Genomic DNA, 57,671 nt, shown 5'->3' with positions numbered 1-57,671 from the left:
CGACGGCAGCGATATCGTCCTCCGCGCGACGACGGGCGACATGGTCGTCGAGCGGACGGTCATGGCGACGACCTCCAGCGGGAACCTGCTTGCCTACGGGGCCGACACGAGTGGTGCCGACCTGTTCGTCCAGGACGCGGAGTTCTACGTCGGCAACACCAACGGCAACAACGGCGAACTCTACAACGTCGACCGGGTCGAAGTCGACGGAACCCCCGACCGCGGCAGCGTCGTCGACGGCGCTCCGTGACTCGCGCTCTCCGTCCACACTGCGTTCGACGCTCGTCGATACGCTAGTCGACAGGCCCTTATACGAGTCGCGCGCAAGTGGGGCCTATGACATCGGTCGGTATCGACGCCGTCGAGATCCGGACGGGGAAGCTCAGGCTGGACCTGCCGGAGACGTTCGCGCCGGCGCAGGGCGACGACCCGGGGAAGTACACGAAGGGGCTCGGCCTGACCGCCAGTTCGTTCCCGGACGTCTACGAGGACATCGTGACGATGGGGGCCAACGCGGCCCACGACCTGATGGAGCGCAAGGGGCTCGAACCCGAGGACATCGGCCGGATCGACGTGGCGACGGAGTCGGCGTTCGACAACTCCAAGCCGGTCTCGACGTACATCGCCGGCTGTCTCGAACAGGTCTACGACGGCGACTTCCACCACGCCAACAAGGGCGAGCGGAAGTTCGCCTGCATCTCGGGCACCCAGAGCCTCGACGACGCGTACAACTGGATCCGCGCGGGCCGCAACCGCGGCCGCTCGGCGCTGGTGATCGCCACCGACACCGCGCTGTACGCCCGCGACGACCCCGGCGAGGCCACGCAGGGCGCGGGCGCGGTCGCGCTGCTGGTCAGCGAGGACCCCGACCTGGTCGAACTCTCCGCGGAGCAGGGCTACGGCAGCGCCGACGAGACGGACTTCCTCAAGCCCCAGCAGCAGTTCCCGAGCGTCGACGGCAAGCGCTCGGTGCAGGTGTACCTCGCGCGGATGCGGGAAGCCGTCGAGGACTTCGAGTCCGTCGCGGGGGAGATCCACCCCGACGACGCGGCGCTGATCCCCTTCCACACCCCGTTCCCGGGGATGGTCCGCAAGGCCGCCGCGCTCGCCTTCCGCCACGTCAGCCGCGACACCGAGATCGAGGAGGAACTGGCCGGCGAGATCGGCCGCCAGCCCCGCCGCGAGGCGTTCGACAGCGAGGAGGCGTTCCGCGAGGCCGCCGCCGACTACACCGACGAGCTGACCGACACCGACACCTACCGCGAGTGGTACGCCGAGACCGTCGAGCCCACCCTGACGATCTCCCGCGAGGTCGGCAACTGGTACACCGGCTCGGTCCACCTCGCCCGCCTGTCCGGGCTGAAGGCCGCCTACGAGGACGGCGCCGACCTGACCGGCGAGCGGCTGCTCGTGGGTTCCTACGGGTCGGGCGCCCAGGCGGAGATCCACGCCGAGACCGTCCAGCCGGGCTGGGCGGCGGAGATCGAGGCGCTCGACGTGGACGACCAGCTGGCCGCCCGCTACGAGCTGAGCTTCGAGGAGTACGAGGACGTCCACGACGTGCACAACCACGACGCCGACGCCGGCGCCTCCGACGTGGACCAGTTCACCACGCCCGACTCCGAGTTCGTCTTCGACGGGTGGGGCCGGATGGGCGAGCGCAAGTACACCTACGTCGAGTGACTCCGCCGGCGGCCCCGGTGGAGGCTTCCGACGGGGGGCTCCCGACCCGAAGCCCGAGACCGAACCACTCAAGCGCGATTCGGCCGATGGATCGCCCACAATGGGCACGCCGCTCCCCTCGCGCGCCGAGCAGGCCGAGGAGGTCATCGAACGGCTCTGGGAGGAGTACCCCGACGCCACCATCTCGCTGAACTTCTCGAACCGCCTCGAACTGCTCGTCGCCGTCGTCCTCTCCGCGCAGTGCACCGACGAGCGCGTGAACAAGGAGACCGAAGACCTCTTCGAGAAGTACCGGTCCCCCGAAGACTACGCCGAGGCGGACGTGGACGAACTCTCCGAGGACATCGGGTCGATCACCTACCACAACAGCAAGGCCGACTACCTCAAGTCCTCGGCGCAGACGATCGTCGAGGAACATGACGGCGAGGTGCCGGACACGATGGACGAACTGACCGACCTGAAGGGCGTCGGCCGGAAGACGGCGAACGTCATCCTCCAGCACGGCTACGACCTCGTGGAGGGCATCGTCGTCGACACGCACGTCCAGCGACTCTCCCGACGGCTGGGGATCACCGAGGAAGAGCGCCCGGAGGCCATCGAGGAGGACCTGCTCCCGGTCGTTCCGGAGGACGAGTGGAAGTGGTACACCCACCTGCTGATCAGCCACGGCCGCGAGGTCTGCACGGCGCGCAACCCCGACTGCGGCGAGTGCGTGCTGGCGGACATCTGCCCCTCGGAGAAGGGCGACTCCGAGGTGGACCTGGCGAGCGGCGAGCCCTGGGACGCCTGACGGAGCGAGCGGCGAATCCGGGACGGCCGACGGGACGAGGCGGCCGCGGCGAGGCCGAACGGGAGTGGTCGGCACGCGGGCCGGCCGGATTCAGGCGTTCACGTCTTCGAGGTGGTTGGAGACGACGACGCGGCCCTTGGGGGTGAGTTTCGGACCGTCTTCCCCGTCGACGACGAGGTCGTCGGCCCGGAGGTCGTTGAGGACCATCGTCAGCTGGCTGCTCTCCATGTCGAGGACGTTCGCGAGCGAGACGCCGGGGCCGGTCGAGTAGACGGCGACGAGCAGTTCGACCTGCTCCTCGGAGAGGGACACGTCCTCCAGGTCGGCCATGAGGTCGCTGTACTCCAGGCGGAGGTAGCGGCCGAGGATCGACATCTTCCGCGGGGACTCCAGCGCGGCCAGCGAGAGGCTCGACTGCCCGCCCGAGAGGTGCCGGACCGCCAGCACCGACCGGTCGGTGCCGCCGATCTCGCGGGAGGTCCGCTCGAAGTCGCTGACCGTCGAGAGGTCGATCTCGACGGCGTCGTCGGCGCGGCGGAACCGGACGGTCCCGGGCTTGAGGTACAGCTTCGCGGGGACGAACGACTCGTCGGTGACGCGCCCCCCGACGCGGGCGGGGTGTTTGACGGTCACGTCGGTACCGTTGAGGACGGCCTTGAACAGGACGGTGGTGAACTTCTCGATCTTGTCGTCGTCGGCCTCGACGGCGGCGACCATGCGGTCCCCGCCCCTCTCGAAGGCGACCGTCACCGTCGAGTTGAAGAAGTCGCCCAGGTCGTCGGGGACCTGACCGACGGCCACGTCGAAGACGGAAGACAGGGGGATCGTCACCTTCCCCTCGTCGGCGGCGAGGACGAGCCGCTTCTCGCTGAGGAGGATCCGCCCCTTGACCGGCTCGGCGCGGGCCGAGGCCTCCGAGTTGAAGGTAGCGACGAAGTCCGCGATGACTGATTCCGACATGGGCGGCGTTAGGACACCCTTCCGCCCCACGAATATTGAGCGTTTCGTGCCAGTATCACGTACGAGAACGGTCGACGCCGGTCGTTCGTCCGGCCGGTAGCGACCGGGTGCGGGGCCGGCGGGCCCGCTACGCGGCGTCCGCGTCGGGGTAGCGCGGCCGGCGTGCCGACTCGTCGCTGCCCTCGACGAACGGGAGCGCGACCCGCTCGGCGGGGCGCTCCTCGCCGTCGACCCGGACGGCGAGGTCGCGGTTCTCACCCTCCGTCGCGTCGCTGTCGACGGCGGCCAGCGCGACCGGCTCGTCGCGGGTCGGACTGACGGCCCCACGGGTCACCTCGCCGACGGCGGCGTCGCCGGCGAACACCGCCGCGCCGGCGTCGGGGACGGGATCGGTCTCGCTCTCCGCGTTCGCGTCGGAGTCGACGACCAGCCCCACGAGCCGCTGGCTCGGCCGGCCCCGGTTCTCGACGCGGGAGACGACCTCCTGGCCGACGTAACAGCCCTTCTCGAAGTCCAGGGCGTTGCGGACGCCGCAGACGTTGGGGATCCGGCCGGCGAGCTCGGTCTCGAAGAGGGGCGTGCCGGCCTCCAGCGTCAGCGTCTCCCAGGTGCGGTAGCCGAAGGGGGCGGCCGCGTTCCCGCGGTTCTCCAGGGTGTCGAACACCTCGGCGGCCGCCTCGGCGGCGCAGACCACCTCGTAGCCCTCCTCGCCGGCCAGTCCGTCGTCGCGGATCACGGTGACGCCGGCGTCGGCCATCGTCCCGCGGACGAAGGATAGGGGGCGGTCCGGCGAGGCGGCCTTGTTGAGGACGCTCGCGATCTTCTCGGTGGCCTGGGGGCCGTAGACGCCGAAGACGCCGAAATCGTCGGAGGCGTCCGTTATCTCCACGTCCTGGATGAACGTCTTCGAGCGCCAGTCCTCGGCGACCCGCTCGTGTTCGGTCGGCGGGAGGAAGACGAGCAGGCGGTCGCCGGCGGCGGCGTTGTAGACGTACATGTCCGTCTCGATCTTCCCCTGCGGATCGAGCAGGAGGGCGTAGCAGCCCTCGCCGTCCTCCGCCGGGACGCGGTTCGAGACGGCGTTGTCGACGAACTCGACGCGGTCGTCGCCCTCGACGGTGAGGACGCCGTAGCCGCGCTCGGTGACGCCGACGACGTTGCGGACGGCGACGTGGGTCCGCTCGGGGCGGCCGTAGTGGGCCACCACCCGGCGGTCGCCCCGCTCCTCGAACGTCGCGCCGTGGTCCCCGTGGACCGACTCGATGACCGTCATTGCCCCGACGTGGGGCCGGTGGCCGGTTACGTCTTGCGGAGCGGGGGGCGACGGTCCCCGGAGCAGGGGTCCGCCGTCGGACCGCTCGCGTCAGCGGGTCGCGCTCACCGCGTCGCGCCGGCCCGGTACTGCCCGTGTGCGACGCCGATCGCCAGACAGATCAGGCCGAAGACGACCATCGAGGGGGCGACCATCATCAGGATCGTGTCGGTTCCCATCGGGATCGGCGCGCCGATCAGTCCGCCCACGCCGACCGCGATCAGGACGACGAACGCCGCGGCCGTCTTCGGCAGGTCGAGTTCCATGGCAGGGGGTTCGGAAGCTCCCCAAATCAGCGTTGCGGGGATTCTCACCCGGCCGTGCGGGGCTCGAACCCCGACCGACCGGCGCTCACCCGCGCAGCAGCGACTCGAGCTGGTCGAGCGAGAAGACGGTGGTCGGCCGGTCCATGTGGACGCCGATCTCCCCGGAGAACGCCCGGAGGCCGACCCGCTGGACCGGCTCGGGCAGCGAGTAGGCCCGGCGGATCCAGTGGCCCAGTTCGATCTCGCGTTCGAGGTCGTCGCGCCACGCGCGCTCGTAGTCGGCCAGTGTCGCGGGGTCGCGCGGGTCGACCTGCCGGGCGGCGTGGTCGGCGGCCGTCATCCCGTAGAGGATGCCCCCGCCGGTGAACGGCTTGGTCTGGGCGGCGGCGTCGCCGACGAGGAACGCCCGGCGGCTCGTCACCGAGTCGGGCGGACCGACGGGGATCAGGCCGGAACACCGGCGGTCGGTCTCGACGCCGTAGTCGGCGGTGAACCGGTCGAAGCGGTCGCGCACGTCCGCGCTCGGCGGCGTCGCGAGGCCGTACTCGACGCCCGCCGCCCCCCGCGGGATGCGCCAGGCGAAGAAGTCCGGGACGGTGAGGTGCACGTCGACGAAATCGGAGCCGTCGTCCTCGTCGGAGAACCCGAGGACGCCGTGGAGCAACTCGTCGGGTTCGGGCATGTCCAGTTCGCGCCGGACCCGCGATTTCGGGCCGTCGCAGCCCGCGACCATCCGCGCCTCGTGGGTCTCGACGCCCTCCGGACCTCGGACTTCGAGTTCGACGCGGTCGCGGTGTTCCGTGACGCCGACGACGGTGTGGTCCTCCCGGAGGTCGACGCCCGCCTCCCGGGCGGCGTCGGCGAGCTCCCGGTCGAGGCCCACGCGGTCGATGACGTTCGACACCCCATCGTCCTTGTAGAAGGGGTAGGTGCGGGCCGGGAAGTCGCCGTCGCGGCCGTTCGAGCCGTGTCCGTCGTCGCCGGCCACGTTTCCGTCGGCTGAGGCGTGTCCGCCGGAGCGGACGTGACCGTTCGACCGTGGGTCGCCCGGCGGGTCGCCGCGGGGGCCGCCGAGGTGGAAGCGGGCGCCGTAGACGACGTTCTGCAGGAGGCGGTCGCGGGCGCCCTCGGGGGTGTACTCCCAGATGTCGGTTGAGACGTGGCCCGAACACGCGAGGGGTTTCCCGACCTCGCCCTGTTCGAAGGCGAGCACGTCGTAGCCCCGCTCGGCGGCGCGGCGGGCGAACCGCGAGCCCGCGGGCCCACAGCCCACGACGACGAAATCGTGCATACACGCCCCGTGGCGTGTCGCGATGAAATATCTTTCAGTCCGCAGTTCGCGGGCGACGGCGGTCGGTCCCACGGTCCGTACCGACGCTGTTTGCTGGTGGCCTTATGTCGGACCGGTGCCAGTCACCGCCATGAGCGAGTATCAGCCGGGCGTCTGCAACATCGGGCGCGACGAGCGGCGCAAGCGGCGCGCGCTGGGAGCGGCCTCGTTCCTCGCGGCGGCGGCCTACGTCGGCGCCGTCCTCGCGACGGGTCGACCAGCGGGGCTGTTGCTGGGGACGTTCCCGCTCCTGTTCGGCGGATTCATGGGTCTCGTCCAGGACCGGATGGGCTTCTGTGCGGGCTTCGGCGCGCTGGCCCGCTACGACCTCTCGGGGTCGGGCGGCACCGCCGGGCCCGTCGCAGAGGCGGAAGCGGTCAAACAGGACCGGATCAGGGCGTTCCAGGTGATCGCCGTCTCGGCCGCGGCGGCCGTGGTGACGACGATGGCCGTCTACGGCGTCGGCGCGGCGCTGTGACCGGCGGGACCGGCGAGTCGCCGGCCCGCTTCGCTCGCTCCCCCCGGTGTTCAGACCACGGCCAGCCCGCGGGGCGTCTGTGACTCGTAGGCGTCGGGCCACTCCAGCGGGACCCGATCCCACGAGGCGCCGGCGTCGGCCGAGCGGTAGAGCCCGCGGTTGTTCAGCGCGAACAGGACCGACCCGCCGGCTGCGGCGAGGATCGATCTGACCGTCCCCTCGGGATCCGGCAGGCCGTCCATCGCGAGGGACCACTCGGTCGAGGCCTCCCGACTGGCGTCGCCGTCGCCGTTGCCCGCGTTCGTCGTCCGGTAGACGTACGCCTCGGCGGTCGAGACGCTGTGGGCGCTCCGGGCGCCGCCCGCGGCGGAGACGACGACGGTGTCCGGGTCGGCCCGCGGGACGGCCAGCCCCCAGACGTAGCCGTGGTCGAGCCCCTCCTGCGGGTACGTCCATGTGTCCCCGCCGTCCTCGGACTGGGCGTAGCCGTCGCCGGCCGCGGTGTAGACCCGCCCCTCGGCGTCGGGGTGGGTGGCGAGCGTGTGGTTGTCGTAGCGGGCGCCCTCGGGGCGGTCCTGCCAGGTCTCGGTGCCGTCCGCGCCGTCGGCCGCCGTGGCCGCGAGCGCGTCGTCGGTCCGCACGAGTGCGCCGGCCTCGATGGCGACGTACAGCCGCCCGGGGTCGCCCGGGTCCGGTTCCAGCCAGCGGACGTGGTGGGTGTGCGGCCGCGGCGGGAACGACCACTCCGACTCCGAGGGGAGGTCCGAGAGGGGCGGCAGGGGAGTCCACGTGTCGCCGCCGTCGGTCGAGCGGTAGACGGCGGAGGGTTCGGTGCCGGCCCACACCACGTCGGGGTCGTGCGGGCTGACCGCCAGCGCGGTGACGCGGTCGTCGATATCCGGGGCGACCCGTTCCCAGGTGTCGCCGCCGTCGACGGTACGGTGGATCCCCGACTCGACGGTGCCGGCGAAGGCGCGGTCCGGCCGGTCGGGGCTCGTGGCGACCGACTCGAAGTCCGTCCCCACGAGCCGCTCGTCGGCGGTCCACTCGTCGGTCGCGCTCGGCTCGGAGCCGACGGCCGTCGGGTCGTCTCCCTCGCTGCGGACGACGAGCACGCGGTCGTCGAGAGCGGCGTAGGCGGTGGCGTCGCTCATACCGGACGGAGGGACGGGAGACACTTGACTGCTCGCTGAAATCGATTTCAGGGACTGGAGTCGAAGGCGGGACCCGCGCTCCGGCGATTCGAGCGGGTATCGAAGCCGGCGTCGCACCCGCGATCAGCGCGAGGTCCCGTCCCAGACCGACAGGTCCGCGACCGTCTCGACGGCGTCGCCGCGGGTCACCGCCGCCCAGAGCCCGTCGAACGGCGGCCGGTCCACGTCCGCGCCCGTCGTCTGCCCGTCCCACGCGTCGAGACGCCGCCGGCCCGCTCCCGACCCGACGGGAGTGTCGAAGGTCGCTCCGGTCGGACCGTCGTCGGTAGCCGCGCCCGTCGGACCGTCGTCGGTAGCCGCTCCGGTCGGACCGTCGTCGACGGCCGCGTCGGCCGAACCGTCGCCGACATCGCCGAGACCGTCGAGGCCGGCGGCACCGTCCCCGTCCAGGTCCGGCTCGCCGCCGTCATCCGCTCCCGGAACTGGGCCGTCGGCGGCGCCGCCTGTCTCGTCGTCCGGCGGTCCCACCCCGTCGCCGGGCGCGGCCAGGCCGCCCTCACCGGCCGACGACGGGTCGCTGTCCCCCGGTGCGTCCAGGTCCCCCAGTCCGTCCGGTCCGCCGTCGCTCTCTCCGGAGCCGACCGGCGGGTCGTTCGCCGGCGTGTCCGGGGCCTGGTCGAGGTCGGAACCCTCGTCGACGCCGAGTTTCGCCCGGAGGTCGTCGCCGTCGAGCGGGGTCACGTCGTGGGTCGCGGCGGCCGACCCCGCGACGCCGCCGGAGCCGACGGTCAGGCAGGCCGCCGAGTCGGCGCCCGTCTTCTCGGCGAGCGCGCGGAGCTGCTCCAGCTGCGCGGACTCGACGGCCCGCTCGCCGGCGACCCAGACGATCTCGCCCCGAATCTCTCCGTCGACCCGCCGCTTCGCGAAGACGAAGACGTGCGAGCCGTGTTCTTTCACGGTCGTCCGGTAGCCCTCTGCGGCCCAGGCGTCGGCGACGAGGGCGGCCAGGTCCGCGTCGCTGGCGCCGCCCAGGTCCGCGGGGTCGACGGGGTAGTCGTCGGACTCGTCCGCGGGGTCGGGGTCAGCGGCCATTCGTCCGGGCGCTCACGCGTTCGCGGGTCGGTTCGTCGACGACGGTGTAGCTGTTCTCGGCGGCCACGTCGTCGAGCCGCTCGACGAGGGCCTCGAAGTCGGCTTCGAGGCGGTCGCCCTCGAAGTACACCGAGTGTTTGGCGCCGAGCGTGACGAGCAGCTCCGTCGAGGACTCTGCGGCCGAGACGGCCGGCTCGTGGTGGACGACGCCCTCGCCGGGCGGTTCGCCGTCGTGGACCGCCGCCGTCGGCGTGTAGACGGTGCCCTCCTCGATGCAGTAGAGTTCCGCCCACTGGCGGGTCCGCCGGACGTAGTCGTAGAGGAAGGCGACGGCGCCGACCAGCAGGAGCGGGGCGCCGGCGACCCGCGGACCGGTCACGAGCAGCGAGACGCCGACGGCGACCAGCGACAGGCTGGCGGTCGTGAGGTTGACCACCTCGGCCATCGGCGACCCCTCGGGCAGCGGACTCAGCGACGCCTCGAACGGCCGCTTTCGGACCTTGAACCCGCCCTTCGAGAGGTACACCTCCTCGTCGAAGGCGGCCGCGGCGCCGCCCCGACCGGGCGAGGTGTCGTTGGTCGGGACGTACCCGAGGTCCTCGGCGATCTGCCGGAGGTGGACGTGGAAGGAGTGCAGCGAGAACAGATCGGGGATGCGGACCGACACGCGGTGGGTGTGGTCCATCGCCACCTCCTCGCCGTCGGTCCGGGAGGTCGCCACGACCGCCAGCCCCAGCAGGATCGCGCCGAACCACAGCGCGGTCATCGCTGCGCCGAACTCGCCGCTCAGCCCCTCGGCGTCCCCGAAGGCGACCGAGACGATCAGCGCGACCGTCCCCGCGACGGTCAGCGCGACGCCCAGCGACCGGCGCAGCCGGATCCAGTTGAGCCGCTTCCAGTTGGTCGCCTCGATGATCTCGTAGCGGTTCAGCGGGACGGCGCCCGACCCGCCCAGCACGCCGCCGACGCCGTCGCCGCGCCCGCCGAGCAGTCGCCCGACGACCCCGCGGTCGTAGAGGTAGAGGGCGACCGCGAGGACGACCAGCGGGGCGGCCAGCCCCGAGAGCGTCGTCGCCCAGTCCGGTCGCGGGCTGTACGGGCCCGGCGGCGGAAGCAGCCGCCCCAGCAGCCCGAACCCGACGCCCGCGAGCCCCGAGAGCACGGCGCCCGTTCGTGCGAGTCCCATGACGAGCGGGTCACTCGTCTGTCAGCAGTTATAGCTATCCGCGCGAGTCTCATATCTGATACCCGTGCGGCGTAGACAGGCTCTCCGGGTCCGACCCGTCGAAGTGAAAGGTGGCTCCTAGTCGTCGTCGGCCCGCGGCGCCGTCTCCGCCTCGCCGTCGGCGTCGGCGGTGACGACGCGGTCGCCACGGGGACCCTCCAGATCCACGTCGGGCAGCAGGTCACGAAGGTACTTCCCGGTGTAGGAGCCCTCGGTCCGAGCCACCGCTTCGGGGGTGCCTTCGGCGACGAGCTGACCGCCCGCTTCGCCGCCCTCGGGGCCCAGATCGACGATGTGGTCGGCGTTCTTGACGAGGTCGAGTTCGTGCTCGATGACGACCACCGTGTTGCCGTCGTCGGTGAGCCGGTGGAGCACGTCGATGAGCTTGCGCTCGTCGTGGGGGTGCAGCCCCGTCGTCGGCTCGTCGAGCAGGTACAGCGTCTCGCCGGAGTCTTTCTTCCCGAGCTCCTCGGCGAGCTTGACGCGCTGGGCCTCGCCGCCGGACAGGGTCGTCGACGGCTGGCCGAGCTGCATGTAGCCCAGGCCCACGTCCTTCAGCAGTTTGAGGCGCCGCCGTATCTGGCTGTGGCCCTCGAAGAAGTCGTAGGCCTCGTCGATGCTCATGTCGAGCACGTCCGCGATGGTGGCGTCCTTGTAGGTCACGTCCAGCGTCTCGCGGTTGTAGCGGGCGCCGCCGCACTCCTCGCAGGGGACCTGCACGTCCGAGAGGAAGTTCATCTCGATGGTGACGGTGCCCTGGCCGCCGCACTCCTCGCAGCGGCCGCCCTTGACGTTGAACGAGAACCGACCCTTCTGGTAGCCGCGCTGGTTGGCCAGGTCCGTCTCGGCGAACAGCTCGCGGATGTGGTCGAAGACGTTCGTGTAGGTCGCGGGGTTCGAGCGGGGCGTCCGACCGATGGGCGACTGATCGATCAGCCGGACGGTCTCGACGTTGTCCAGCCCCGACAGGCCGTTGTGCTCGCCGGGGTTCACGTCGGAGTTGCCGTGCATCTCGCGGGCCAGCGCCTTGTAGAGCACGTCGTGCATCAGCGTCGACTTGCCCGACCCGGAGACGCCCGTGATGGCCGTGAAACAGCCGACGGGCAGGTCCACGTCGAGGTCCTTGAGGTTGTGCTGGCGGGCGCCCTCGATCGTGAGGTGGCCGTCGGGGTCGCGCCGTTCGTCGGGCACGGGGATGGCCTCCTCGCCGGAGAGGTAGTCGCCCGTGGTGGACTCCTCGCAGTCGAGCACCGCCTCGTAGTCGCCGTTGACGACGATCTCGCCGCCGCGCTTGCCGGGGCCGGGCCCCATGTCGATGATGTTGTCCGCCCGGCGCATCGTCTCGGTGTCGTGCTCGACGACGAGGAGGGTGTTCCCGAGGTCCCGCAGCTCTTCGAGGGTGTTCAGCAGGCGGTCGTTGTCGCGCTGGTGGAGCCCGATGGAGGGCTCGTCGAGGACGTAGAGGACGCCGACGAGGCCGCTCCCGATCTGTGTCGCCAGGCGGATGCGCTGGCTCTCGCCGCCGGAGAGCGTCGCGGCCTCCCGGTCGAGGGTCAGGTAGTCGAGCCCGACCTCGCACATGAACCCGAGCCGTGCGCGGATCTCTTTGAGGATCTCCTCGGCGATCTTGGTGTCGCGCGGGCCGAGGTTGCGCTCCAGGTCCTCGAAGTGCTCCAGCGCGTCGCCGATGGAGAGCCGGTTGACCTCGGTGATGGCGGTCCCGTCGACGAGCACCGCGCGGGACTCGGCCTTGAGGCGGGTGCCCTCGCACTCGGGACAGGTGGTCGTCGCCATGTACTCCTCGATGTGCTCGCGGGCGCGGTCGGAGTCGGTCTCGACGTGCCGACGCTCCAGATTCGGGATGACGCCCTCGAAGCGCTCGGTCTTCTCGCGGGTGCCGTTCTTGGTGCGCCACTCGAAGTGCACTCGACTATCCGTGCCGTAGAGGAACTGCCGCCGGATCTCGGGGTCGAGGTCCTCGAACGGCGTATCGAGGGAGACGCCGAAGTGCTCGGCGACGTTGTCCAGCTGCCGGGAGTAGTACGTGCGGTCGTAGCTCCAGGGCTCGAAGACGTGTTTCAGCGGCTTCGAGGGGTCCTGAACGACGAGGTCCTCTGAGACCTCCTTGGTCTCGCCGAGGCCCTCGCACTCCGGGCAGGCGCCGTAGGGACTGTTGAACGAGAACGACCGGGTCTCGATCTCGCTGATGTCGACGTTGCAGTGCGTACACGCCAGGTCCTCGGAGAACTCGACGACGAGGCGGTCCTCGGCCGCATCGTCCTCGCCGTCGCCGTCGTCACCGTCGCTCGCGTCGTCGGCGCCGAGATCCCCGACCGAGCGGGCCTCCGCGCCGCCCAGTTCCACGTCCGCGGGCGGGTCGGGGACGACGACCTTCAGGACGCCGTCGCCCTCCTCCAGGGCGGTCTCGACGGAGTCCGTAATTCGGGAACGGGCCTCGGGACCGACCTTCACGCGGTCGACCACCACGTCGATGGTGTGGTCGTAGTTCTCGTCCAGATCCGGCCGGTCCAGCGAGAGGTCGTGCTGTTCGCCGTCGACCTCGACGCGGGCGTACCCCTCGGCGACGAGCTCGTCGAAGAGATCCTCGAAGGCGCCCTTCTGGTCGCGGACGACCGGCGCGAGGACCTTCGCGCGGGTGCCCTCGGGGAGTTCGAGCACGCGGTCGACCATGTGCTGGGCGGACTGTTCGCCGACCTCGCGGCCGCACTCCGGACAGTGTGGCGTGCCGACGCGGGCGTACAGCAGGCGGAGGTAGTCGTGGAGTTCCGTCACGGTCCCGACCGTCGAGCGTGGGTTGTTCGCGGCGTTCTTCTGGTCGATGGAGATCGCCGGCGACAGCCCCTCGACGTTCTCGACCTTCGGCTTGTCCATCTGCCCGAGGAAGTTCCGGGCGTAGGCCGACAGCGACTCGATGTAGCGGCGCTGGCCCTCGGCGTAGACGGTGTCGAACGCCAGCGAGGACTTCCCCGACCCCGACAGCCCCGTGACGACCGTCAACTGCTCCCGCGGGATCGTAACGTCGACGTCCTTGAGGTTGTGTTCCTCTGCCCCTCGGACCTCGATGACGTCTTTGCTCATCTATCCCTCGCCAGGGTCCGGTCGCGTGAAACGCTGTCGATTTCCCGGTCCGCCCGACCGCCCCGCTCGACCCGCCGGCGAGTCTCCGCGTCCGCGGCCACTCCCTCCGCCGGCTGACGGCCGCTCGACCCGGCCGCGGGTCCCCCGCTGGGGGGGCATCTGGCGCCGAGATTTAAATACCAGGGACGGAACAGCTAGGGCGAACATGGCTGGGACATACGACATCGCGGGGATCGAGCTGGGAGACGACAGCTACACGGTCGAACAGTCGCTGATCCGCAACAAGTACAAGGCGACCGACGCCGCCGGGAACGTGGTTCTGCGCGGCAAGCAGAAGCTGATGAAGATGAAAGAGGAGTTCCCGTTCACGGACGGGGACGGAAACGACGTGTTCACGGTCAAGGCCGGCGGGATCATGGACGTGGCCGGCAACTACGCCCTGATCGACGCCGAGACGGACGAGGAGGTCGTCGTCCTCGACAACGACTTCTCGATCTTCCAGGACACCTGGACGGTGCGGGACGCCGACACCGGCGAGCAGCTCGCCCAGATCGACTCGCGGGGCGCCCTCTACACGGTCGCGCGCCACTACCTCCCCTTGGGCGCGTTCATTCCCCACAAGTACGAGATCACCGACGCCGACGGCGACCACGTCGGCACGATCCAGGGCCACGTCTCCCTCCGGGACCGCTACGACATCACCATCGACGACGCCACCGGCGTACCGAGAGAGCCCATCGTCGCCGCGGCGATGGTCATCGACGCGATCCAGAACCACTGACGGGTCCGGACCGGAGCGCCCGCGACACCGGAGAGCGACGCGCCCGGCTCCTCGCGGTCACTCCCGGTCGGCGTCGCGCTTCCACTCGCGTTCCTGGCGGCGCTCGGCGACGTGGCGGCGGCCGTCGGCCAGGTCGGCGCGGGCGCGGTCGGCCAGCCCGGTCACGTCGTCCATGAAGTCGTCCTCGAACGACTCCAGCACGTCGTACGACCAGCGGTGCTCGTCGACGACGCCCCGTGGGAGGTGGCTGTCGCGGATCTCGTCGGCCAGCGTCTCGTGGCCGGTCTCGCGGAGCAGTTGTTCGGCCTCGGCGAAGTGCTCCATCGCGTGGCCGGTGTTGTGGTGGAACGCGACGAGCTTGCCGTGGGCGCGGCGCAACCACTCGACGCCGAGTTCCACCTCGTGGAGCGCCTCGACCTCCCGGTCGGTCATGTCGCTGCCCGGACGGTCGTCCTCGATTGCCATGCGATGACGTACCACGTCCGCGGAGAAAGGGCTGTCGCCGGCCCCGGGCGTAGGCGGCGAACCCCTCGAACCACTCGTCCATCAGGCGTAGGCGGCGAACTCCTCGCCGAAAGCGAGGAAGTACGCGACGCCGACGACGCCGACGACGGTCGCGACGGAAAAGGCGAGTTCCGGGCCGGCGGTCACGGCGTCGAGCGGGCCGGCGGGCAGCGCGACCGTCCAGTCGCTGTCGTAGAGGTAGCCGCCCAGGGCGGCGCTGGGGACGACGATCGTGTTCCGCAGGAGGTAGTACGCCCCTGTGACGCGACCGCCGGCGTCGCGCTCGGCGGGGCCGACGATGAGCGCCTTGTGGGAGGGGAGGCCGGCGAAGCGCAGCCCGGAGAACGCGAACAGCAGCGTCACCACGAGCGGGTCCGCCGGCGCGAAGATCAGCAGGACCGGGAAGACCGCGTAGACGGCGAAGCCGAGGGCGACGACGGGCTTGAGGCCGACCCGCTCGGCGACGACCGCCGCCGGCGCCATCGAGGCCAGCGCGACGACCATCTCGACGCCCAGCAGGACGCCGAAGAAGACGGCCGGGTTGAGGTAGAACCCGAAGACGGTCGCGTCGAGCTCCCAGATGCGGGTGATCACGAGGATGAAGAAGCCGTAGACCATGCCGTTGGCGAACCGGACCAGCGTGTCCGCGACCAGCAGCGGCCGGAGGGGCTCGGGCAGGTCGGCCAGGTCCGAGCGGATCTGGTCGATCCCCGCGAACTCCGTGCCGAACGAGTCGGCGTCGGCCTCGTAGCTGACGTGCTGGACCGCGGTGGCGACGACGCCGAAGACGACGGCGACGCCGAGCACGTACAGGAACCCCGGCAGGATCTCCTCACCGGCGGCGCCGCCGGAGAAGACGAAGAGGAGTCCGGCGGCCAGCAGCGGGCCGACGAGGAAGGCCGTCCGGCGGAACGTCTCGGTGCTGGCGAACCCGCGGGCCAGCCGGTCGTCGGGGACGCTCTGCTTGACGATGGCGAACGTCGCCCCCAGTCCGAACGACTTCCAGGCCTGGGCGAGCACGAGGCCGACGAAGATCCAGACCCACGGTTCGAGGACGAGGGCGCCCAGACCGATAGGGCCGACGAGCGGCGCGACCAGCCAGACGAGGAACCCGAGCGTCGACAGCAGGCCGAAGAGGGTCAGGGCGTACCGCGAGCCCACCCGGTCGGAGAAGACGCCGCCGGCGTAGGGGTAGACCGCGCTGATGATGTTGCCGAACGAGCCGTAGAGGCCGACGACGAAGGGAGAGGCGCCGAGGACGACCAGGTACTCCGAGAGGTAGCGGCCGGTCATCTGGAAGCCGAGGCTGAACGCGAACATCGCGACCGAGAGGACGAGCACGTCCCGCTCCAGCGAGAGGAACTGCCGGACCGTCGACCGGACGCTCGGCGACTCCGCGGCCATGGTCGGTGGTTCACTCCCCCGGACCTAAACCCCGGCGAGGCGGCGACGATTTCCGGTTTGGACTCCCCTGCGGGACGTTCCCGACCGTTCCGCTATATAGGGCCACCGGGAACCAGCGGCCGGCGGCTACGCTCCGGCGGTCGCGGTCACTCGCCGCGGCGGCCGGCGAGCAAGCCGGCGACCAGGAGCGCGACCACCGTGCCGGCGACCCCGACCCCCGGACCGAGTCCGCTCGACGTGCCGGTCGCGGTGTCGGTGGCCGTCGGCGAGTCGGTCGCGGTCGGCGTGGACGCGCCGCCGGGCTGGACGCCCTCGACCGTGATCGCGGCCTCGCGCCCGTCGGCCTCGGCCGAGATGGTGACGTTGCCCGCGCTCTCGACGGGGACGCCCAGGACCCCGGTGTCGTCGGTCTCGCCGACCGTCGTGCCCGCCCGGCTGACCGACGCGTTGGGGACCGGGTTGCCGTACTCGTCGGTGACGGTCACCCGGACCGACTCGCCGACGACGACACGGTCGTTGTCGGCGCGGAGGCTGATGGCCGGCGTCCGCTGGATGGTCGCGTTCAGCGAGGTCTCCGACTCCTGGACCCGGAGGCGTTCGGTGACCGACTCGTAGCCCGGCTTCGTGACCGTCACCTCGTAGGCGTCGTTGACGGGGACGCTCACGCTGACGGTACCGGTCCCCTGGGTCGTCACGTCGGCGACGCCCGGGACGGTGACGTTCGCGTCCGTCACCGCCCGCGGCGGGTCGAAGTGGTCGTCGCGGACGGTGAAGGTGACCAGCACCGACTCCTGGCGGACCTGCATGGTCTCGCCGACCTCCCCGTCGACGGTCAGCGTCGTCCGGTTGCGCAGGTACCCCTCCTTGAACGTGACGAGCGTGTAGTTGCCCCGCTCGATCTCGGGGGTCCTGTACTGGCCGTCGGCGGCCGTCCGCTCGTTGAGCACCGGCCGGCCGTCGTGGAACATGCGGACGATCGCGTTGCCGAGCGGCCCCTCGCTGCCCTCGACGGTGACCGTCGCCCGGCCGGCCCGGGCGACCTCGATGGTCACGTCCCCCTCGCTGGCGTTCTCGACGACGTAGGGGTGGTTGCGGACGTAGTTCGGGTGGTCGACGCGGACGGTCACGTCGGCCCCCTCGGCCACGTCGACGAACGCCTTGCCGTTGCCGGCGGTGGTGCGGTTGACCGGCCCCCCGCCGTCCCAGGTGGCCGACAGCTCCGCGTCGGAGAGCGGGTCCCCCCCCTCGTCGACGACGGTGACGGTGAGCGTGACGGTGTCGTCCGACCCCGCGCCGACGCCCCCGACGAACGACGCGCTGGCGACGAACACCGCGAACGCGACCGTGACCGCGCGCGTGTGTGCCCGTGACATAGCTGGGTGGACCCTCGGCTGGCGGCCTCATATCTCTGTTGGCATCTCACCGCCGTCCGGGGGATCCGGGCGCCGGTGACCGCGCGGCCGCTCGGCCCGCTGTGGCCGTCCGGCGACAAGACCGCCGTCAGCGGCCGTCGTCGAGATCCGCGGCCAGCGACTCGACCTCCGCGCGGGTCGCGGTCGTCATCGCTCCGGGGATCGTCCGGGCCAGCGTCGCGCTCGCGACGCCGTAGGTCAGCGCCTCGCTCGCACCCGCCCCCGAGAGGACCCGTTCGAGGAAGGCGCCGGTGAAGGCCTCGTGCTGGCCGGCCGGGTCGACCGCGTCGACCTCGACCCCGTCCTGCTCGTGGATCACGCCGTCGCTGCAGACCAGCGCGCCACGCTCGCTGCGCGTGACGACGACCGTGTCGAAGTCCCGCTTCGAGGCGATGGCGTGGGCGAACTTCCGGGGTTCGTCGGTCCGGTCGAAGACCGCCCGGGCCTGGTCCTCGTTCGCGATCAGCACGTCGACGGCGTCGAACACGCCCTCCAGCGTCTCGCGGGCCGCTTCGACCGACCAGAGGCCGGGCTGGAAGTCGAGGTCCATCGCGACCAGCCCGCTGCCCGCCGCCCGCAGGACCGCCTCGGCGGTCTCGACGATGTCGCCCGACAGCGACAGCGTGCTCCCGGCGACGAACGTGGCGTCGGCCCGCTGGACCCGGTCCATCGGCAACTCGCCGGGCGTCACCGACGCCGCGGCGACCCCCTCGCGGTCCTGGACCAGCCGTTCGGTCCGCGGCGCCGGCCCCTGTTCGGCGAACTGGAGCCCCTGCCGGGCCCCGTCGGCCCACGCGATCTCCGTGTCGACGCCGTGGGCGTGCAGCGTCCGCTCGACGCGCCGGCCCAGCGGCGAGTCCGGCAGCTTCGACAGCCACGTCGCGTCGGCCCCCATCGCGCTGGCCGCCACCGCGACGTTGCTCTCCGTGCCCGATACCCGCATCCGCACGTCCTCGGCCGTCTCCAGCCGTTCGTCGCCCGCCGGCGACAGCCGCAGCGAGGTCTCGCCGAACGTCACCAGCTCTGTCATACCCCGTCCATGGACAGCATCCGGTTTAGTTCATTGGGGGGCGGGGTCGCGCGATCGGCGACGCCCGCCGAACCGTTCCGGCCGCTCCGCCGTGAAAACTCACTTCAGTCCCGTCGTCCGCCGTGGCCGGGGTAGTCCCGCTCGAAGCGGGCCTCGATCTCGTCGGCGTCGAACTCGACGACGACGGGGCGGCCGTGGGGACAGGCCCACGGGTTCTCGCAGTCGTCCAGCCGTTCGAGGAGATCCGTGACCGATCCCTCGGTCAGCGAGGTGTTGCCGGTGATAGAGGGGTAGCAGGCCAGGTCGGCCAGCAGTTCGTCGGCGGCGGCCTCGACCGTCTCGGCCGCCGACCCCTCGCCCTCGACGAACGCCGCCAGCGCGTCCCGCAACAGGTCGGGGTCGGCGGTGTCGGCCATCAGCGAGGGCACCGTCCGCACCTCGACGGTCCGGTCGCCGACGCGTTCGGCCCGAAAACCCAGCGTCGACAGCGCCTCGCCGTAGGTCTCGAACAGTTCCGCCTCCCGGGCCGTCAGCGAGAGCTCGACGGGCTGTGCGAGCGCCTGGGTCGTCGTCTCGCCGGCGAACCGCTCGCGCAGCCGCTCGTAGTTGATCCGCTCGTCGGCGGCGTGCTGGTCGACCATGACCAGCCCCTCGTCGGTCTCCGCGAGGACGTACGTCCCGTGGAGCTGGCCCAGCACCCGCATCGAGGGCAACGCGTCGAACGCCGACGCTTCGTCTGCGTCCGCTTCGACCGGCTCGCCGTCGCCGAGCCGCGCCTGGTCGTGCCCGCCGGCGAACTTGCGACCCCGGTCGTCCCGGTCGCGCTCCGCCGTCGAGTCGGCGGACGCCCCGTCGCTCGCCGAACCGGACGCGGGCCCGGCGTCCGACGACTCCGGGGTCGCCCCGTCGGCAGTCGACGCCGAAGCCGTCCGGCCGTCGTCCGGTTCCGTTTCGGACTCCGTGCTCGCGTCCGCGGCAGCCGCGTCCCCGCCGTTCTCCGTGGCCGATTCCCTCGACGGATCGGTTCCCGGAGGCGTCGAGCGGGGCGAGGGCGCAGAGGGATCCGAGGAGAAGGTCGGTCCGGTCGTCGACTCGGTGGTCGAGTCGACCGTCTCGTCGGTCCCGGACTCGCTCGATCCGGCGGTCGACTCGCCGGCGGCCGTCGACGCGGTTCCACGGGACGGTTCGGCCACACCGGACGAGTCGTCCGGGCTCGCCGACCCGTCAGTGGCGCCCCGGCCGTCGTTGGCGTCGGCCTTCACGTTCGCGTCGGAATCGCTCCGTTCGGGCGCGATCTCGGCCTGTTCGGGCGCGGACTTGCCGCGGGGGGCGCCGCTGCGGAGCAGCCCCTCGTCGAGCAGCGCCGACTCGACGGCGGTCTCGATCTGCTCGCGGACGCCTGCCTCGTCGGCGAACCGGACCTCCAGCTTCCGGGGGTGGACGTTCACGTCCACGTCGCCGGCGGGCACGTCGAGGAAGAGGACGGCGAAGGGGTAGCGGTCGGGCGCCAGCTGGTGGCCGTAGGCGTCGATGACGGCGTCGCGGACGGCGCCCGCGGTGACGTACCGGCCGTTGACGTACGTCGACAGGTACTCCCGGGTGCTCCGGGTGGTCTCGGGGTGGCTCACCAGCCCGGACACCCCGTCCAGCGGGCCTTCCGGCAGGTCGGCGGTCTCCCCGTCGCCGCCGTCCGCGCCGTCGCCGCTCCCCATCGAGACCTCGACCATCGACTCGGCGACCTCCCGGCCGTAGACGGCCATGACGGCCTCGCGGCGGTCGCCCCCACCGGTCGTGGCGAACGTCTCGCGGCCGTCGTGGGTCAGCGAGACGGCCACGCCGGGGTTGGCCAGCGCGTAGCTCGTGACGACGGTGTTGACGTGGGCGAACTCCGTGCCGTCCTGCTTGAGGTACTTCCGGCGGGCGGGGACGTTGAAAAAGAGGTCGTCGACCTCGATGGTGGTGCCCTCCGGGCAGCCGGCGGGCTCGACGCCCGTCACCTCGCCGCCCTCGACGGTGAGTTCCGTCCCGCGGTGGCTGTCCACGTCGCGGTCGGCCCGGGGGCGGGTCGTGATCGTCAGCCGGGAGACGGCGCCGATGGCATGCAGCGCCTCGCCGCGGAATCCCAGGGTGGCGACGCCCGACTCCAGGTCGTCGATGTCGCGGATCTTCGAGGTGGTGTGTTCCTCGACGGCCCGGCGGACCTCTTCCTCGGTCATGCCGACGCCGTCGTCGGCGACGGTGACGCCGTCCTTGCCGCCGCGCTCGACGGTCACGTCGACCCGGGTGGCGTCGGCGTCGAGGCTGTTCTCGACGAGCTCCTTCACGACCGAGGCCGGGCGCTCGACCACCTCGCCCGCCGCGATGCGCTCGACGGTCGCCTCGTCGAGCCGGCGTATATCGACCATCACCACCCCGTCGGGGCGGCGCCCTCAAAACACTCCCGGAGCACCGGCCGGGACACGACCCGAACCGGGCCGGGTTGCCCCGGTCGGTTCACTCCCCGTCGGGGCCGTCGCTCTCCCCGGTCCACTCGGCGGCCCGGTGGTTCTCCACCGCGCGCTCGACGGCCTGTTCGAGGGACTTGAAGTGCATCTCCTCGACGGCGCCGTCGGGCGTGTACCAGCAGTAGTCGTCGTGTTTCTCCCCCAGCTGCACGTCGCGGCTGCGGGCCTGCACCCGGTACAGCACCGCGTACACCGGCTCGTCGCCGCTCCCCCAGATGTCGGTCACCGTCTTGACCGGCTCCTCGACGGTCGTGTGCAGTCCCACCCGCTCGTGGAGCGTCCGCCGGAGCGACGCCTCGGGGTCGGCCTCGGCCTCGATCCGACCCCCCGGGAACGTCCACGGCCGCAGCCCGCTCGTCACGAGCAACACGTCACCCTCCGGGCCGAAGACGATCCCCCGCTGGGTCACGTGCCCCCTGAAGTACGACTCGCCCATGGTGGTGGGAATCCGGCCGTACCACCGTCAACGTTTCCCTCCCGTCACCGCCGCCGTCGACCGGTTCGGCGTCGCTCGGTACCAGCGATCGCAGATATATACGGATGCTGTCTATTCCACCGAATGATTCGAAATTTTATCCGAGTTCGGGCGGCGCGTCGCGGCGGCGCGGGGCGGTGACCAAAACCCATACGTCGGTCCGCCCGGAGGGTGGGCTATGGACGACGACGCCGCCCGCATGGACATCGGACTCGTCGGGCTCGGCGAGCACGGGGAGACGCACGCGGAGTTCCTGGAGGAGCTGGGCCACACCGTCCACGCGGTGGACCTGGACCCGCGGGCGAAAGAGCGCTTTCGCGACCGCTACGACGCGACGATGTACGAGGGGCTGGACGAGCTGTTCGCGGCGGGCATGGACGCGGCGATCATCTCGACGCCGAACAAGTTCCACGAGACGGCGGCGCTGAAGGCCTTCGACGCGGGGCTGGACGTGCTGATCGAGAAGCCGCTGGCTCACGACCTGGCCAGCGCCGAGCGGATCGTCGAACGGGCCGAGGAGACCGGCAGCATCTGCATGTGCGGCTACTTCCACCGGTTTCGCAACCGCTGCCGGCTGGCGAAGGCCTACGCCGAGAGCGGACGACTGGGCGAGGTCACCCACATCGACGCCCGGTACATGCGCCGCCGGGGCGTCCCCGGGCTGGGCACGTGGTACACCTCCCGGGAGATCGCTGGCGGGGGCGCGCTCCTCGACGTGGGGTCGTTCGTCGTCGACCTCGTGCTGGACTTCTACGGCTGGCCGGAGCTGGAGGCGGTGGTGGCGACCACCCGCTCGGACTTCGGCGACCGCGAGGACTACGCCTACCTCGAGATGTGGGGCGAGGACGACGAGGCGAAGATGTACGACGTGGAGGACTCGGCGACCGCCTTCTGCGAGTTCGAGGGCGGCCGGACCGCCCACCTGGAGGTCGCGTGGGCGGCCAACGCCCGCCGGCGCCACGAGTACAACATCCGCGGGACGGAGGCCGGCGTCTCCCTGGACATCACGACGCCGCTGGAGTCGGTCGACCCCTCCGACGGCCAGCACCGCGACTTCCGGCTGTACGAGGTCCGGTCCGACGTGGTCGACCACTACGTCGACAGCGAGCTGGTCCCGCCGGCCAACGACCCGTTCCGGGACGAGCTCGCGACCTTCCTCGCGGCCGTCGAGACCGGCGAGTCGCCCGACCGCTGCACCGCCGAGCAGGCGCTGGCCGTCCAGCGCGTCGTCGACCGCATCTACGAGGCCGCCGACCGCGACGGGATCTGACCCGGCCGGCGGCGACAGCCCCCGACCCGGCCGGCGGCGGCCCCGACCGGGTCCGGTCGAGAGCGGCGCCGGCGGGACACTCCACGTCGTCGGACCGGGCGACGACGCGCCGGCGGGACACGGTTAAGTGTGGGCCCCGACAGTGAGGGACATGAGCGACGGTGACACCCGAGGCGGGGACCGGATCGCCTCGGTCGGCACGGCCTTTCGGATCCTCGAAGCGGTGCGCGAACGCGACAGCGCGGGCGTGACCGAGCTCGCCGAGGCGCTGGACCTCCCGAAGAGCACCGTCCACCACTACCTCGCCACGCTGGCCGACGACGGCTACCTCCGCGCCGAGGACGGCCGGTACCGGCTCGGGCTCGGGCTGTTCACGCTCGGCGCGACCGCGCGGACGGGCGAGCGGATCTACCACGTGGCCAAGCCGAACGTCGACCGCCTGGCGGAGACGACCGGCGAGCAGGCCCGGCTGGTCGTCGTCCGCGACGGCCGCGCGATCACCCTCTACCAGGCGACCGGCGACGCGGTCGACGACCCGCCGACCTACGCCGGCACCGTCGAGGGCCTCCACTGCACGGCCGCCGGGAAGGCCTACCTCGCGGAACTCCCCGAGGAGCGGCTCGAAGCCGTTCTCGCCGACCACCCCCTCGAACCGCAGACCCCGAACACGATCACCGACCCCGACGAACTGCGCGCCGCGCTCTCGACCATCCGCGAGCGCGGCGTCGCCTTCGACGACGAGGAGCGCGACGAGGGCGTCCGCTGCGTCGCCTCCGCCGTCTCCGACCGCTCGGGCGAGCTGCTCGGCGCCATCAGCGTCTCCGCCCCCGCCGACCGCATGCCCGACGACCGGTTCCGCTCGGAGGTCCCCTCCCAGCTCCGCAACGTCGTCGGCGTCGTCGAGTTCAACACCACCTACTCCGAGTGGTCAGACGCGCTGTAAACTACCCCACCCTACTCGCTCACGGCTTCGCCGTTCGCTTCGTTGAGGGTGGGGCTTTCGCGTGGACTCCCGCTCTGGCCGGAATCCCCGGCAGGAGGGTTGTATCCTCCGTTCGCGTTCACCATCCCGCGATTCAGGCGCACGCCTACGGGTGCGCCTCCGCCGTCCCCAGTTTGGTTACGGCGGAGATACCGCAGTCCGATGTTCTTCGCGGCGTTGTAGTCGGCGTGGTTCTCGTAGCCGCATTTCAGACACTCGAAGTCCTCGCTGTCGCGGTTGTCCGGGTGTGTGAACCCACAGTGCGAGCAACGCCGTGACGTGTTCTCCGGGTCAACCTGCTCCACGCCGATGCCGTGGGGCTCGGCTTTGTACTTGACGTACTCGTACAACCGCTCGAAGGCCCACTTGTGCCCCCACGACGCACCAGAGAGTCGGTCGCGGATGCCGGTCAACTCCTCGAACGCGATGACCGTACAGCCATTTTCGGCGGCTTCTTCGATGATTCCGTTGGCAATCCGGTGGAGCATCATCTTGAACCGACCCGTCTCTTTGCGCCCGACTGCTTGTATGTTCTCGTGAGCGTGGCGACTTCCGCATTGTTGGAGTGATGCCCGGCGTTTCTCGTACTCCCGTCGCCAGTGGTCAAACTCGTTCCCGCTCCAGTACGTCCCTGTCGAGGTGACTGCGAGTTGGTTCACGCCGAGGTCAACGCCGAGGACTGTACTGTGCCCGGTCGTTGCCTGTTCCGGCGTGTCAGACTCCATCTCCGCCTTTGTGCGGAGATGAAGGTACCACTCGTCGTGCTTGTGATGGAGTTCTGCACCCGTCACCTCGTAGTCATCGTTATCGAGATACCGGCTGTGGGGTGTGTCCCGTTGCTCGTCGGGTAGGACGTACTGGACTTCGATACGCCCATCTACGGTTGCCAGCGACACGTGCTCGTCGTGGAAGGTTGCACATCGTTTGTCGTAGACGGCGGTCGGTTTTGAGAAGTGTGGTTTGCCAGCGTACTCGCCCTGCTTCCAGCGAGCGACGACGCTCTGTACGGCGTCGGCGGCCTTGTTGCGAGCGTTCTGGACGAGATTCGCGTGCAACCGCGTCTGGTCGCGTACCTCGTCGTAGGTTTCTGCCTGCAACTGTGCCTTGCTCGTGGTCTTGTATTCGCCCTGCCAGGCGTGGTCAACGACGTGGTTGGCGGCCCACAGAAACTCATCGACTGTCTCGCGGAGAAGTGCGGCGTCGTCACTGTCCACGTCGAGTTTGACCGGGACAGTGCGCCGCATTCCCATACGTCAGATGTGTGGCTGGTAGTTTATTAGGGTTAGGAAGAAACGGCGGCTACAGTCTGTGGTCTATTGCGGAGTTGTCGGCTTCCTCCCCGGCCTACTCGTGTCGTCCTTCCGACCGGCGTCGGAAGTCCTCGCTCCTTGAGGCCGGAGGCTCCGCCTCGAAACCGCTGAGTTCTCCGCCGCCCGCTCCCCGATCCAGTCGCCCGTGACGGTTCGACGCGCCTTTCCGCGGCCCGAATTACCATATCTCAGTGTATAATCTACAGCTGGTACTAGCGGACGAGCGTGCGGCCGACGCGACTGTCGTCGGTCAGCGGTCGAGAGAGGGGAGAGAGGCCAGTGTGGCAGGCGATCCGTGACGCATGGTTGTTGTACCGGTGTGGGGATGTCGTCCTACGAGGGGACGTAGGGGTGGTTCGGTCTGACAGTGGTCGGTACGCGCCTGCCGGGATGGACTGGACCCGGATAGTACTTATATTTATCCTAGTGAAGATTATACTTCGGGAGGACGCGGCCGGATGGCGAGTCGGATAAATAATATTTATTCCATAATAGTTTTGTATGGTGTTTACTATGTGCGAGCCGTATGGGTAGCGATCCCGAGGCTCGCGGACGGGCGAGTAGCGACGGCAACGAATCGAGCGGTCTGTCGCGGCGGCGGTTCGTGGCGCTGCAGGCGGCGGTGGTGGCCGGGGCCGGGACGGGGTCGGTGGCGAGCGCGTCGTCGACGGAGGGGGGCGGCACCGACGCGACCGTCGCCGGCACCGTCACCGTGGACCCGGACGACCGGACGGAGGAGGCGGTCTCCGAGGGGCTGTTCGGCCGACTCTCCGAGCACTACGAGTCGGGGACGATCTATCCGGGCGTGTACTCCGAACACGTCAAGAACCCCGCGTTCTACCCGCGGTCGTGGTCCGAGGACGACTACTTCGGACCGCGGACGTTCTACCCCGGGTCGGAGATCGAGCGCGCGGACGGGATCCCGTTCCCCTGGGAGCCCGTCGGCGGCGACGGCGTCGCCTTCGAGCAGCGGGCGGGCGGCGTCGCGGCCGTCGACACGACCGACTACCAGCGGGTCGTCTTCGACGGCGACCGGGGGGGCATCTCACAGAAGATCGTCCTCCCGGACTTCCGGACCCACGGCTATGACCTCTCGGTGTCGGTCCGCGGCGACGGCCCCGACACCGTCCGGGCCGCGCTGACGACCCTCGACGGGGAACAGCTGGCGGCGACCGACCTGGACGCGACCGGCGAGTGGACGCGCCATGAGGTCGGCCTCGAACTCGACGCGGCCAGCGGCGACCAGTACGTCGCCGGCGGCACCAACGTCGACACCCCCTACGGCAAGTACGTCCTGGAGTTCACCGCGGAGGGGGAGGGCCACGTCGACATCGACTGGGTGAACCTCGCCGCCGACGACGCGGTCCGCGGGAAGTTCAACCCCAACACGGTCGAGTTGATGCGCGAGCAGGACACCACCTGGCTGAAGTGGCCCGGCGGCAACTTCACCAGCCAGTACAACTGGCGCGACGGGGTCGGCCCGAAGTCGGAGCGACCGGTGCGGTTCAACCACGCCTGGGGCGGCATCGACCCCAACTACTTCGGGACGGCCGAGTACCTCGAACTCTGCGAGGTGGCCGACCTCACGCCGCGCATCACGGTCGGCTGGTGGGACAACCCGCCCGAGTGGGCCTCGGAGCGGCAGATCCTGCCGGAGGACGCCGCCGACTGGGTCGAGTACGTCAACGGCTCGACGGACACCGAGATGGGCGCCCTGCGGGCCGAGCACGGCTACGAGGAGCCCTGGGACGTGACCCACTGGGAGGTCGGCAACGAGGTGTGGGGCCCCTGGCAGCGCGGGTCGACGGGGGACCCCTCCGAGTACGCCAGCGGCTCCGACGAGCGGGTCGGGTTCACCACCTACTACGACGCGATGACGGCCGTCGACGACGACATCGTGGTCTACGCCGACGCGATGGACCCGGGCTACGACGAGGCCAACACTCCCGACCCCGACGCCTGGAACGGCACGCTGTTCGACGAGGCGGGCGACCGCCTCGACGGCGTCGACCTCCACCGCTACAACTGGGGCATCGAGAGCCAGGAGGCCCGCGACGAGTGGTACGAGCGCAACGGCGCCGGCCCCATCGACTACAACGAGGCCCTGGTGATGTTCCCGACCCAGTTCGGCCGGCTGATGGCGGACCTGAGCGGGAAGGCCGCCGACGCGGGCATCGACGACTTCCGGGTCAACGTCGGCGAGTACGGCCTGTTCCCGACGGTCGACGCCGGCGCGCCCTACCCCGGGCCGGAGACGATGCCCGGCGGGTCGTACATCGCGGGGATGCTCAACGCCTTCATCCGCCGCAGCGACACCGTCAAGGAGGCCTCCCAGACGTGGTGGCCGGTGCGGATGTTCCCGCCGGCCGACGAGGAGGCCCCGCCGGACCCGAACCCGCTCGCGCCCGCGGGGACCGTCACCGCCCTCTACGGCGCGGTGTTCGACGGTCACTCGGAGTGGCACGCCGCCGACGTGAGTATCGACGGCGACTCGCGGACCATCCCCGAGACCGGCCCGCGCGTCGACCGCATGGAGGACGTGCCCTACGTCGACGCCGCCGGGATAGTAAATCGTCGCGGACAGGAGCTGGCCGTCTTCCTCACGAACCGCAACCTCCGGGAGTCCGCCGGGGCGACCGTCGAGGTCGGCGACCGCTACGCCGGCAGCTCCGTCGAGGTGGTCGCGGTCGTCCCGACCGCCGACGAGCGGCCGCTCCCCCACGCGTTCACCACCTCGTGGTCGACGCCGGACAACTACGTCGCCGAGACGACGGTCGAGACCGTCGGCGACGACGGGACGCTCTCGCTCGACCTCCCCCCGGCGGCGGTCGTCCGGTGTTACGTCGACAACGACCGCGGTCAGCCGGACAGAGTCGGCGACGACGGCGTCTGGCACGGCATCGAGGTCGCGCCCGACGGCGAACCCTACCACGAGGACTTCTGCGGCGGCGGCCACGAGCGCGGCGGTCCCGGGAACGGCAACGGCCGTGGGAACGGCAGCGGGAACGGCAACGGCCGTGAGAACGGCAGCGGGAACGGCAACAACGGCAACAACGGAAACGGCGATGACGAGAGCGGCGAAGAAGCCGACGGCGACTGAGCGCGCCTTCGGTCGGTTTCGGTCGGCCCCCGGTCCCGGGGCGCGGGTTCAGGCCCGGCGGTGCCAGACCGCCATCGCGCCCGGGGCGCGGGTTCAGGCCCGGCGGTGCCAGACCGCCATCGCGCCCGGGGCGCGGGTTCAGGCCCGGCGGTGCCAGACCGCCATCGCGCCCGGGGCGCGGTTGTCCCAGGCGTAGTACGGGACCAGTTCGAGACCCGTTTTCTCCCGGTCGGTTTCACCCACCGGGCGATACAGTTCCCCGTCCCACCCGTCGAGGTCCGGCACCGTCGCGTCCGCTTCGAGGACGGTCACGCCGCCGAGCCGGTCGGCGTCGTGGCTCGCCTCGATCGCCCCGGTCTCGTCGACGGCGTAGTGGTGCAGCGGCCGCTCGTTGTCGACGGCCTCGGCGCAGTAGACCAGCGGGCCGCGCTCGACGGCCAGCCGGCCGGCGTCGGCCTCGACCGCGGGGTGGGCCGCGACGAACTCGGCCTCCTGCTCCAGGGTCAGCTCGACCCGTTCGCCGTCCCAGTCGCGCTCCAGCCGGACGAACCCGGACCCGTCGTGGTCGACTTTCTCGCCGTCGACGGTGACCGTCGCCTCGCCGGCCCACTCGGGGATCCGGAGGGTGACCGGGACCGTCCCGTCGGCCTCGATATCGAGCGTCACCGCGCCGTCCCACGGGAGGGCGCTCTCCTGGTCGAGTTCGACGGCGGTCCCGTCGACCGTCGTCGAGAGGTGGCTGCCGACGTACTGGGTGACGTACAGCTCGCCGCCGGCCGTCGAGTAGACGTACTGGCCCAGCGAGGCGAACAGCCGGGCGGCGTTGGGCGGACAGCAGGCGCAGGTGAACCAGCCGCTGCGGTGGTGGTCGCCGTCGCTGGCGAGGGGGTTGACGTAGAAGAACTCCTCGCCGTCCATCCCGACGCCGGCGAGGAAGCCGTTGTACAGCGTGCGCTCGACCAGGTCGGCGTAGGCGGGGTCGGGGTCGAGTTCGAACAGCCGCTGGGTCCAGAAGACGCTCCCGACGGCGGCGCAGGTCTCGGCGTAGGCCGACTTGTTGGGCAGGTCGTAGTCCTCGGTGAACCCCTCGTGTCGGTGGGCCGACCCGATCCCGCCGGTGACGTACATCCGCTTCTCGGTCATGTTGGCCCACAGCCGGTCCAGCGCCGCGCGCAGCTCCGCGTCGTCGCGCTCGGCGAGCAGGTCGGCGACGCCGGCGTAGAGGTACGCCGCTCGCACCGAGTGGCCCTCAACGGCCTCCTGCTCGCGGACGGGGGCCTGCGCCTGGGCGTACGTGCCGACGTACTCGCCATCGTCGTCGAGCAGGAGGCTCCCGCCGCCCTCGGCTGGGATGAGCGCCCCGTCGTCCCACGAGGCCCCGCCGATCTCGTCGGAGTGTTCGAGTTCCCACTGCAGCCGGTCGTCGTGGCCCCGGAGGCCGACGAAGTACTGCGCGCGGTCGAGGTATCGCTCCTCGTCCGTGACGCGGTAGAGCCGCACCAGGGCGAGTTCGATCCCCTCGTGGCCGGGGACGCCGTCGACCTCGTCGCCGAACGTGTCGTCGATGTGGTCGGCGAAGGCGACGGCCACGTCGAGCAGGGAGGTCTCGCCGGTGGCCTCGTGGTGGGCGACGGCCGCCTCGATCAGGTGGCCGGCGCAGTACAGCTCGTGCATGATGTTGAGGTTCGTCCACCGGTTGTCGGGCTCGACGAGCTGGAAGTACGTGTTGATGTAGCCCGAGTCCTCCTGGGCGCGGGCGACCAGGTCGATCACCTCGTCGACCCGCTCGCGCAGGTCGGGGTCGTCGGCCTTCGCGAGCTCGTAGCTCGCCGCCTCGAGCCACTTGTAGGCGTCGCTGTCCTGGAACCACATCCCCTGGAAGCCGCCCGACTTCCCGTCGATGGCCCGGCGGAAGTTCTCCAGGGTCCCCGACTCCTCCAGTTGCTCGTACTGGTACTCGATGGTCACCTCGCGGTTGCGCTCGATCCACGGCGACCAGAACGGGTCGTCGACGGTCACCTCGTCGACGCCGACGGTGTACTGGCTGGGCATGAGAGTACCGGGGGTTGCGCCAGCGGGAGCATAACGCTACTGGTCGGACCGGGGACGGTCGCCACCTCGATATCGCCGGACGGGTGGTCGACCGCGGCCGACGGGCGACGACGGCCGGTTCGGGGGCCGTGACCGCCCGGTTCACATCGTGAAACGCGGTCCGTCGCGTCGGCGGGCGTTCACTCCTCGTCGAGGATCGGGGCCAGAGGGTCGACCCCGAGGTAGAGGCCGGCCACGGCGACCAGGACGATGACGGCCTGGACGACCAGCGCGAGGACGGTGATGACGTAGTCGGCGGTCCCCGGCTCCTGCAGGACGAACAGGCCGGTCGTGAGCACCAGCAGTGTCAGGCCGACGGCGAGCAGCGCCCGGAAGATCCCCTCGCTCGCGTTCATCGTCCCTCTCTTTCGCGCTGTGCGGTAAAGAACTACTGGACGGGCCTCGGGGCGGAGCGCCACCGGGCGACGATAGGCGGCTAGGAAAACGGTCCCGGAAGCGGCGGGTCGTCAGTCCGCCGCGGACTCGCCGGTCCCGGTCCGGTCGTCCTCGTCGGAGAGTTCGGGGCTCGACCAGTAGTCGTGGTCGTCGTAGGCCCGGTAGCAGGCCACGTCGTGGCCGTCCCCGAGGTCGACGGCGTCGGGCATCTCGCCGGTGCAGGCCTCGCGGGCCTCCGGACAGCGGGTGTGGAACTTGCAGCCGGCGGGCGGGTTGCGCGGGTCGGGTACGTCGATCTTCCGCAGCGGCGAGGCGCCCCCGTCGTCGGCCTTCGGGTTCAGGTTCGGCGTCGCCCACATCAGCGCCTTCGTGTAGGGGTGCTGGGGGTTCTCCAGCACCTCGTCGATCGGGCCGAGCTCGACGAGCTCGCCGAGGTACATGATGCCGATGCGGCCGTCGGCCTTGCCGGCGATGTAGCTGGCGTTCGAGAGGTTGTGGCTGATAAAGAGGAAGGAGGTGTCGAACGTGTCCTGCAGGTCGAGCATCAGGTCCATCATGTCGATCCGCAGGGACACGTCGAGCGCAGAGACGGCCTCGTCGGCGAGGATGAGGTCGGGGTTCATCAGCAGCGCGCGGATGAGTGCGACGCGCTGCTGTTCCCCGCCCGACAGCTGGTGGGGGAACCGCTTGGCGTAGTCCTCCGGCGGCTCCATGCCGACCCGCGAGAGCATCTCGTGGATGCGCTCGCGGCGCTCGAAGGTGTCCATCTCCCCGTGGCGCAGTTTCAGCGGCGCCTCCAGCGTGTGCTGGACCGTCTTGTTCGGGTTCAGCGACGAGCCGGGGTCCTGGTGGATGATCTGCAGGGACTGGCGGATCTCCTCGAAGGGGATGTCCACGTCGCCCTCGCCGTCGTTGGCCTTCCAGACGTCCTGGCCCTTGTACTTGACCTGTCCGCCGGTGGGCCGCTGGGTGCCGATGGCGGTCTTGCCCAGCGTGGTCTTGCCGCAGCCGGACTCGCCGACCAGGGCGACCACGTCGTTGTCGGGGATCTCCAGCGAGACGCCGTCGACGGCCTTGACGACGTCGGGGTCGTCTCCCCACGGCAGGATCGTCGAGTCGGACTCGAAGTGGACCTCGACGTCCTCCAGGGCGACGACGGGTTCGTCACTCATCGATGGTCACCTCCTGGAGCGTCAGGGGCACCTCGTCGTCGACGCGGTCGACGTAGTGGCAGGCGGCCGCGTGGCCGTCCCCGCCGTCGCTGTCCAGCGGCGGGTCCTCGCGGACGCAGGTGTCGTCGGCCAGCGGACAGCGCGGGTGGTACGAACACCCCTCGGGGACGTTCACCGGGTCCGGGGCCGATCCCTCGATCGGCCGCATCTCCTCGCGCGGCGTGTCGAGGTTCGGCGTCGCGTTCAGCAGCGCCCTGGTGTAGGGGTGTTTCGCCCCCGTCAGCACGTCGTCGGCGGGGCCGACCTCGACGAACTCGAAGGCGTACAGCACGGCGAGGCGGTCGGCGAGGTTCGCGACCAGCGGCAGGTCGTGCGTGATGAAGACGATGGTCAGATCGCGGTCGTCGGCGATCTCCCGGATGAGCTCGATGATGGAGCGCTGCATCAGCAGGTCCAGCGCGGCCGTCGGCTCGTCCATCACGAGCACCTCCGGTTCGAGCACGAGCGCCAGCGCGATAAGCGCCCGCTGGCTCATCCCGCCGGACAGCTCGTGGGGGTGGGAGCCGAGCACCTGGTCGGCCTCCAGGTACAGGTCCGAGAGGAGGTCCCGGGCCCGCTCCATCCCCTCCTCGACGTCGTAGTCGTGGATCGAGAGCGTCTCGCGGAAGTGGTCCTCGACGGTCATCGTGGGGTTGAACGAGCTCATCGCCCCCTGGAACACCATGGCGATCTGCCGCCAGCGGATGTCCTTGATGTCGGTCTCGTCACGGTCCAGCAGGTCGATCCGGCGGCCGTCCTTCGGGTCGAAGCTGATGTCGCCGGTCAGGACGCCGGGGTCGACGACCGCGTCGAGCAGCGCCGAGGCGAACATCGACTTGCCCGAGCCGGACTCGCCGACGACGCCGAGGATCTCCCCGCGCTCGATGTCCATGTCGACGCGGTCGAGCACGCGGGACTCACCGCGGTCCATGTCGAACGAGACCGAGACATCGCGCACTTGGAATATCGGGTCGCTGACTGCGGCGGTGTGGGTCTGTTGCATCGTCATTCTTGGTAGGGAGCGGTGTCGTCTTCGACGGTCTCGGCGTGGCGCGCCCGGATACGCGGGTTGAACAGCTTCTCGGTGCCCTGTGCGAACAGGACGAACCCGAACGAGAGGCCGACGATGGCGAACATCGGGATGAGCAGCCAGTGGAGCACGTCCAGCGAGTAGATGGCGCCATCGTTGTAGGCGTTGTTGAGTGCGATCCCCCAGTTCTCGTGCGTGCTTCCGAGCAGCCCGAGGTAGAACAGCGCGACGGACCCGAATATCACGTTGCGCGCGGAGTTGACGAAGTTGATCAGGACGTACGGCATGATGTTCGGGATGATGTCGTCGACGAGGATCCGCCGGGTCGGCGCACCCATGATCCGGGAGGCCTCGACGTAGGAGTGGTCGCGCAGCGACAGCACCTGCGAGCGGATCGACCGGGCCAGCCCCGCCCACGCGTTGATGGTGATGATGATCCCGATCACCGCGGGGTTGGTCGGTTCGAACACCGCGGTCAGCAGGATGATCAGCGGCAGCCCGGGGATCGTCATCGCGATGTCGGTGAACACCGTCAGGATCCGGTCGACGGCCCCGCCCTTGTAGCCGGAGACGGTCCCGATGGCCGTCGCCAGGACCGTCGAGAACACCGCGCCGGCGGCGATCATCTGGAGCATCGGCGGCGTGGCGTGGACCGTCGACGACAGCAGGCTCTCGCCGAGGTTGTTCGTCCCGAGCGGGACCGACCAGTCCTGGAACGGGGGGACGTACCGGTCGCCCTGCCCCTGAGTCGGCGGGTCGACCAGTGTGACGCCGACAGTGCCCATCAGGAGGTAGAACGCGATGATGATAGACCCGACCTGGGTGCGCCAGTCGTCCCAGGCGACCCGGATCGGCGTGAGCACGGCCATGTCGATCCACTCGCGGTAGATGTCCGCCTGCGAGGCGCCCTGCCCGCCGGCCGCCCCGTCGGACTGACTGAACGAGGAGTTCTGCTCGGCCATGTCAGTACGCCTCCCGGGAGCCCTGGTCCTCGATGCGGGGGTCGATCATGCTGTAGGTGAGGTCGGCGATGAGGATGCAGATCAGCACCGCCAGCGCGATGATGAGGAACCCGCCCATCATCAGCGGGTAGTCACCCGTGTTGATCGCCGACAGCAGGTAGTACCCCAGCCCCTCGTAGGCGAAGATCTCCTCGAGGATGACCGACCCGCCGAACATGAACCCGATGGCGATCATGAAGTTCGTGTACATCGGGAGGACGGCGTTGCGGCCGACGTAGCGGGTCGCGATCCGCCTGCCGGGGACCCCCCGCAGGTGAGCCACCCGGATGTAGTCCTCGCCGATCTCCTGGACCGCGTTGCCCCGCATCGTGATGGCGACGCCGCCGAACCCGGTGACGACCAGCGACACGATGGGGAGGATTGCGTGGCGCAGGGCGCTGACGATGAACTCGAGGTTCATCCCGGGGTCGAGCCCGGACGCGTAGCGGCCGGACTGGGGGAGCATCCCCAGCTGGATCGAGATGACGTACACGAAGAGGATCGCGGCGACGTAGTACGGCACCGAGTTCAGGAACATCGAGACGATGGTCGAACCGTTGTCGAAGCGGGTCCCCTCGAGGTACGCCATGACCGCCCCCAGGACGATCCCGATCCCGAAGGTCAACAGGATCGAGACGGACAGCAGGAAGATCGTCCACGGCGCGGCGCCGAGGATGATATCCGACACCGGCTTGTTGTACCAGATCGACTGTCCCAGGTCCCCCTGCAGGACGCTCGTGAGGTAGTTGAAGTACTGGACATGTAGCGGCGTCGACGGGTCGATGTTCGTGTACGACTCGACGAGTGAGTTGATCTCACTCATACTGATCTCGTCCGAGCCGCCGCTGCGCATCACCTGCGCCCTGATGAAGTCGGCCGGCCCGCCCGGGATCGACCGCACCAGCGCGAACGTGACGGTGACCACAGCCACGAACGTGACGAACGCCTGTGCCACCCGTTTGGCTACGTACATCGATTATCGAAAATGGTGGTATGAGATGTCATAACTGTTTCGCTCGATACGTCGTGAGGGAGTGGCGACCTCAGGCGGACTTGGCCTGGAGTTCACCCAGTCGCGGGAGCCACCACAGCGGGAACTTCGCCTGGTAGACGGGGTCGTCCGTCGGCGGGATCTCCCAGTTGTCGGTGCGGTACCAGGTGGCGTCGTTGATCTCGTGGATCTGCAGCATCGGCAGCGTCTGGTTGGTGATCCACGCGAGCTGGTCGGTCAGCTCCTGGTAGCGGTCGCCGCGGGCGACCAGCAGCTCCGACTGCAGTTCCGTGACATCGTGCTCCTGGAGTTCGCCGTCGGGCTCGCCGACCGGCGGAGCCATCACGCTGGTCGGGTCGATCCCGAGGAAGTTCACGTCGACGTTGTAGTACTGGTCCCAGACGTAGTAGGGACTGGACCGCTGGAGCGTCCAGCCGGTCGCGGCCACCTTGTAGTTGTTCGCGAGGTAGTGGTCCGACCAGTACGAGGCCGCCTCGATGGTCTGCATCGAGGCGTCGATGCCCTCGCTGGAGAGGTTGTCGGCGAACGTCTGGTAGAGGGGGTGCCAGTCGTTGTAGGTCGGCACCTTGATCGTGAACTCGAAGGGGTCGCCGTTGGGCTTGTACCACGTGCCGTCGTCCTTCTGGTAGCCCTCCTCGCGGAGCAGCCGCCGGCCGCGCTCGGGGTTGCGGTAGCGGTGGAGCGTGTCGGCCATCTCGTCGGAGACCTTGTTCCGCCAGCGGTCGCTCTGCTCGTTCTGGCCGTTGATGTTGCCGACGAGACCGCTCGGCGCTTCGACGGGCTGGCCCCAGCGACCGTAGTTGTTGGCCGCGGCCCCGCGGTCGACGAACTCGGAGATCGCCTGCCGGACCCGGACGTTGCCGAAGTCCTCGTCGTTGTGGTTGAACGGCAGCGACTGGCCCCACAGGGCCGGCAGCGACGCCGACTCCATGGCGTCGGGGACGTTCTCGAACACCGACTGGGGCGGGTTGTAGTTGCGGAAGGCGTCGACCTCCATCCCGACCAGGACGCTCGCGGTGTCGGTCGACACCTTCTCCAGGTCCCAGTAGTCCCAGTTGATGTTGTCGGCGTCCGGGTGGTGCTCGTACTTCTCCATCCGGAGGCGGCTGCTGGAGATGTCCGACACCTGGAAGGGGCCGTTGCCGTGCGGTTCCTCGAAGGCGTCGCCCCGGAGGTCGGTGCGGACGCTGTCGGTCTCCGACGCCGTCGTCGCGTCCTCCCAGCGCTCGACGTAGTCCCTGTACTTGCGCCAGGGCGTGTCGATCTGGTAGTAGTTCAGGCCGTCGTCGAACAGATCCCGGGCGATCGTCCCGTCGAGCGCGAGTTCGATGGACCTGTCGCCGGCGCGGTTGATGTCCGTCCACAGCCGCCCGAGGGTCCCGTTCGTGACGGTGTCGGTCACGAACTTCGCGTAGAGGTCGTCGGCGTTGACCGGGTCGCCGGGGTCGCCGTTGTGCCAGGTGAGCCCCTCGCGGACCTGCAGGGTGGCCGTCTCGCCCTCGAACTCCGTGACCTCCAGCGCGTAGGGCGTGATCTCCTCGTTGGCGATGTTGTAGCGCTGGAACCAGTCGACCTGCATGTCGTGGCTGAACGGCGTGGTCAGGTTGAGCGGGTTGAACTGGTAGTTGGTCGGGTTGACGGTGACGCCCTCGGTCATGGCGTTGTCCGCCGGCTGGAAGTCGCCGCCGGCGGTCCCGTCGCCGCCGTCGCCGCCGTCGCCGCCGTCGCCGCCGCCGTCGCCGCCGTCGCCACCGTCGCCGCCGTCACCACCGCTGTCATTCGACGAACACCCCGCGAGTGCGAGGGCACCACCCATCGCACCCGCGCGGAGAACGTGCCGTCGCGACACCCGTCGACGCTTCGCTGCATTTCCCGTTGGCTTGCCATCAGATGGCATGGGCTATCGTACCGAATTAATCATACATAAATCCATCGGTGACCGGGAGCGCAGGCCCGCTCTCGACCGCCGATCCGGCCCGACGTGTCGGATCGCCCACAGGATCCCGACCGACCGTCATACGATAGTGTACCGGCGTTCCGAAAACGGGTGTTTTTGTTCATCATACCGGGACTGTGGTTCGAGATCCGACCCCCACGTCGGGCCCCGATCGCTACCGCGCGCCCCGGTCGGATACCGTCGGCCGAGTCGGCGCTGGGTGGCCGACCGGCTCGCTGCCGGGTCGACGACGGACCTCCGTCGAACGGGGTGGGAGGGGGTCACCGGGTAGAGGGGGAGTCGTCACCGGGTAGAGGGGAAGCCGTCACCGGGTGGACAGCGGAGTCGTCGGCGACCGCACCGTCGGCTCTGCGGCCGGCGGACCGGAAGAACGGTAGCAAACAGCGGTCGCCCGGACGGACCGACAACGGGAGAGCCCCGCGACCACCGGGAGAACCGCTCGGCGGCGGGACCGCTCGGCGACCGAAGCGGCGTTACTCGACGGAGATGCCGGCGACCGTGCCCGGCTCGAGTTCCGCAGTGACGGTACCGTCGCCGTCGACGCTCACGTCGAGGTCCTCGGCGGCGAAGGCCTCGGCGTTGTCGGCGTCGACGACCAGGTCCGGCTCCTGGCCCTCGAAGAGGACCTGCGCGTCGACGTCGTCGCCCGTCGCGTCCTCGACGGTGAACTCGACGGTGTGGGCCGCGCGGGTGTCGAGGTTCGTCGCGGTGACGTACACCTCGCCGTCGTCGTCGACGGAGGCCGACGCCCCCACGAGCGGCAGTTCGTCGTCGTCGACCTCGCGGGTCGGCGTCTCGATGGACGTGGTGACGGCCTCGTTGCCCTTGTGGGGGGCGTAGAGGTCGTAGACGCGGTAGGTGGGCCGCTTGAAGGCGTCGTCGCCGTCGGTCTCGACGAGGCACTGGAGCACGTTGACCGTCTGGGCGATGTTGGACATCGTCATCACGTCGGCGTGGTCGTTGAAGATGTCGAGCACCGCGGCGGCAGACAGCGCGTCCAGCACCGTGCCGGGCTGTTCGAGGCCGGTCCCGCCCTGGGCCTCGGGGTGCCAGGCGCCCCACTCGTCGATGATGACGCCGATGTCACGCGTCGTCGAGAAGGCGTTGATCGCGGAGGCGAGCCGCTCGATGTGGTGGTCCATCTCCAGGGCCTCGAGGAAGAACTCGTCGTAGTCCTCGGCGTCGGCCTCGTCGACGGACATCGTGCGGCCGTAGTAGTGGTGCAGGGTCAGGTGGTCGAGCGGGAACTCGACGCCCCACTTGGGGTCGGCGACCTCCTCCATGAAGCGGTGGTTCCACTCGTGGTTCTCGAACCCGCAGGCGACCAGTTCGAGGTCGTGGTCGAGCATGTGGGCGCTCTGGGTGCCGACGTAGGTGGCGAACCGGCGGTACTCGCGGGCGTACTGCTCGGGGGACATCTGGCCGCCACAGCCCCAGTTCTCGTTGCCCAGCCCCCAGTATTTCACCCCGTAGGGCTCCTCGCGGCCGTTCGCGCGGCGGCGGTCGGCCAGTTCGGTGTCGCCGTCGTAGTTGGTGTACTCGACCCAGTTGGCGGCCTCCTGGGGGTCGCCGGAGCCGACGTTGGCGGCGAGGTACGGCTCGGTGCCGACCCGCTCGCAGAACTCCAGGAACTCGTCGGTGCCGAAGCGGTTGGACTCCTCGGGGATCATCTCGCGGCCCTGCCCCCAGAAGAGGTTGCGGCGGCGCGGGCGGTCCTCGGCGGGGCCGACCCCGTCCTCCCAGTGGTAGTCGTCGGCGAAACAGCCGCCCGGCCACCGCAGGACGGGCATCTCCAGCTCCGCGAGCAGTTCGACCACGTCCTCCCGGAAGCCGTCCTCGTCGACGGAGTCGTCCGTGTAGATGCCGTCGTAGATACAGCGTCCGAGGTGTTCCGCGAAGTGGCCGTGGAGTTCGGGTTCGACCCGGTCGATACCTGCCTCTGTGTGAACCGTGACGTGGGCGTTCGCCATGCAGTCGTATGCTATCCGATAGCGGTATTATAAAACGATCGGTCGGTAGGGCCGGCCGGAACCCCGCGTCGTCCGGCGATGCGTCTCGCTCCGGGTCGATGCGTCCTCCGAGCTGGCGGGCGAAGTCCGCCGCTCGCCTACAGCTGTTCGACGGTGTTGGTGAGGACGCCGATGTCCTCGATCTCGATGCGGATCACGTCGTCCTCCTCGAGGGACACGTCGTCCGGGACCATGATCGAGGTGCCGGTCAGCAGGACGCTCGCCTCGGGGACCTCGTTGTAGCGGGTGTAGTAGTCGACCAGTTCCTCGCAGGTCCGTACCAGCTCGTCGGTCGAGGTCCCCTCCTCGAAGACCGTCTCGCCGTCGCGCTCGATCGACATGTGCATCTCCAGGTCGAGCGGGTCGCCGACGGTCTCGCCGGTGGCGATGCAGGGGCCGATGGCGCAGTTCTTGGCGTAGATCTTGCTCTGGGGCAGATAGAGGAGGTTCTCCCGCTCGATCGAGCGGCTACACATGTCGTTGCCGACGGTGAAGCCGACGATCTCCTCGTCGTAGAGGACGATCGTCATCTCGGGTTCGGGGGCGTCCCAGTCGGAGTCGCCGCGGATCCCGACGCGGTCGTTCGGGCCGACGGTCCGGCTGGGCGTCGCCTTGAAGTACACCTCCGGGCGTTCGCCCTCGTAGGCCTCCAGGTAGGACTCGGCGAGTCCCCCCTCCTCCTGGCGGGCCTCCTGGCTGATGGAGTAGGTGACGCCGGCCGCCCACACCTCGTCGGGGTCCAGCGGCCGGACGAGGTGGTCCTCGACCGCCGCGAGTTCGACCGTCGGCGCCTCGTCGACGAGCCCCCGCGCCACGTCGTCGACGGTCCCGTCGGTCAGCGACGCCGCCGACGCGAGTTCGAGAAACGACGTCGGCCCCGCCTCTGTCTCCGAGAGGTCGTACGCCGCCGAGTCGTCTGCCGCGATCAGCGATATGGATCCGCCTCGCTCGCTGCGGTAGTAACGCATACAGCCCCATCGTGAGCTAGCCAATATAAAATTTGCCATCGCATCGATTTCACGTCCGGTCGGGTGCGGTCGACGAGCCGGCGAGACGTAGTCCGTCGACCCCGCGTCGTCGACCGATCGCCGACCGACCGGCGCGCCGTCGTCCGACGATCTCGGACGGCCGTGTGAACGGGACACACGCAGCGACCGGCGACGGCCGCTCAGGCGTGCTGGAGGTTGACCTCGATGATGTTCGCGGTGCTGAGCACCTCGGAGGGGATCTCCTCCTCGAAGCGCTGGCCGTTCATCCGGCTCTTCGGGGCGGAGACGCTGACGCCGCCGACGACGCCCTCCTCCGTCGTGATGGGGGCGGCCACGCAGCGGACGCCGTCGACGCGCTCCTCGTTGTCGACGGCGTAGCCGCGCTCGCGGATCTCGGTCAGTTCCGTCTCCAGTTCCTCGCGGTCCGTGATCGTCTCGGCGGTCACCGGTTCGAGCCCGTGTTCCGCGACGATGGCGTCCCGTTTCTCCCGGGAGACCTCCGAGAGGATCGCCTTGCCCATCGCCGTCGTGTGCAGGTCGACCTCCATCCCCTCGTAGGTGTCGAGGTGGACCGACTGCGAGCCCTTGACCTTGTAGAGGAAGACACCCCGGCCGTTCTCCTCGACCATCAGGTTGGCGTGCTCGCCGGTGTCGCTCGCCAGCTCGCGGACCTCCGCCTCCGCCACCTGAAACAACTGTGACTGCGCGCGTGCGCGACCCCCGAGGTTGAGAAAGCGGACGCTGACGCGGAACTCCCGGCCGTCCTTGACGAGGTAGCCCGCGTCGGTCAGCGTCTTCAGGTGGTCGTGGACCGTGCTCCGGGGTTTCTCGAACTGCTCGACGACCTCCGAGAGCGTCGCGCCGCCCATCGCGTGGACGGCCTCGACGACGTCGAGGCTCGTCGCGGTCGATTTGATGGGCGGGTCGCGTTCGGCGTGCATATCCGACACACGGAACCGGACCCTCATTAATCGTCCGGCATCGTCGGACAGCCCTGCGACCGGAGACGTTCGGCCCGTACCGGCAACTTTAAGTAGATTCTCGGGCGCTACTCGACTGAGTATGTCAGACGTAGAAATCACAGGCGTCGAGACGTACCTGGTAGCCAACCCGTGGAAGCCGTGGGTGTTCGTCCAGCTGGAGACGGACGCCGGCGTGACGGGGCTGGCGGAGGCGACGACCCACGACAAGCCCCGCACCGTCGCGGCGGCCATCGACGAGATGGCGGACTTCTTCATCGGCCGGGACCCGTTCGACACGGAGTCGCTGTGGCTGGAGATGTACCGCAACGAGTGGTTCTCGAAGAACGTCATCAACACGACCGTCTGCTCGGCGGTCGACATGGCCTGCTGGGACATCAAGGGCAAGGTGCTGGACAAGCCCGTCTACGAGCTGCTGGGCGGTGCCCACCACGGGACGGAGCTGCGCGCCTACGCCAACGGCTGGTACACCGACGCCGAGGGCGAGCCCGAAGGGTTCGCCCGCGCCGCCGAGCGCGTCGTCGACGACGGCTACGACGCGATGAAGTTCGATCCCTTCGGTACGGCCTGGCAGTCGATGACCACCGCGGAGAAGAACCACGCCGTCGACATCGTCGGCGCGGTCCGCGAGGCCGTCGGCCCGGACGTGGAGCTGCTCATCGAGTGTCACGGCCGCTTCTCGGCCGCCCAGGCCGTCGACATCGCCCGCAAGCTCGACCAGTTCGACCCGGCCTGGTACGAGGAGCCGTGCCCGCCGGACTCGATCAACAGCCTCGCCGAGGTCGCCGACAAGTCGCCGATCCCGGTCGTCACCGGCGAGCGTCACATGACCAAACACGAGTTCTTCGAGCTGGTCACCCGGACGGACATCGACGTGTTCCAGCCGGACCTGATGAACACCGGCGGGATCACCGAGGGCAAGAAGATCGCGGGCCTCGCCGAGGCCGACCACGTCGACATCGCCCCGCACAACCCCCAGGGGCCGGTCGCCGGCGCCATCTACTCGCACTTCTGTACCTCCATCCCGAACTTCCGCATCCAGGAGATGTTCCAGACCTACGACGAGCCGTGGGTCGACGAGCTCCTGGAGGACCCGCTGAAGGTCGAGGACGGCTACGTCCAGGTCCCCGAGGGCCCGGGCTACGGCATCGAACTCGACATGGACGTCGTCCGCGAGCACGAGTACACCGAGGACCGCGTCCACACCATCGACCTCTGGGAGGAGGACTGGGAGAAGCGCGCCGACGACCTGCGGTGACCGCGCGGTAGAAACGACGAGCGGCTCTTTTTATTCGACGTCGACCGTCCCGCCGGATTCGGCCGCCTCGTGGATCGCGGCGATCGCCTTCATGTCCACGAGCCCGTGGTCGCCGTCGGCGTAGACGGGTTCGTCGGCGAGCACCCGCTGGGCGAAGTACTCGAACTCCTCGGCCATCTGGTCGACGCCCTCGGTGTCGAATTCCACGGTGTCCTCCCCGCGTGCGACCGTCAGCTGGGTCTCCATGTGGAACGCGGGTTCGAGTTCGATGCGGCCCTCCGTCCCGACGATTTCGAGGCGCGTGTGGTCGTGGGCGTTCTGCGACGAGGAGCAGGCGGCGTGGGTGCCGTCGTCGAAGACGACCGAGAACGTCGCCACCTCGTCGGGGACCGCGTCGAAGGCCTCGTGGTCGGAGGCCATCGTCGACTGCACCTGTACGGGGTCGGCGCCGAGAATGAATCGTGCGGTGTTCAGCGGGTAGATCCCGAGGTCCATGACGGAGGTCCCGTAGCCGGTCAGGTCGGGGTTCAGCCGCCACTGGTCGGGGTCGTCGATCATCTCCAGGAGCGGCTGGGAGTTCTCGCCGTGGACGAGGACGGGCTCGCCGATGGCGCCGTCGCGGACCAGCTCGCGCGCCCGGCGGACGGCCGGTTCGGTGTGCATCCGGTAGGCCACCATCAGCGGCACGTCCGCGGCGGCCTCCACGAGCCGCTCGGCGCGCTCGACGGTCGCCTCCATGGGCTTCTCGCAGAGGACGGCCTTCCCGTGGCGCGCGGCCGCCTCGACGTGTTCGAGGTGGGTCGCGTTGGGCGTGCAGACGTAGACGGCATCGTAGGCGTCGGCGGCCTCGCCGTCGGCGAACTCCTCGTAGGTGAGCCCGTGCTCGACGGTCCCGTAGTTCGCGCGGACGCGGTCGGTCTTCTCGGTCGAACTGCTGACGACGGTCGTCGTCGTGCAGTGGTCGGTCGTTTCGATGGCGGGCAGGACGTACTCGCTCGTCCACCACCCGATGCCGACGAGCGCGAACCGCACGGTCCCGTCGGCGTCCGTTCGCCAGTCTCTCGGCTCGTAGTCGAAGAGCGAACTCGACATGGCGTGCGGCCATCGCCCGCGAGCCGACATAACTGTATCCCTCCCCGCCCGCCCGGGTCGCTCTACCCGCCGTCGGTCGGAACTCGTTTTTGTCCGATATTACCGGACGAGCTGCGGATCGGCTCTGCGACACGACGCAGAGATTACACAAGTATAACTGTAATCTCACGCCGCACGAGACCCGACGCGTGACCCGGCGCGCTCTCGTTCGGGCCCGGCGACCGCCGCTATCGGCGATGTGCCGCCCCCTTCGGTGACGGCCGCGTCGGTTGGCGGGGTACGCCGGATGCGGTTCCCCGCCGGATCGGGAGGAAACTGGTCGTTCACACCCTGTATCGACGTGTCCGGTTATTCCGGACACTCGTCTATCGGGGCGACAGATCCCCGAGGCATCGACCGCCGTCGAGTCGTTTCACGTTTTGAAATAAATCGCGGTGCAGCTGGTGGGGTTGCGCTGTGACAGTGGCAAGAGATTACAAGTATAATACCGGAAGGCGATCTCGGTGTCCCCGTCGCTGTACTCGCACGCGGTCCGTCTGAGCTGAATCGGCGCGCTCTGTCTCTGTCGAGTGTTTCACAGTCTGAAACCGTCGCCGTCCGGCCCCTCGGCGCGTCGTGCGGTCCGCCGGGCCCGCCACGGTCGCCGTCGGGTCGCGTGCAAAAGTTTATGTACTATCCGTGGAACGGTGGGTAGTATGCGGGACAGTACCAATCTGCGTGACCAGCTGTCACGTCGTCAGTACGCACAGTTGCTGGCCGGGATGGGTGTCGCGGGTCTGGCCGGGTGTCCGTCGGGAAGCGGCGGCGATTCGACGGACGAGCCGACCGAAACGGACGGCCCGGCGGCGACACCGACGGCCACGCCGGCCGACGGGACGGAGTCGCCGGGCGACACCGAAACGGAGACGGACAGTCCGACGCCGCTGGGCGACCCGGTGACCGAGGAGATCCGGGTCTTCCAGGCCAACTCGCCGGACGTGTTCGACGCGAACGTCTGGGCGCCCCAGGACAACACGACCGGCGTCGCGTTCATGACCGACCTCCAGGCGCTCCGGAACGTCCACACGCGCCGGATGGCCTACAGCGGCGTGGAGATCGAGACGCCGTGGAAGCCCCGGACCGACGGCGTCTCGGTCATGACCTGGTACAGCGGGTACGAGGTCGACGCGCCCTACGACGTCTACGAGACACACGACGACCGGGCGACCTACTGGAACGGGGACCCCCTCGACGCGGAGGCCCGGGAGACGCACTTCCACGTCGACTACTTCCAGGCGGGCAACAAGTTCACCGAGGACACCGCCTTCACCCAGGAGGCGGCCAGTCAGTGGGAGTACCACTGGTGGAACACCGACGGGAGCGACGGGCTGCCGGACGACGCGCAGGCCGAACACGTCCTCGCGTCGCAGGCGGCGCCCAACGACGGCGACATGCCGATCCACCCCGACTTCACACAGCCGTACCTCGAGCGCTACCGGGACGCCGGCAGCACGGACCAGGTGTCGTCGGTCACCGACGACCTGGTGAGCGACCGCATCTCGCTGCAGCGGCTGATGGAGAACGGCTGGGGGAGCGGCCCCTACGAGCTGCGCTCCGAGGACGACATCGGGTCGGCGGAGCTCATGCTTCGCCTGCGCGACGAGGCCGCCGCCAGCGCGGGCGACACGGAGACCGCCCACCCCAACGCCGCCAACACGAACGTCCCGCAGCTGACGATCAAGTGGGGCGACGGCGAGCGGCGCCAGACGCTCGCGGGCAACGGCGCGCTCGACCTCAACGGCAACATCGTCGCGCCGAACGGCCTCTACTCGCGGGAGACGCTGCCCGACCACATGCAGGAGCTGACGCGGTGGCTGCGCTCGGAAGGCGGCGACAAGTGGCGGCTCAACTGGAACAACCCGCACCTGCAGAACCTCTGGGTGCGCCGGGCGCTGGTCGCCGCGATCGACTGGAACGCGGCCGGGGCCAACGGCTGGGGCCAGGAGCGGTCGGTCCCCATCGAGAACCACACCTACATGCTCGACGCCCAGTCGCAGTCGGTGTTCTCGGGGGAGTTCCTCGACAGCCTCCACGCCTGGCCGATGGAGTCCGACACCGAGGCGGCCGCCGAGTACCTCCGCCGGGGCGGCTACAGCAAGCAGGGCAACCAGTGGGTCGACCCCAGCGGGAACCCCGCGGAGATCGACGTCATCTTCCCCTCGTCGATCGCCGACTACGCCGGCGCCGCACAGACCATCCGGGCGAACCTCTCGAACTTCGGATTCGGCGTCAACTTCTCCAGCCAGGGCTGGTCGACCTGGTCGAACAACCTCAGGGCCGACAACGGCCTCAACTACGACAGCTCCATCTTCTGGCACGGCTACGGCGAGCCGTTCGGCTACTACAACTCCAGCCCCGGCTGGGTCTCCGGGACCCTCGTGATGGGCAAGGCCGACGCCCCGACCCAGCAGGTCGACCCCGACACCGAGACCGACGCGCAGGGCAAGCCCCTGCAGGTCGAGATCCCCTCGGAGGTCGGCTCCATCGAGGCCCCCGACGAGGCGGGGATCAACCCCGATCTCTCCGACGGCGAGGAGATCAACCTCGCCAGCATCGTCCACGAGATCCGCGAGCCCGGCACCTCCGAGGAGGAGGTCCAGGAGCTGTACCGCAAGTGCGCCCGCTACTACAACTACTACCTCCCCCACTTCGTCTTCCACCAGTACAACTGGGGCGCCTGGGGCAACGTCCGTGACTTCGAGTGGCCCGACCCCGGCCACCGCGGCCTCGACTACGAGCGCGGCTTCGGGATCAGCACCGCCCTGATCCTCGGCGGCCTCGTCGAGGCCAGCTACGACACCGAGTTCCAGGCGCCGGAGTGACGCCGCAGAGCCGGCTGCCTCGTCCGGAGTCTCCCCGCTGACACTCCTCCGGGTTCGACCTCGCTGAACATCCGCATCGTCACCCGGACCCGACCGCCCGCCCCACCCCCGCGGGACCGGGTCCCGAACCGCTCCTTGTCATCACCGCGTTTCGAACTAGATATCCGATATTTCTTCCGACGTACCCAACACCGTATAGAAAATCGCAGATCCCGATCTATCGCTCGAAACGGTCGAAAACACCCATCTAACCGCTTGATCGGACGCTTCCGTTCGTCATCGACGATCGGGGATAATCACCGGCGATTCGCTATTACGGCCGATAAAGCGCCTAATACGGCAATTTTTCGATACCCCCACTGAACCGCACTAAATAGTACGATCCATATTTGTCATACAGGACAAACCGATACTTTTGCAGAGTTCCGTGAGGGAGACAGCCGGGTCAGCCGCCGTAGTCGCGGCCGGCGGCGGCGTTTGGGATGTCGCGTTCCTCGGCGTCGATCCCGAGGTCGTCGAGGGCGGCGCGCATGTGTTTCGAGGCGACGAACTCGGCGCCGTCGTCAACGCGGCGGGCGTGGGCGCGGGCGAGGACCTCGCCGCGGCGGTCGTCGGGGATCGCGAACTTGTCGGCGACGAGTTCGACGGTGAGGCCGTTGTTGTCCTCGGTGTACAGCGCGTGGAAGGCGCCGCGGTCGTACTCGTCGACGGGGTAGCCCGCCTCGCGGAGCCCCTCGCGGATCTCGCCGACGCGGCGGTGGTCGATCCGGTAGGCGACGTGGTGGACGTCGCCGCGGTCGGGCTCGCGGTCGTCGGTCGACTCCCGCTCGTCGGAGACGAAGGCGGTGAGCAGGCGGCCGTCGCCGGTGTCGAAGTAGAGGTGGGTCAGCTCGCTGCGGTCGAGGTTGGGCTGGCGGAGCACGAGCGCCATCCCGAGGATGTCGCGGTAGAACTCGACGGTGTCGGCGACGCTGGTCCCCTCGATCGTGATGTGGTCGGTGCCCTCGACGCCGACGACGCTGTCGGGTCGCTCGGCGTCCACGGGCGGGCCTGTCGGGTCTGACACGACGGCCGAGACTACGGGCGGGCGCGAATATACCTTGCGACCGCGGTCGCCGGCGGCCCGGTGGACTTTTCCCCGGATCGACCGAATTGGGGGTATGACCCCCGGCGGCGACTCCGAGCGGCAGTTCGCGTTCGACTACGACCCCGGCGAACTCCGGTGTCGCCGGGGCGCGGTCGCGGATCTGGGCGAGGTGCTCGCCGACCGCGACTGCGACGACGCGCTCGTGATCACCGGCTCGAACGTCGGCGCCAACCGCGACGTGATGGACCCGGTCGAGGCGGGCCTGGGCGACCGCCTCGCCGGCGTCTTCGACGAGACGACGCCCGAAAAGTACCTGAAGACCGGCCTGGACGCGGCCGAGCGCGTCCGCGAGGCGGGTATCGACGCCGTCGTCGCGGTCGGGAGCGGCAGCAGCCTCGACGTGGCGAAGGTCGCCAGCGCCCTGTCGACGCACGACGACCTCCGGAGGGCTGCCGAGGACGCGCTCGACTCCGGCGAGGTGACCGTCGCCGACGGGCGCGAGCCCGTGCCGGTCGTCGCCGTCCCGACGACGCTGGCGGGCGCGGATCTCTCGGTCATCGCGGGCGTGAGCCTCTCGCTGGACCCCACGGGCGTCCCCGACGACGAGATCCCCAACGGCTCGGTCGGCGACCGCCGGCTGATGCCGACGGCACTGGTCTACGACCTGGCGCTGTTCGAGACGACGCCGAAGGGCGTGCTCTGCGCCTCGGCGATGAACGGCTTCGACAAGGCCGTCGAGTGTCTCTACTCGCCGTACCGCACGCCCGTCACCGACGGCACCGCAATGCGCGCGCTCGCGCTCATGCGCTCGGGCTTCGAGACGCTGCCCGACGAGGAGATGGACGAGGAGAAGCTCTACGAGGCGGTCGCGGGCGTCGTGGTCGCGCAGTACGGCATCTCGACGCCCGAGGTATATCGAGCTTCGATCATTCACGCCTTCGGCCACGGCTTCTCCCACGACTACGACGCCCACCAGGGGACCGTGCACGGCATCCTCGCGCCCTACGTCCTCCGGTACGTCTTCGACGAGGTCGACGGCCGCCGGGAGTTGCTCGCCGAAGCGTTCGGCGTCGCCGACGAGAGGGCGACCGACGAGGAACTCGCCGACGCCGTCGTCGACGCGGTCGCCGCCGTCAGCGACGACCTGGGACTGCCCGACCGGCTCCGCGAACTCGACGGTCTCTCGCGGGACGACTTCCCGGCCATCGCCGCCGAGATCCGCGACGACGGCCTCATGGACGCCACGCCCGAGGGGCTGGACCCCTCCGCCGACGACATCGAGGCCGTCCTCGACGACGCTTGGTGAACAACTGGGGTGGCGCGCTGGAGCGCCCGTCCATGCGCGCGACGACACCGCGCGAGGGATGAGCGGAGGAACGGAGTGACGGAGCGAATCGGCTGGGGAGGGTCGTGGCCGTCTGCGGTGCTGTGCGGTTCCTGGTGGACTGAACGGGCGAGGCGCGCTCGCGTTTATTCAGTCGTCTGTGCGGCCCCTATCCGCGCGGGCGGTGCGGAGAGCGCGGATATGCCGCGCAGCGACCGCGAGCGCGGCGAGGGCTTTCACCGCGCACCGTCGAGTGCGGTGGAATCGACAGTTAGTGACCGGGCCGAGGAAGTCCACGCGACGCCGTCGACTGCGTCATCACGACCTACTCCACGAAGGGGCCGCGCTGGACGATGGGGTCGCCGTGGGGCGCTCCGGCGATGGCCGCCAGCCGGACCCCCTCTTCACTCTCGACAGCCACTCTCGTCCCCTCGTCGATCCCTTCCAGCGCCGCGAAGTCCTCGACTGCGAAGTCCTCACCCTCCACCGTCCCCGAGCCGTCGACCCCGTAGAGAAAGCCCGACCAGCCCGCCGGCGGGCCCCAGGTCCACGACCCCTCGACGGTCACGTCGAGGTAGGTCACGTCCGTCGCCAGCTCGACCGGCGACCCCTCGCCGACGACGGTCGTGACGGTCGCGTCCCCAGCGTCTTCGGTCGGCAACTCGTCGCCGGGCACGTCCTGAAACGCCGGATCGGCGTCCTTCCGGTCGCGCGGGAGGTTCACCCACAGCTGGAGCCCGTTGCAGGCCGCGCCGTCGGCCGGGAGTTCCGAGTGGCGGATGCCGCTCCCGGTCGTGATCCGCATCGCGTCGCCCGGGTAGGCGGTGTGGGACTCCCCCAGCGAGTCGTCGTGGACCATCCCGCCCTCCAGCATGTACGAGACGATCTCGAACCCGCGATGGGGGTGGGTGTCGAACCCCTGGTCGGCCGCGATGAAGAAGCGCTCGAAGACGACGAACGGGTCGAGGTGGTCCCGCCGCGGCGTCGGCATCACCCGATTCCCGCGCATCCCGCCCGGGTGCGTGATGTCCTCTGCGCTCTGCACCTCGACGCCGCCGTCCGTGCTCCCGTTCGTTTTCATTTACCATCTGGTAAACTCCGGGCGGACTAATACCCGGCGGTCGATGGCGAATGTACCAATAAAAGATACGTATTCTGTCTAGTTCGAGTATTAGCTAGAAAGCAGTTATTTCAATTCCACGCCGATCCCGTGCGAGTCGAGTAGGGTTTCGAGTTGAGTATCTGCGCAAGAAACGAGATGGAAAGCGACCGCACTCGACGGTACGCGCTGAAAACCCTCTGCGCGCTCACGGTCGCTGTCTCCGAAAATCGAGGATTTTCGGGGTCTCGCAGGAGTGGAGCTCCTGCGGACCTCGCGAATCTCCGATTCGCTCAGTGACGAGAGCGCTTCGCTCTCTCGAACCAAGCGGGATATCCTCGCGGCCCAGGGGCCGCTTCGGATAGTGGCCCGCTCAGGCGACTCCCGGCGCGAGCGCGCCTCGCCCGTTCAGTCCGCCAGGACAGCACCGCAACCGCACAGCACCGCAGACGGCCACGAACCTCCCCAGCCGATTCGATGCCTGCGGGCGATCCGAGTGTCGCCCGCACGGCCGAGGGACCGCCGGTCCCTCGCTGCTCGTCGCAAGCTCCTGCGCGTCTCATCCACCGTCAGAGCACGCGCTGACGAGCCTTCGCTCGCAGGCTCGCGAAGACCTCGCGCGCATGAAAGCGCGCCAACGTCAGAGCAAGCTCTGACGGCCCATCGGAATCGCAAGCGATTCCGAGACGACAGCGCGCGCCGACCGCACTGCGACCGCTCACCGCAACCGTTACCGCCTGTACGTTCCACTGCGAGAGTTCTAGTCATACTTCGATCTATAAATGTATTCCGACATGTATCCGAAACGGGCGGGGAGTTCCGGGAGTCGCGCATTTAACTCGAACGCGGCCCGGCAGGGAGTCATGGACGTGAACGCGAGTTCGCTGCCGCGGTGGCGCGGGTTCAATCTGCAGGCGAAGTTCATGGCCGACGACGAGGAGCGCTTCCGCGAGGAAGACTTCGAGTGGATGGCCGAGTGGGGCTTCGACTTCGCCAGGTTGCCGATGGACTACCGCTGCTGGACGGGCGAGGACTGGCGCGATTTCGACGAGGACGCGCTCGAAGAGATCGACGAGGCCGTCGAGTACGGGCGGAAACACGGCGTCCACGTGCAACTCAACTTCCACCGCGGCCCGGGGTTCACCGTCGCCGACCCGCCCGAGGAGACGGATCTGTGGGCCGACGCCGAGACCCAGGACGTGTTCGCCGAGCACTGGCGGCGGTTCGCCGAGCGCTACGAGGGGGTCCCCAGCGAGCAGTTGAGTTTCGACCTGATCAACGAGCCCGCCGAGACGAGCCACGGCGCCTACGCCGACGTGGTCCGCGACACCGTCCGAGCCGTCCACGAGGTCGACCCCGACCGGCTCGTCGTGGCCGACGGGATGCGCTACGGTCGGGAACCCGTCTTCGACCTCGCCGACGTGGAGTGCGCGCAGTCGACCCGCGGGTACGACCCGTTCCCGCTGACCCACCACGAGGCCGAGTGGACCGACGTGGACCGCGACGAGCCGCCGGCGTGGCCCTGCGTCGACGACGCGGGGAAGGTCCGCGACCGCGCGTGGCTGCGGTCGACCCGGGTCGCCCAGTGGGAGCGTCTGGCGTCGATGGGCGTCGGCGTCCACGTCGGCGAGTGGGGCGTCTACAACCGCACGCCCCACGACGTGACCCTCGCGTGGATGGAGGACGCCCTCTCGCTGTGGGAGGAAGCCGGCTGGGGCTGGGCGCTGTGGAACTTCCGCGGCCCATTCGGCGTCCTCGACAGCGACCGCGACGACGTCGACTACGAGGACTGGCACGGCCACGACCTCGACCGGGAGATGCTGGAACTGCTCCGGGAGTACTGACTCGCCGACGCCGCTCGGGGCGCCGGCCGCTGCCGGGAACCGGTCCGGCGCGCGGAGCGGCCGCCGGTCGGAGCGAAGTCGAACGGGTCGGCAGGAAAAGGAAACTACCGCTCGTTACCGGTCGGGGGCTGCGACGGAACCGGACTCGCTCGAATCGCCGTCGGAGCCGCTCGCCGACCCGCCGTCGGAGCCGCTCGCGGAACTGTCGTCGGAGTCGCTCCCGCCCTCGCCGTCCGTACCGACGACGCCGCCCTCGTCGGGCTCGCCGGGCGCGGTCGCGTTCGTTGCCTCGACGACTTCGACGGGGACGGTGATCGTCTCGGGGACGCTGTAGGGGATGCCGTCCTCGCCGACGACCCAGTCGACGCGGAAGGCGACGGTGTTGTTGCCGGTCGCGACGGTCTCGTCGCCGAAGCGCTCGGTCCCGACTTCGAGAACCCCGACCTCGACGGTGCCGTTGGGCGTGTTCGCCTCGAAGGCGGTCGTCTCGGTGGTCGCTTCGCCACCGCCGATCCCGATCCCGGCGGAGATCCGCGAGGCGTTGACCTGCAGGTCCAGGCGCGGCCGGACCGCGGGCTCGCCCGTGCGGTTGGCCGACAGCGAGAGTGCGGTGATGCCGTCGTCGACGCCCGTCAGCGTGACGTTCGCCGCGGCCGACCCGTCGACGGGGACGGTCAGCGAACTCCGGTTGAGCGAGACGCCGACCTCGCGGCCGGCGTCCTGCGCGACGACCACGCGCCCGGTGGCGACGCCGCCGGCCTCGCGGGTGTCGGGGCTCGCGACGGTGACCTCGTAGAGGCCGGCGTCGAACGCGGCCGCCGAGACGTTCATCCGGACCTCCTCGTCGTCGCCGACCTCGATGCGGGCGACCTCGCGGCCGTCGACCGTCTCGACGCCGTCGAAGCCGTCGACCGCCTCGAAGGCGTTCCGGAGCTCCTCGGCGGAGGCGGACTCGCCGTCCGAGTCGGTCGCCGACGCGTGGAGGACGTAGTCCGTGCGGCCGGAGTGCAGCGACAGCGAGACGCCGTCCTGGCCGGCGGCGGCGTCGACGAACGTCCGGTTGGTCTCAAGGTGGAAGAAGTCCTGGCTCGCCAGCTCGAACGCGGCCGCCGAGCGCTCGCCGGCCTCGGTGACCCGACCGTCGTCGAGGACGACCGGCTCGCCGTCGGCGTTCCGGAGGACGTACTCGCCGGCGGGCAGCGTCGCCGACTCGACGAGGACCTCGTCGTCCTCGAAGGCGAGCCGGCGGACGACGTGGGGCTCGAACTCGTCGTGCTCGCCGGGCAGGCGGACGAGCTCGTAGGTCTCCCCGGTCGCGCTCGGGTCGGCGAACCGGAGGTTCTGGCCGCGGTAGACCGTCTCGTTGGAGGGCGGTCCCGCGTCGGCCTCGAAGGCGTACTCGCCGTCGCCGCCGCGGGGCACGTCGACGGTCGCCGTGTTCACCGTGTAGTTGCCGGCGAGGAGGTTCGTGACGCCGGCCAGCGTGACCGCATCGTCGCCGACGTGGGTCGCGGTCGTCGTGCCGTCGAACTCGGTGGACTCGACGAACTCCTGGGCGCCGTCGCCGCCGACGCCGCGGAGCCGCACGGTCGTCGCGCCGCGAGTCGCGAGTTCGCCCCGCTCGACCAGGAGGACGCCGTCGCCGTGGGGCGCGACCCCCTGGACGGTCGAGCGGGCGTCGGAGCCGTAGACGCGGCTCCAGCGGGTGACGCCGTCGTCGTCGAGGCGACTGACCCAGGCGTTCGCGGTGGCGCCGTCGCCGAAGGTGGTCCGGGAGCCGGCCAGCAGGACGCCGCCGTCGTCGGTCGGGACCGCGCCGACGACGCGCTGGTCGACGCTCCCGCGGACCGTCCGGTTGAGCTCGACCGCGCCCGAGGCGCTGGTCTGCAGCACCCACGGGTTCGCGTAGCCGGTCGTCCCGGCCACGAGGAAGCCGTCGTCGGTCGCCCGCAGCGTCGTCGGCTCGGCGCTGATCCCGTAGGTCTCCGTCCAGATGGCGTCGCCGCCGGTCAGCTCGGCCAGGCGGACGCCGTCGCCGCCGGGCAGGGCGTGGACCACGGCGACGCCCTGGTCGGTCGCGCGCAGCGTCTCGCCGCCCGCCCCGACCGCCGCGCCCACGCTGGCGTTGAGTTCGTACCGCCAGGTCAGGTCGCCCTCGGGGGTGAGGTGGACGACCTCGGTTGTCGTCTCCGGCGGGTACGACCCGATCTGCGCCGACTGCGTCGAGACGAGCGCGTACACGTCGCCGTCGGGACCGACCGCGACCTCGGCGACCTGGGTCGTCGCGTTCACGGTCGAGAACGTCCGCTCCCAGACGGTGCGGTCGTCCTCGACGCGCACGACCGAGCCGTTCACCGTCTGCGGGGCCGCGCGGACGCTGTAGTTCTCCGGCAGCACGACGCCGCCGGCGACGGTCGCGTCGTCGGTCTTCTCGATCGCCGTCGGGACCACGTCTCCGTAGGGGCTGTGCGACTGCGCGCCGACCGGGGCCGCGGCGGAGGCGTCCGCCGGCCCGGCCGGGCTGGAGGGCCCTGCGGCGGTCGCACCCGCCGGCACCACTGCGGCGAGGGTGCCGACGACCATCAGTGCGGCCAGCCAGCAGGCTGTCTGTTCGCGTGACATGTGTTCGACTCCACTCGGCGGCCGACGGAGTAGGTATCGCTTACTCAAAGAGCGCCTTTAGTCACGCAGTCGCACGCCTGCGCGACCGGACGCCCGCGCGGACCGCAGCGCGCGGACCGCGACCGTCCGCTCGCCGGGCGGCTGCGGTCCGCGCGGCCGGCGCTCGCGCCCGACGTTTATGCCGGTCAGGGGCGTAGGCGGACGCGTGCCAGTGGGATTCGAGCCGTCCGAGATACCGTGTTACGAGGACGCTGACGAGCGCGACGCCGCCTACGAGCGCGCCGAACGCGAGGGGACGCCCTTCTTCGCGGTCGAACGCTACGACGAGGGCTACGCCGTCACCTACGACCTGCTGCCCGCGGGCCGGGAACTCTCGAAGCCCGCCCGGAAGGAACTCGACGAACGGCTCACCCGCGAACTCGAAGCGGTCGTCGGCGACGAGTCCGTCCCGACGCGCGAGGTGAGCAAGAGCGTCGGCGACTCGCTGGGCAACGTCTCGCTGTTCGAGCGCGAGGGGACCGCCCGCCGGGTCGCCGCCGTCGCCGCGCGGATCGCCCTCGACGAGAGCAACTGGGTCGAGGCCTCCCCGCCCGAGGGGTCGTCCGGCGCCGAGTTCCGGCGGAACTGACCGGCCCGCCTCGGAGCGGTGGCCGAACCGGCGCGACGGCCGCCGCGGGCGCTACGTCCCCTCGCCCAGCGCGTCGTCGGCCCACGCCGCGGGCACGACGAGCAACTGGCGGTCGGTCGCCAGGTCGTCGCTCGTCGCGAAGACGACGCCGTCGCCGCTCTCGACGGCCATCGGTCCGCCGACGGCCGCGTTCCAGTGGTCGGTGACCTCGTCCGGAACGGTCAGGGTCCGGTCGTCGTCGACCGTCGTGCTGGCGACGTAGTCGACGCCGTCGCCGCCCTGGACCGGGTCGAACCGCTCGGAGACGACGACGCTCCCGTCGTCGCGGACGCCCCAGTGGGCCTCCTCGCCGAGCGCGAGAAACCCCCGGTTGAACGCCTGCTGGGGGACCGGGACCTCGTTGCTGTGCTCGTCGAACGCCGCCTCCCCCAGCCGGTCGAACGCCGTCGGCTCCGCGCCGGCCTCCGACCCGGCCTCGGGCGCCGCGCCCGACCCGGCTTCAGCCGTCCCGCCCGCGCCGGTGTCTATCGCTCCGGCGTCGGCCGCTCCGGTGTCTCCGGCCCCCTCGCTGTCCCCTGGTGCCCCCTCCGATCCCTCGGCGCTCGCCTCGTCGGCGGTCCCACCGGCGTCGCCCCCACCGGTCCCGGTTCCGTTTCCCTCGTCGACCTCGGCTCCCGCACCGTCGCTTCCCGCCTCGTCACTCTCGGTGGCGTCGCCGATGTCCGGTCCGGTGTCGACCACCTCCGAGGCCGCCTCGCCGCCGGCGCGGTCGCCCTCCTCGCTCGACGACCCGACGGCGTCGATGTCGGGCGCGGTGTCGACCACGTCCGACTGGTCGATGTCGATGCGTTCGCCGCTCGGCTCGCGGCGGACCCGTCGCTGGGCGGCCGCCACCGCCAGCAGCCCGCCGCCGACGGCCAGGCGACCGAGCCCGCGGGCGCGCTCGCCGGCCCGTAGCGAGCGGACTCCCCGGAGGACCGCGGCGCCGCCGAGGACGCCGGCCAGCGTCCCCGACTGCGCGTGTTTTCGGACGCGCGAGGCGAGCCCGGACGCTCCCCGGTCGCCATCGCCGGTTTCCCCCGACCGGGCGCTGTCTTCGTCCGCGATGCTGTCGTGGCCGGTGTCTCCCCGACTCATGGTCCCCCTTGGAGTCTCGGACGTAAATCCGCCCGGTCGGGGGTCGCCGTTCGACCGGTCGGCGGGCTTCCACGGTCGCGTTCGCCGGACTGGCGGACGGACGCTCCGGGCGGACCGACCGGCAGGCAAGTGGAAGACGGTCCATAACAATACGGAAACCGGCCGCGAGTCCGGGTGAACCGGGGCGCGGCGAGCGGCGAGTCGTGGCGGTGCGACCGGAGTCGGGCTGCGGGCGAGCGACCCCGGCACACAGACACCCATGAAACTCGCACTCATCGGGTTCGGACAGGCGGGCGGGAAGATCGCCGACGAGTTCGTCGCCTACGAGCGGCGGACGGGACTCGACATCTTCACCGCCCCCGTCGCGGTCAACACCGCGAAGACGGACCTGCACGGACTGGAGCACGTTCCGACAGACAACCGCGTCCTCATCGGCCAGGCCCGCGTGAAGGGCCACGGCGTCGGCGCCGACAACGAACTCGGCGCCGAGATCGCCGAACAGGACATCGACGAGGTGCAGGCCGCCCTCGACGAGATCCCCGTCCACGAGGTCGACGCGTTCCTGATCGTCGCCGGCCTCGGCGGCGGGACCGGATCGGGCGGCGCGCCGGTGCTCGCCAAGCACCTCAAGCGCATCTACACGGAGCCGGTCTTCGGCCTGGGGGTCCTCCCCGCGGCCGACGAGGGCGGCATCTACACGCTCAACGCCGCCCGCTCGTTCCAGACGTTCGTCCGCGAGTCGGACAACGTCCTCGTGTTCGACAACGACGCCTGGCGCCGGACCGGCGAGTCGATGGCCGGCGGCTACGAGGAGATCAACCGCGAGATCGTCCGCCGGTTCGGGATGCTGTTCGGCGCCGGCGAGACCGAGGGCAACGACAGGGTCGCCGAGAGCGTCGTCGACTCCTCGGAGATCATCAATACGCTCGCCGGCGGCGGGGTCTCCACCGTCGGCTACGCCGCCGAATCGGTCCGGGACGACGACGGCGGCCTCCGCTCGCGGATCCGCCGGGACGACGACGAGGCGTTCGACGAGACGAACACGACCAACCGCATCACCTCGCTCGTCCGGAAGGCCGCGCTCGGCAGGCTCACGCTCCCCTGCGACCTCTCGGGGACCGAGCGCTCGCTGCTCGTCGTCGGCGGACCGCCCGACCAGCTCAATCGGAAGGGCATCGAGCGCGGCCGCTCCTGGCTTGAGGAGGAGACCGGGAGCATGGAGGTCCGGGGCGGCGACTACCCGCTCCCCGACTCCGGGACCGTCGCGAGCGCCGTCCTCTTCTCCGGCGTCCACAAGGTCCCCCGCGTGAAGGAACTCCAGCAGGTCGCCATCGAGGCCCGGGAGAACATCGACCGCCTGCGGGCCGAGCGCGAGGACAACCTCGACCGCCTCCTCAACGAGGGCGCCGAGGAGATCTCGCCCCTCTACTGACCGGCGTCGGTCCCCCGGTTCGGCCCTCCTCGCCACGCCCTCTCTCCGACCCGGACACCCACGATCCCATCTTCATAACTTATACATAACCATGGTAACGCCTGTACATATTACTTTATTACCCCTCCGGTCGTCGTCTGTAGTAGGAAGTTCCCTTCCTGTATCATGACAGCCTCAACTATCTCCCCCGACACTCGCAACACCTTCGAGAGCACAATCGGCGGCTACACGGTCGGCGGCCGCGCCCACAGCCTGTCGGCGTGGTTCGTCCTCTCGCTCAGACTCATGATGGGCTACGCGTTCCTGTACTCAGGGGCGACGAAGGTCCTCGCGGGCGGCTTCGACTCCGGCGGCTACCTGTCGAACGTCGCCGCGACCAACGGGAACCCGCTGGCCGGGCTGTTCGCGTGGATGGGGTCGACGCCCTGGTTCGTCGAGTTCGCCAACGTC

At 69.9% G+C, this 57,671-nt stretch carries 45 protein-coding genes (2 of these 45 cut by a window edge); 15 read left to right on the top strand and 30 right to left on the bottom strand.

Annotation, left to right across the window (positions count from 1 at the left end; genetic code table 11):
- The 3 genes from E3328_RS22105 to nth form a co-directional block, all read left to right on the top strand.
- Positions 1-250, top strand: partial view of a beta strand repeat-containing protein gene (locus E3328_RS22105; protein ID WP_167837424.1) — the 3' end only. It extends 2,639 nt beyond the left edge of the window; 250 of the gene's 2,889 nt are visible here — the last part of the coding sequence; its start codon lies off the left edge, out of view; it ends in the stop codon at positions 248-250.
- A gap of 86 nt (positions 251-336) precedes the next feature.
- Complete coding sequence (gene hmgB / locus E3328_RS15635) at positions 337-1,683, top strand: hydroxymethylglutaryl-CoA synthase (protein ID WP_135365545.1); 1,347 nt, start codon at positions 337-339, stop codon at positions 1,681-1,683.
- Positions 1,684-1,783: 100 nt separating this feature from the next.
- Positions 1,784-2,473, top strand: a complete 690-nt coding sequence (gene nth / locus E3328_RS15630) for an endonuclease III (protein WP_135365544.1) — start codon at positions 1,784-1,786, stop codon at positions 2,471-2,473.
- A gap of 90 nt (positions 2,474-2,563) precedes the next feature.
- Here nth and E3328_RS15625 read toward each other — a convergent pair whose 3' ends face one another.
- The 4 genes from E3328_RS15625 to E3328_RS15610 all read right to left on the bottom strand — a co-directional run bounded on the left by E3328_RS15625 (position 2,564) and on the right by E3328_RS15610 (position 6,302).
- Entirely contained in the window at positions 2,564-3,433 is an 870-nt protein-coding gene (locus tag E3328_RS15625) for a CheF family chemotaxis protein (protein WP_135365543.1), read from the bottom strand.
- A gap of 127 nt (positions 3,434-3,560) precedes the next feature.
- On the bottom strand, positions 3,561-4,706 hold the full coding sequence (gene ygfZ, locus E3328_RS15620; RefSeq protein ID WP_135365542.1) for a CAF17-like 4Fe-4S cluster assembly/insertion protein YgfZ: 1,146 nt from the start codon (positions 4,704-4,706) through the stop codon (positions 3,561-3,563).
- 104 nt (positions 4,707-4,810) lie between these two features.
- Positions 4,811-5,011: a DUF7333 family protein gene (locus E3328_RS15615; protein WP_135365541.1), complete on the bottom strand. Its 201-nt coding sequence runs from the start codon at positions 5,009-5,011 to the stop codon at positions 4,811-4,813.
- Between the two features lie 85 nt (positions 5,012-5,096).
- The gene (locus E3328_RS15610) at positions 5,097-6,302 is read right to left on the bottom strand and encodes an FAD-dependent monooxygenase (RefSeq protein WP_135365540.1); all 1,206 of its coding nucleotides are present in this window, start codon (positions 6,300-6,302) and stop codon (positions 5,097-5,099) included.
- Between the two features lie 130 nt (positions 6,303-6,432).
- Here E3328_RS15610 and E3328_RS15605 point away from each other — a divergent pair, with 130 nt between their 5' ends.
- Positions 6,433-6,819, top strand: a complete 387-nt coding sequence (locus E3328_RS15605; RefSeq protein ID WP_135365539.1) for a hypothetical protein — start codon at positions 6,433-6,435, stop codon at positions 6,817-6,819.
- Positions 6,820-6,869: 50 nt separating this feature from the next.
- Here E3328_RS15605 and E3328_RS15600 read toward each other — a convergent pair whose 3' ends face one another.
- From E3328_RS15600 to uvrA, 4 genes are all read right to left on the bottom strand, one after another.
- Positions 6,870-7,973, bottom strand: a complete 1,104-nt coding sequence (locus E3328_RS15600; protein WP_135365538.1) for a WD40/YVTN/BNR-like repeat-containing protein — start codon at positions 7,971-7,973, stop codon at positions 6,870-6,872.
- 123 nt (positions 7,974-8,096) lie between these two features.
- Positions 8,097-9,065 (bottom strand): ICP22 family protein, encoded by a 969-nt coding sequence (locus E3328_RS15595; protein WP_135365537.1) that lies wholly within the window; start codon positions 9,063-9,065, stop codon positions 8,097-8,099.
- Entirely contained in the window at positions 9,055-10,251 is a 1,197-nt protein-coding gene (locus E3328_RS22100; protein WP_167837423.1) for a hypothetical protein, read from the bottom strand. The genes E3328_RS15595 and E3328_RS22100 overlap by 11 nt, the downstream gene beginning before the upstream one ends.
- Positions 10,252-10,368: 117 nt before the next feature.
- Complete coding sequence (gene uvrA / locus E3328_RS15585; RefSeq protein WP_135365536.1) at positions 10,369-13,389, bottom strand: excinuclease ABC subunit UvrA; 3,021 nt, start codon at positions 13,387-13,389, stop codon at positions 10,369-10,371.
- 205 nt (positions 13,390-13,594) lie between these two features.
- On the opposite strand from uvrA, the gene E3328_RS15580 reads away from it, so the two are divergent.
- Positions 13,595-14,170 carry an LURP-one-related/scramblase family protein gene (locus tag E3328_RS15580; RefSeq protein WP_135365535.1) on the top strand — a complete coding sequence of 192 codons (576 nt, stop codon included), beginning with the start codon at positions 13,595-13,597 and terminating at the stop codon, positions 14,168-14,170.
- Positions 14,171-14,227: 57 nt separating this feature from the next.
- Here E3328_RS15580 and E3328_RS15575 read toward each other — a convergent pair whose 3' ends face one another.
- The 6 genes from E3328_RS15575 to E3328_RS15550 form a co-directional block, all read right to left on the bottom strand.
- Positions 14,228-14,635: a hypothetical protein gene (locus tag E3328_RS15575; RefSeq protein ID WP_135365534.1), complete on the bottom strand. Its 408-nt coding sequence runs from the start codon at positions 14,633-14,635 to the stop codon at positions 14,228-14,230.
- Positions 14,636-14,716: 81 nt separating this feature from the next.
- Complete coding sequence (locus E3328_RS15570; RefSeq protein WP_135365533.1) at positions 14,717-16,078, bottom strand: MFS transporter; 1,362 nt, start codon at positions 16,076-16,078, stop codon at positions 14,717-14,719.
- Between the two features lie 146 nt (positions 16,079-16,224).
- Entirely contained in the window at positions 16,225-17,451 is a 1,227-nt protein-coding gene (locus tag E3328_RS15565) for a PGF-CTERM sorting domain-containing protein (RefSeq protein ID WP_135365532.1), read from the bottom strand.
- Positions 17,452-17,578: 127 nt separating this feature from the next.
- Complete coding sequence (locus tag E3328_RS15560; RefSeq protein ID WP_135365531.1) at positions 17,579-18,520, bottom strand: sugar kinase; 942 nt, start codon at positions 18,518-18,520, stop codon at positions 17,579-17,581.
- A 104-nt stretch (positions 18,521-18,624) separates the two neighbouring features.
- Positions 18,625-20,925 carry a DNA mismatch repair endonuclease MutL gene (gene mutL / locus E3328_RS15555; RefSeq protein WP_135365530.1) on the bottom strand — a complete coding sequence of 767 codons (2,301 nt, stop codon included), beginning with the start codon at positions 20,923-20,925 and terminating at the stop codon, positions 18,625-18,627.
- An 88-nt stretch (positions 20,926-21,013) separates the two neighbouring features.
- Entirely contained in the window at positions 21,014-21,460 is a 447-nt protein-coding gene (locus tag E3328_RS15550; protein WP_135365529.1) for an NUDIX domain-containing protein, read from the bottom strand.
- Between the two features lie 217 nt (positions 21,461-21,677).
- Between E3328_RS15550 and E3328_RS15545 the strand changes: the two genes are divergently transcribed.
- Together E3328_RS15545 and E3328_RS15540 are read left to right on the top strand one after the other, a co-directional pair.
- Entirely contained in the window at positions 21,678-22,769 is a 1,092-nt protein-coding gene (locus tag E3328_RS15545; protein WP_135365528.1) for a Gfo/Idh/MocA family protein, read from the top strand.
- Between the two features lie 151 nt (positions 22,770-22,920).
- A complete protein-coding gene (locus tag E3328_RS15540) occupies positions 22,921-23,712 on the top strand; it encodes an IclR family transcriptional regulator (protein WP_135365527.1) in 792 nt (263 codons plus the stop codon).
- 11 nt (positions 23,713-23,723) lie between these two features.
- On the opposite strand, the gene E3328_RS15535 is transcribed toward E3328_RS15540, so the two are convergent.
- A complete protein-coding gene (locus E3328_RS15535) occupies positions 23,724-25,001 on the bottom strand; it encodes an RNA-guided endonuclease InsQ/TnpB family protein (protein WP_135365526.1) in 1,278 nt (425 codons plus the stop codon).
- Positions 25,002-25,587: 586 nt separating this feature from the next.
- Between E3328_RS15535 and E3328_RS15530 the strand changes: the two genes are divergently transcribed.
- Positions 25,588-28,161 (top strand): alpha-L-arabinofuranosidase, encoded by a 2,574-nt coding sequence (locus tag E3328_RS15530; protein ID WP_209452212.1) that lies wholly within the window; start codon positions 25,588-25,590, stop codon positions 28,159-28,161.
- Between the two features lie 138 nt (positions 28,162-28,299).
- Here E3328_RS15530 and E3328_RS15525 read toward each other — a convergent pair whose 3' ends face one another.
- The 10 genes from E3328_RS15525 to E3328_RS15475 form a co-directional block, all read right to left on the bottom strand.
- On the bottom strand, positions 28,300-30,213 hold the full coding sequence (locus E3328_RS15525; RefSeq protein ID WP_135365525.1) for a glycoside hydrolase family 127 protein: 1,914 nt from the start codon (positions 30,211-30,213) through the stop codon (positions 28,300-28,302).
- A 179-nt stretch (positions 30,214-30,392) separates the two neighbouring features.
- A complete protein-coding gene (locus E3328_RS15520) occupies positions 30,393-30,608 on the bottom strand; it encodes a hypothetical protein (RefSeq protein WP_135365524.1) in 216 nt (71 codons plus the stop codon).
- A 111-nt stretch (positions 30,609-30,719) separates the two neighbouring features.
- Positions 30,720-31,820 (bottom strand): ABC transporter ATP-binding protein, encoded by a 1,101-nt coding sequence (locus tag E3328_RS15515; RefSeq protein ID WP_135365523.1) that lies wholly within the window; start codon positions 31,818-31,820, stop codon positions 30,720-30,722.
- Entirely contained in the window at positions 31,813-32,862 is a 1,050-nt protein-coding gene (locus E3328_RS15510; protein WP_135365522.1) for an ABC transporter ATP-binding protein, read from the bottom strand. Before E3328_RS15510 ends, E3328_RS15515 begins: the two co-directional genes overlap by 8 nt.
- A 2-nt stretch (positions 32,863-32,864) precedes the next feature.
- A complete protein-coding gene (locus tag E3328_RS15505; protein WP_135365521.1) occupies positions 32,865-33,851 on the bottom strand; it encodes an ABC transporter permease in 987 nt (328 codons plus the stop codon).
- 1 nt (position 33,852) lies between these two features.
- Positions 33,853-34,863 carry an ABC transporter permease gene (locus E3328_RS15500; protein ID WP_135365520.1) on the bottom strand — a complete coding sequence of 337 codons (1,011 nt, stop codon included), beginning with the start codon at positions 34,861-34,863 and terminating at the stop codon, positions 33,853-33,855.
- A gap of 70 nt (positions 34,864-34,933) precedes the next feature.
- Entirely contained in the window at positions 34,934-36,718 is a 1,785-nt protein-coding gene (locus E3328_RS15495) for an ABC transporter substrate-binding protein (protein ID WP_209452210.1), read from the bottom strand.
- Between the two features lie 614 nt (positions 36,719-37,332).
- Positions 37,333-38,829: an alpha-N-arabinofuranosidase gene (locus E3328_RS15485; protein ID WP_135365517.1), complete on the bottom strand. Its 1,497-nt coding sequence runs from the start codon at positions 38,827-38,829 to the stop codon at positions 37,333-37,335.
- A 137-nt stretch (positions 38,830-38,966) separates the two neighbouring features.
- Complete coding sequence (locus E3328_RS15480) at positions 38,967-39,836, bottom strand: fumarylacetoacetate hydrolase family protein (protein ID WP_135365516.1); 870 nt, start codon at positions 39,834-39,836, stop codon at positions 38,967-38,969.
- 200 nt (positions 39,837-40,036) lie between these two features.
- Positions 40,037-40,798 carry an IclR family transcriptional regulator gene (locus tag E3328_RS15475; RefSeq protein ID WP_135365515.1) on the bottom strand — a complete coding sequence of 254 codons (762 nt, stop codon included), beginning with the start codon at positions 40,796-40,798 and terminating at the stop codon, positions 40,037-40,039.
- Positions 40,799-40,919: 121 nt separating this feature from the next.
- Here E3328_RS15475 and E3328_RS15470 point away from each other — a divergent pair, with 121 nt between their 5' ends.
- A complete protein-coding gene (locus E3328_RS15470; RefSeq protein ID WP_135365514.1) occupies positions 40,920-42,095 on the top strand; it encodes a mandelate racemase/muconate lactonizing enzyme family protein in 1,176 nt (391 codons plus the stop codon).
- 30 nt (positions 42,096-42,125) lie between these two features.
- On the opposite strand, the gene gfo6 is transcribed toward E3328_RS15470, so the two are convergent.
- Complete coding sequence (gene gfo6, locus E3328_RS15465; RefSeq protein ID WP_246023026.1) at positions 42,126-43,187, bottom strand: D-xylose 1-dehydrogenase Gfo6; 1,062 nt, start codon at positions 43,185-43,187, stop codon at positions 42,126-42,128.
- A 695-nt stretch (positions 43,188-43,882) separates the two neighbouring features.
- On the opposite strand from gfo6, the gene E3328_RS15460 reads away from it, so the two are divergent.
- Positions 43,883-46,048, top strand: a complete 2,166-nt coding sequence (locus E3328_RS15460) for an ABC transporter substrate-binding protein (protein WP_246023025.1) — start codon at positions 43,883-43,885, stop codon at positions 46,046-46,048.
- 445 nt (positions 46,049-46,493) lie between these two features.
- Here E3328_RS15460 and E3328_RS15455 read toward each other — a convergent pair whose 3' ends face one another.
- Positions 46,494-47,114, bottom strand: coding sequence for a VOC family protein (locus E3328_RS15455; RefSeq protein WP_135365512.1), 621 nt, complete (start codon positions 47,112-47,114; stop codon positions 46,494-46,496).
- 94 nt (positions 47,115-47,208) lie between these two features.
- Here E3328_RS15455 and E3328_RS15450 point away from each other — a divergent pair, with 94 nt between their 5' ends.
- Positions 47,209-48,441 carry an iron-containing alcohol dehydrogenase family protein gene (locus E3328_RS15450; protein WP_135365511.1) on the top strand — a complete coding sequence of 411 codons (1,233 nt, stop codon included), beginning with the start codon at positions 47,209-47,211 and terminating at the stop codon, positions 48,439-48,441.
- 343 nt (positions 48,442-48,784) lie between these two features.
- Here the strand turns inward: E3328_RS15450 and E3328_RS15445 are convergent, their stop codons facing one another.
- Positions 48,785-49,540 (bottom strand): pirin family protein, encoded by a 756-nt coding sequence (locus E3328_RS15445; protein WP_135365510.1) that lies wholly within the window; start codon positions 49,538-49,540, stop codon positions 48,785-48,787.
- Between the two features lie 881 nt (positions 49,541-50,421).
- On the opposite strand from E3328_RS15445, the gene E3328_RS15440 reads away from it, so the two are divergent.
- Positions 50,422-51,402: a glycoside hydrolase family 5 protein gene (locus tag E3328_RS15440; RefSeq protein ID WP_135365509.1), complete on the top strand. Its 981-nt coding sequence runs from the start codon at positions 50,422-50,424 to the stop codon at positions 51,400-51,402.
- Between the two features lie 114 nt (positions 51,403-51,516).
- On the opposite strand, the gene E3328_RS15435 is transcribed toward E3328_RS15440, so the two are convergent.
- Positions 51,517-54,024: a hypothetical protein gene (locus E3328_RS15435; RefSeq protein ID WP_135365508.1), complete on the bottom strand. Its 2,508-nt coding sequence runs from the start codon at positions 54,022-54,024 to the stop codon at positions 51,517-51,519.
- 205 nt (positions 54,025-54,229) lie between these two features.
- On the opposite strand from E3328_RS15435, the gene E3328_RS15430 reads away from it, so the two are divergent.
- Complete coding sequence (locus E3328_RS15430; protein ID WP_246023024.1) at positions 54,230-54,652, top strand: hypothetical protein; 423 nt, start codon at positions 54,230-54,232, stop codon at positions 54,650-54,652.
- Positions 54,653-54,703: 51 nt separating this feature from the next.
- Here the strand turns inward: E3328_RS15430 and E3328_RS15425 are convergent, their stop codons facing one another.
- Positions 54,704-55,789 carry a hypothetical protein gene (locus tag E3328_RS15425; protein ID WP_135365507.1) on the bottom strand — a complete coding sequence of 362 codons (1,086 nt, stop codon included), beginning with the start codon at positions 55,787-55,789 and terminating at the stop codon, positions 54,704-54,706.
- Between the two features lie 259 nt (positions 55,790-56,048).
- Between E3328_RS15425 and E3328_RS15420 the strand changes: the two genes are divergently transcribed.
- Positions 56,049-57,221 carry a tubulin/FtsZ family protein gene (locus E3328_RS15420; protein ID WP_135365506.1) on the top strand — a complete coding sequence of 391 codons (1,173 nt, stop codon included), beginning with the start codon at positions 56,049-56,051 and terminating at the stop codon, positions 57,219-57,221.
- A gap of 165 nt (positions 57,222-57,386) precedes the next feature.
- Positions 57,387-57,671, top strand: partial view of a DoxX family protein gene (locus E3328_RS15415; RefSeq protein WP_135365505.1) — the start only. Its footprint extends 288 nt past the window's final position; only the first 285 of its 573 coding nucleotides appear in the window; its start codon is at positions 57,387-57,389; its stop codon lies beyond the right edge, outside the window.

This window comes from Halosimplex halophilum, from assembly GCF_004698125.1.
Taxonomy (GTDB): Archaea; Halobacteriota; Halobacteria; order Halobacteriales; family Haloarculaceae; genus Halosimplex; species Halosimplex halophilum.
Note: the sequence above shows the minus strand (reverse complement) of the source record. Positions and strands in the feature narration are given on the sequence as shown.

Bases quoted from the DNA above. Each gene is read 5' to 3' on its own strand.
- E3328_RS15500 (WP_135365520.1), bottom strand. From the start codon at position 34,863: ATGTACGTAGCCAAACGGGTGGCACAGGCGTTCGTCACGTTCGTGGCT.
- E3328_RS15425 (WP_135365507.1), bottom strand. From the start codon at position 55,789: ATGAGTCGGGGAGACACCGGCCACGACAGCATCGCGGACGAAGACAGC.
- nth (WP_135365544.1), top strand. From the start codon at position 1,784: ATGGGCACGCCGCTCCCCTCGCGCGCCGAGCAGGCCGAGGAGGTCATC.
- E3328_RS15545 (WP_135365528.1), top strand. From the start codon at position 21,678: ATGGACGACGACGCCGCCCGCATGGACATCGGACTCGTCGGGCTCGGC.
- E3328_RS15535 (WP_135365526.1), bottom strand. From the start codon at position 25,001: ATGGGAATGCGGCGCACTGTCCCGGTCAAACTCGACGTGGACAGTGAC.
- E3328_RS15515 (WP_135365523.1), bottom strand. From the start codon at position 31,820: ATGAGTGACGAACCCGTCGTCGCCCTGGAGGACGTCGAGGTCCACTTC.
- E3328_RS15530 (WP_209452212.1), top strand. From the start codon at position 25,588: ATGGGTAGCGATCCCGAGGCTCGCGGACGGGCGAGTAGCGACGGCAAC.
- E3328_RS15595 (WP_135365537.1), bottom strand. From the start codon at position 9,065: ATGGCCGCTGACCCCGACCCCGCGGACGAGTCCGACGACTACCCCGTC.
- ygfZ (WP_135365542.1), bottom strand. From the start codon at position 4,706: ATGACGGTCATCGAGTCGGTCCACGGGGACCACGGCGCGACGTTCGAG.
- E3328_RS15525 (WP_135365525.1), bottom strand. From the start codon at position 30,213: ATGCCCAGCCAGTACACCGTCGGCGTCGACGAGGTGACCGTCGACGAC.
- E3328_RS15510 (WP_135365522.1), bottom strand. From the start codon at position 32,862: ATGCAACAGACCCACACCGCCGCAGTCAGCGACCCGATATTCCAAGTG.
- E3328_RS15610 (WP_135365540.1), bottom strand. From the start codon at position 6,302: ATGCACGATTTCGTCGTCGTGGGCTGTGGGCCCGCGGGCTCGCGGTTC.
- E3328_RS15480 (WP_135365516.1), bottom strand. From the start codon at position 39,836: ATGCGTTACTACCGCAGCGAGCGAGGCGGATCCATATCGCTGATCGCG.
- E3328_RS15505 (WP_135365521.1), bottom strand. From the start codon at position 33,851: ATGGCCGAGCAGAACTCCTCGTTCAGTCAGTCCGACGGGGCGGCCGGC.
- E3328_RS15600 (WP_135365538.1), bottom strand. From the start codon at position 7,973: ATGAGCGACGCCACCGCCTACGCCGCTCTCGACGACCGCGTGCTCGTC.
- E3328_RS15560 (WP_135365531.1), bottom strand. From the start codon at position 18,520: ATGACAGAGCTGGTGACGTTCGGCGAGACCTCGCTGCGGCTGTCGCCG.
- E3328_RS15450 (WP_135365511.1), top strand. From the start codon at position 47,209: ATGACCCCCGGCGGCGACTCCGAGCGGCAGTTCGCGTTCGACTACGAC.
- E3328_RS15420 (WP_135365506.1), top strand. From the start codon at position 56,049: ATGAAACTCGCACTCATCGGGTTCGGACAGGCGGGCGGGAAGATCGCC.
- E3328_RS15485 (WP_135365517.1), bottom strand. From the start codon at position 38,829: ATGGCGAACGCCCACGTCACGGTTCACACAGAGGCAGGTATCGACCGG.
- E3328_RS15605 (WP_135365539.1), top strand. From the start codon at position 6,433: ATGAGCGAGTATCAGCCGGGCGTCTGCAACATCGGGCGCGACGAGCGG.
- E3328_RS15520 (WP_135365524.1), bottom strand. From the start codon at position 30,608: ATGAACGCGAGCGAGGGGATCTTCCGGGCGCTGCTCGCCGTCGGCCTG.
- E3328_RS15445 (WP_135365510.1), bottom strand. From the start codon at position 49,540: ATGAAAACGAACGGGAGCACGGACGGCGGCGTCGAGGTGCAGAGCGCA.
- E3328_RS15540 (WP_135365527.1), top strand. From the start codon at position 22,921: ATGAGCGACGGTGACACCCGAGGCGGGGACCGGATCGCCTCGGTCGGC.
- uvrA (WP_135365536.1), bottom strand. From the start codon at position 13,389: ATGAGCAAAGACGTCATCGAGGTCCGAGGGGCAGAGGAACACAACCTC.
- E3328_RS15475 (WP_135365515.1), bottom strand. From the start codon at position 40,798: ATGCACGCCGAACGCGACCCGCCCATCAAATCGACCGCGACGAGCCTC.
- E3328_RS22100 (WP_167837423.1), bottom strand. From the start codon at position 10,251: ATGGGACTCGCACGAACGGGCGCCGTGCTCTCGGGGCTCGCGGGCGTC.
- hmgB (WP_135365545.1), top strand. From the start codon at position 337: ATGACATCGGTCGGTATCGACGCCGTCGAGATCCGGACGGGGAAGCTC.
- E3328_RS15575 (WP_135365534.1), bottom strand. From the start codon at position 14,635: ATGGCAATCGAGGACGACCGTCCGGGCAGCGACATGACCGACCGGGAG.
- E3328_RS15440 (WP_135365509.1), top strand. From the start codon at position 50,422: ATGGACGTGAACGCGAGTTCGCTGCCGCGGTGGCGCGGGTTCAATCTG.
- E3328_RS15565 (WP_135365532.1), bottom strand. From the start codon at position 17,451: ATGTCACGGGCACACACGCGCGCGGTCACGGTCGCGTTCGCGGTGTTC.
- E3328_RS15495 (WP_209452210.1), bottom strand. From the start codon at position 36,718: ATGGGTGGTGCCCTCGCACTCGCGGGGTGTTCGTCGAATGACAGCGGT.
- gfo6 (WP_246023026.1), bottom strand. From the start codon at position 43,187: ATGTCGAGTTCGCTCTTCGACTACGAGCCGAGAGACTGGCGAACGGAC.
- E3328_RS15615 (WP_135365541.1), bottom strand. From the start codon at position 5,011: ATGGAACTCGACCTGCCGAAGACGGCCGCGGCGTTCGTCGTCCTGATC.
- E3328_RS15625 (WP_135365543.1), bottom strand. From the start codon at position 3,433: ATGTCGGAATCAGTCATCGCGGACTTCGTCGCTACCTTCAACTCGGAG.
- E3328_RS15470 (WP_135365514.1), top strand. From the start codon at position 40,920: ATGTCAGACGTAGAAATCACAGGCGTCGAGACGTACCTGGTAGCCAAC.
- E3328_RS15570 (WP_135365533.1), bottom strand. From the start codon at position 16,078: ATGGCCGCGGAGTCGCCGAGCGTCCGGTCGACGGTCCGGCAGTTCCTC.
- E3328_RS15550 (WP_135365529.1), bottom strand. From the start codon at position 21,460: ATGGGCGAGTCGTACTTCAGGGGGCACGTGACCCAGCGGGGGATCGTC.
- E3328_RS15580 (WP_135365535.1), top strand. From the start codon at position 13,595: ATGGCTGGGACATACGACATCGCGGGGATCGAGCTGGGAGACGACAGC.
- mutL (WP_135365530.1), bottom strand. From the start codon at position 20,925: ATGGTCGATATACGCCGGCTCGACGAGGCGACCGTCGAGCGCATCGCG.
- E3328_RS15435 (WP_135365508.1), bottom strand. From the start codon at position 54,024: ATGTCACGCGAACAGACAGCCTGCTGGCTGGCCGCACTGATGGTCGTC.
- E3328_RS15460 (WP_246023025.1), top strand. From the start codon at position 43,883: ATGCGGGACAGTACCAATCTGCGTGACCAGCTGTCACGTCGTCAGTAC.